Consider the following 48,237-nt stretch of genomic DNA (forward strand, 5'->3'; position numbering starts at 1 on the left):
CGCGCCGGGCTGTCGCAGGCCCGCCAGGCCAGCGACCGGGCCAGTGCGCTGCTGGCGCGCGGCGTCGGCACCCGTGCCGCCCGCGACGAGGCCCTGCAAGCCCTGTCCGAGGCGCAGGGCGCCACCGAACGCGCCGAAAGCACGCTGGACCAGGCCCGCCGCGCGGTCAGCGACACGATCCTGCGCGCACCCACGGATGCCGTGGTGACGGCCCGCGACATGGCGCCCGGACAGATCGTCGGCGCCGCCCAGGTGGTGCTGACCATCGCCACGCTGGAGGGGCTGGAGGCCGAGTTCGCGGCCCCCGACCATCCGCGCCTGGACAGCGCCCTGGGAAATGCGGTGCGGCTGGACACCATCGACATCGACCGGCCCCCGATGCGGGGAACCGTGTCCGAGATCTCGCCCCTGGTCGATCCGGCCACGGGATCCGTGACCCTGCGCGTCCGCATCGACGATGTCGAGGGCGACACCGCCCTGCTGGGGGCGGCCGTGCGCGGCCATGTGGACATCGCCGCCAATGCGGGCATCGCCGTGCCCTGGACGGCCCTGATGCGCGACGGCGACCGGCCCGCCGTCTGGCGCGTGGACAAGAACAACCGGGTCAGCCTGGTGCCCGTGACGATCGGCCATTTCGCCAATGACGTGGTCTATCTGTCGGGCGGGATCGGGCCGGGCGACGTGGTGGTGGGGGCGGGTTCCCAGCTTCTTTATCCCGGCAGGCAGGTGCAAAGGGCCGAGGTGCTGCCATGAGGATGCCGATCGCCCTGCTGGCGGCCCTGGCCTGCGCCGCGCCCGCCTGCGCGCTGGACCTGCCCGGCTGGCTCGATTTCAGCTCGCACGCCCAGGACGACATGCCCGTCCGCCCCGTCGTGTCCGAGATCGTCGAGGACCGGGGCGAGGATGCGCGCTGGATCCCCGGGGTCGTGGCCTCGCGCACGCAGGTGACGATGGCCTTCCAGACGCTGGGCCGGATGGTGTCGCGCCCCGTCGATCTGGGCGACCGGGTCCGGCAGGGCGACGTTCTGGCCAACCTGGCCGCCGAGGATCTGGAGGCGACCACCCGCGCCGCCGAGGCGGCCCTGGCCGCGGCCGAGGTGCAGCGCGACACCGCCCGGATGACGCTGGAACGGACCGAGGCGCTGGCCATGCGCAACGTCGCCACCGCCGCGCAACTGGAACAGGCCCAACGCGCCGCCGCCGCCGCCGAGGCCGGGGCCGAACAGGCGCGTTCCGCGCTGGTGCAGGCGCAGGATGCCCAAGGCTATGCGCGCATGATCGCGCCCTTTTCGGGCGTGGTCAGCGCCGTCTATGAAGCGCCGGGCAGCGTGCTGGGGGCGGGCACGCCGGTCCTGCAGCTTTCGGCCGAGGATCGGCGCGAGGCGGTGATCGACCTGCCCGAATCGGCCCTGGCGGGCCTGCCGGACGATGCGGTCTTCACCGTCTGGCAGCGCACCGACCCGGCCCGGCAGGTCCGCGCCGTGCTGGACCGCATCGACCCCATCGCCGATGCCGCGACCCGGACCCGGCGGCTGTATCTGACCCTGCCGCCCGGTTCCCCCTTCCGTCTGGGCGCGCTGGTCCGCGCCCGGCTTGGCACGGCCAGCGAACCCGCGCTGATGCTGTCGGCCGCCGCGATCTTCCAGCGCGACGGCGCCCCCCATGTCTGGCGCGTCCTGCGCGAGGGCGAGGGGGCGCATGTCGAGGCCGTACGCATCACCCCCGCCGCCGATTTCCAGGGCCGCGTCCTGATCGACGGGGGGCTGAACCCCGGGGACGAGGTGGTGATCCGGGGCGTCAATTCCCTGGCTGACGGTCAGCCCGTGGGCGAAAGGGTCCGGCCTTGAAGCGTTTCAACCTGTCCGACTGGGCGCTGAACCACCGCAGCTTCGTGTGGTTCCTGCTGATCGTCTCGCTGCTGATGGGGGCGATCAGCTATAACAACCTGGGGCGCGAGGAAGACCCCAACTTCACCATCAAGACCATGGTGATCAGCGCCTCCCTGCCCGGCGCCACGGTCGAGGAAACGCTGAAGCAGGTCACCACCCGGATCGAGACGAAGCTGGAGGAGCTGGACGAACTCAACTTCACCCGCTCGGTGACGATGCCGGGGCAGGCGGTCGTCTATCTGGAACTGCTGGAAACGACCCGCGGCCCCCAGGTGCCCGAGATCTGGAAGCGCGTGCGCGAGATGATGTCGGACATCCGCCCCGATTTCCCTCAGGAATTCGCGGGCTTCCAGTTCAACGACGATTTCGGCGACGTTTACGGCAACATCTATGCCTTCACCGCCGACGGCTACAGCCCGCGCGAATTGCGCGACCGGGTGGAACGCATCCGCAAGCGGGTGGCGGCGCTGGACGCCGCCGGCAAGACCGAATTGCTGGGCGAGCAGGCCGAACAGATCTATCTGGAATTCTCGGCCGCGCGCCTGGCGGCGCTTGGGCTGAACCAGCAGCAGGTGGTCGCGACCCTGGCCCAGCAGAACGCCATCTCGCCGTCCGGGGTCATCCAGGCGGGGCCGGAACAGGTGCTGGTCCGCGTGGGCGGGCAGTTCGACGACGCCCAATCCATCGCCGCCGTCAACCTGCGGGTGGGTGAACGCTTCTTCAACCTGGGCGATGTCGCGACCGTCACGCGCGGCTATCAGGATCCGCCGCAATCGCTGTTCCGCTATAACGGCAAGCCCGCCATCGGCCTGCAGATCGGGATGCGCGAGGGCGAGAACATCCTGGAATTCGGGCGCGACCTGGACGCGCTGATGGAACAGGTCCAGGCCGACCTGCCCGTGGGGATCGAGATGGCCAAGATCGCCGACCAGCCGCATGTCGTGGATTATGCCGTGGGCCATTTCGTCAAGGCCCTGGCCGAGGCGGTGCTGATCGTGCTGGTCGTCAGCTTCATCAGCCTGGGCTTTCGCGCGGGCTTCGTGGTGACGCTGACCATTCCGCTGGTGCTGGCGATCACCTTCGTGGTCCTGGACCTGTACGGCATCACCTTGCAGCGGATTTCCCTGGGCGCGCTGATCATCGCGCTTGGCCTGCTGGTCGATGACGCGATGATCGCCATCGAGACGATGATTTCCCGGCTGGAGATCGGCGAATCGCTGGACAATGCCGCCAGCTATGCCTGGACCTCGATCGCCTTTCCGATGCTGACCGGCACGCTGGTCACGGTGGCGGGCTTCATCCCCATCGGGCTGAACAGCTCGGCGGCGGGCGAGTTCACCTTTTCGCTGTTCGTGGTGATCGCCGTGTCGCTGGTGATTTCCTGGATCGTCGCGGTGCTGTTCGCGCCCCTTCTGGGCGTCACCTTCCTGCGCACCTATCACGCCCACGAACACAAGCCCGGCTGGCTGCGGCGGCGGTTCCACGGGCTGCTGTTGTGGTCGATGCGCCACAAGGGGATCGTCATCGCCATCACCCTGGCGCTGTTCGCCGTCTCGGTCTGGGGGATGCGCTTTGTCGAACAGCAGTTCTTCCCCACCTCGGACCGGACCGAGGTTCTGGTCGACCTGGTCGAGCGGCAGAACACGTCGATTGCCAAGACGCGCGCGGACATGGACCGGCTGGAGGCGATGCTGGCCGATCATGACGACGTGCTGTTCTGGACATCCTATGTGGGCAGCGGCGCGCCGCGCTTCGTGCTGGCGATGGATGTGCCGACGCCGGGGCCCTACATGGGCCAGATCGTCATCCAGACCCCGGACCTGGCCGCCCGCGACCGGCTGAAGGCGCAGATCGCGGACCGGGCCGCGCGCGAATTCGCGGGCGTCGATATCTATGTCAAGAACCTGGAAATCGGCCCCCCGGTCGGCAAGCCGGTGCAATACCGCGTCAGCGCCTCTGACGCCGATGCCGCCCGCGACGCCGCGCGCGACCTGGCCGCCGTCCTGGCGCGAGAGCCGAGGCTGCGCGACATCTCGATGGACTGGAACGAGCCCGTGCGGGTGGTCAGGCTGGAAATCGACCAGGACCAGGCGCGCCGCCTGGGTGTCACCACGCAAGAGGTGGCCGATACCCTGTCGGCGCTGTTTTCCGGCAAGACGGTCACGCAGCTTCGCGACGACATCTTCCTGATCGAGGTGGTGGGGCGCGGCCAGGCGGACGACCGCACCTCGCTGGACTCGATCCGCAACCTGCAACTGACATTGGCCAGCGGGCAGGGCACGCCGCTGTCCTCGATCGTCTCGCTGGACTATGCGACCGAACAGCCGCTGATCGCGCAGCGCGACGGACTGCCCACCGTGACCGTCAAGGCGGATATCGCCACCAGGGACCAGCCCGCCACCCTGGTCAACGCGCTGGCCCCGGCGGTGGCCGGGTTCCAGGAAAGCCTGCCGCCCGACGTGACCATCACCGTGGGCGGCACGGTCGAGAGTTCGGCCGAAAGCCAGGAACCCATCGCCGCCGTGGTGCCCGTGATGCTGCTGATCATGGCGCTGCTGGTCATGGCGCAGATGCAAAGCTTCCGCCTGTCGCTGATCGTCTTTGCCGCAGCCCCCCTGGGCCTGATCGGGGTGGTGGCGGTGCTGGTGCCCTTTGGCGTGCCGATGGGCTTTGTCGCGATCCTGGGGATCCTGGCGCTGATCGGCATCCTGATCCGCAACTCGGTCATCCTGGTCCACGAGATCCAGGAACTGCTGCACAAGGGCCGCAGCCCCTGGGACGCCGTGTTCGAGGCATCCGACAGCCGCGCCCGGCCGATCCTGCTGACGGCGGCGGCGGCGTCCCTGGCGCTGATCCCCATCGCGCGGCAGGTGTTCTGGGGGCCGATGGCCTTCGCCATGATGGGCGGCATCATCGCCGGCACGCTGATCACGCTGGTCTTCGTGCCCGCGCTCTATTGCGCGGTGATGCGGGTCAGGCCGCCTGCGCAGGGCTGACTCTTGGGGCGCTGGCCGGGCCTTCATGGCCCGGCAGTTCCAGAAGTATAGGGAGTCACGGGCGAAGGCGATGGCCTTCGCCAGTCGGATCACCCCAGGTCGGGGAAGAACTTGTCCGAACCCGTGAAGATTTCGCAGCCATCCGCCGTGACGCCGATGGAATGCTCGAACTGCGCGGACAGGGACTTGTCGCGGGTCACGGCGGTCCAGTCGTCGGCCAGAACCTTGGTTTCCGGGCGGCCCAGGTTGATCATGGGCTCGATGGTGAAGAACATGCCTTCCTCCAGCACCGGGCCCTTGCCGGGGCGGCCGAAATGCAGCACGTTCGGCGGGGCGTGGAAGACCCGGCCAAGCCCGTGGCCGCAGAAGTCGCGCACGACCGACATGCCGTGGCCTTCGGCGTAAGTCTGGATCGCCGCGCCGATATCGCCGAAGGTCGCGCCGGGGCGCACGGCCTCGATCCCCTTCATCAGCGCGTCATGCGTCACCTGGATCAGGCGGCGCGCCTTGATCGAGGCGCGGCCCGCCACATACATGCGGCTGCTATCGCCATACCATCCGTCCACGATCACCGTCACGTCGATGTTCAGGATATCGCCGTCGGCCAGGATCTTGTCGCCCGGGATGCCGTGGCAGACCACATGGTTCACGCTGATGCAGCTGGCATGTTCATAGCCGCGATAGCCGATGGTGGCCGAGGTGACGCCCAGCTCCTGCACGCGCCGGGTGATGAAATCGTCCAGCGCGCCGGTGGTGACGCCCGGGCGGACCAGGGGCCCGACCTCGTCCAGGATCTGCGACGCCACGGCCCCCGCCTTGTGCATGCCCGCGAAATCCTCGCGCGCGTGGATGCGGATGCCTTCCTTGGTGATGTGGCTCTGGTCCATCGGTGATCCTTTCGTTCGCCGCATAGATAGACCCGGACGCCCCCTTGTTCCAGCCCCGCGCGTGGGCATAGATGCGGGGCAGCATAGGTTTCAGGGGACAGCGCGATGCAATCCGACAATCCGACGGCGGCGATCCTGGTGATCGGGGACGAGATCCTGTCCGGCCGCACGCGAGAGGGCAACGCCCATCACCTGGCGCAGGTGCTGTCCGCGACAGGGTTCGACCTGCGCGAAATCCGCGTGGTGGCCGACGACCACGACCGCATCGTGGCCGCCATTCGCGCCTTGGACCGCAGCCTGGGCGGGGATTACGACCTGCTGTTCACATCGGGCGGCATCGGGCCGACGCATGACGACATCACCGCCGACGCCGTGGCCCACGCGCATGGCACGACGGTCGAAATCCACCCCGAGGCGCGCGCGATCCTACAGGCCCGCTATGACCGGCTGGGGATGGAACTGACCGAGAACCGCCTGCGCATGGCCCGCATCCCGGTGGGGGCCACGCTGATCGACAACGCCGTGTCGGGCGCGCCGGGCTTTTCCATCGGCAACACCCATGTGATGGCGGGCGTGCCCGAGGTCTTTCGCGGCATGGTGGACTGGCTGATCCCGCGCCTGTCCGGCGGCCGCCCCGTCCAGTCGCAAAGCGTCGAGGTGCGGCGCGGCGAAAGCGACGTGGCCGAGGGGCTGAAGGCGGTCGCGGGCGACTATCCCGACCTGTCGCTGGGATCCTATCCCTTCCAGGACGCGACCGGCTGGGGCACGAACCTGGTGGTGCGCGGCCTGGACGCGGACCGCGTGGCCGAGGCCATGGCGGTGCTGAAAGAGCGCCTGTCGCTGTGATGGACGCCGCCCTGGCCCGGGCCTTCGAGGAAACCTGGCCCGCCGCCGAATACGCGGATGCGGGCGGTTTCCGGGTAGGCCAGGGTCTTGGCGCGGGCGGGCGGGTCAGTTCGGCCTGCGCGGTGGGGGCCTGGGCGCCCAAGGATATCGCGGCGGCCGAGGCGATCCATCAGGATTGGAACCAGCAGCCGATGTTCCGGGTGCTGGACGACGATACGACCCTGATCGCCGCGCTGACCGCCGCCGGATACCGGCGCGACACGCCCACCGCGATCATGCAGGCGCCGGTGTCCGCGCTGACCGGCCAGCCGATCCCGCCCCTGACGACCTTTGCCGTCTGGCCGCCCCTGGCGATTCAGCGCGACATCTGGGCGGCGGGCGGCATCATCCCCGCGCGTCAGGCCGTGATGGACCGCGTGACGGGGCCCAAGACCGCCATCCTGGGCCGCATCGACGACCGCGGGGCGGGCGCCGCCTTTGCCGCCTGGTGCGGCGCGGTGACAATGGTCCACGCGGTCGAGGTCTTGCCGCAGTTCCGCCGCCGGGGGCTGGCGGGCTGGATGATGCGGCAGGTGGCGCTGTGGGCGCAGGAACAGGGCGCGACCCGGATCGGCCTGGCGGTCAGCCGCGCCAATGCGGGGGCGCGGGCGGCCTATGACCGGCTGGGCTTTGTCGAGGCCGCCGGATACGCCTATTACGCCAAGAACCTATAGCGCCGCGCGGATGCTGGCGGCGATGAGGGCGGGCACCTCGGGCGCAAGGCCGATGGGGTCCAGGCGCGGGCCGGAAAAGCCCGCCTGATCCAGCGCCGTTGGCAAATCGTCCAGCACATGTTCCGCCCGCAGCGCGAACAGGGGCAGGCTGACGGCGCGGGTCAGGCCCCTTGCTGCATCGGCGATGAAGGGTTCCTGTTCGACAAAGCCGGTGACCACGCGGGCGAACTGCGGGGCGATCTGGTCCGCAAGCGCGGTGGTGATCGTGAAGGACGCCTGCGACCGTTGCGAGCCATGGGCCGACAGCAGCAGCGTGGTGTCCCCCGGCGCCCAGCCTTGAGTTGCGGCTGCCGCATGGACCTGGGCCACGATCAGGCCGGGCAGGGCCGGATCGGTGCCGAAAGGCCGCAGCACCCGCGCCCCGCCCGCGCCCGCCTTCTCCAGCCGCCGGGGCAACTCGGTTCGGGTGAACCAGCCCTCGGCCATGAACATCGGATAGATCAGGCTGCTGTCGTCCGCCACGGCGGCCAGCGCGCCGGGCATGGCCAGCGTGGCGCCCGCGACGGGGCAGCCGGGGTCGCAGGCGGCGACGCGGGCGGCCAGATCCTCGATGGCATGCTGTTGCGGGCCGGGGTCGCCGGGCTGGCCGTGCGATACGATGACGGCGCGTGTCATGGGCGGAAATGCCGGGCCAGGGCTTCGGGCATGGGAAATTCTTCCAGCGCCCGCGCGCGGCCCTCGGGCGACATCTTGGCGGCGGTCTTCTGGATGATGCGGTCCATCTTCTCGTCCGGGATCGCCGCCATGAAGTCGCCCAGATACCAGCGGATGAAGGTGAAGCAGATCACGTCCTCCAGCGCCTGCACCTGATCGTCGCGCTTGAGGCCCTGCTTGGTCAGCATCCTGCGGGCCTGGTCGATGTCGTCGTCGCCATAGCCCGCATCCGCCATGATGCCCGCGATGCGGTCGGCATGGCGGCGGCCCTGTTCCTGGCGCCATTGCAGATAGCCCGCCCGGTCCATCGGATAGGCGTCGCGCGGCAAAAGCCAGCGTTCGATATGCTGCCCCCGGCAGGCGATCCGCAGCGGGTCCGAGGCCTGCGGGAACAGATGCTGCTGCTGTTCGGTCATGCGCTGGCCATAGAGCAGGTTGGCGGGCTTGCCCCCGTCCAGGTTGGGATCGCGGGCATTGGCTTCGTCGATGGCCTGGAAGGCGTGGTCCAGTCGGGTGGTCATGGGGCGTCCTTTTTGCCGCAGTTTCACCCGCTGGCGGTTGCGGCTGCAAGCGGTTAGACGGGGCCCATGACCGGATGGACCGAATATCTGCTTGCCTGGGCCTGTTTCCTGGGCGCCCACATGATCCCGGCGCTGCCCGGCCCGCGCGGCTGGCTGGTGGCAAGGCTGGGACGGCGGGGATACCTGGCGGCCTTCAGCCTGCTGTCCATCGGGCTTTTGTATTGGCTGATCCTGGCGGCGGGGCGCGCGCCCTATGTGCATCTGTGGGACCAGCCGCTGTGGAGCCGCTGGCTGGTCAACATCGCCATGCCGGTGGCGATCCTGGTTGCGGCCCTGGCACGCGGCATGTCGGGGCTGGTTCTGGCCTTCGCGCTGTGGGCCGGGGCGCATCTGGTCGCCAATGGCGATCTGGCGCACGCGGTCTTCTTTGGCGGGATGTTGGTCTTTGCCCTGACGGGCGTGGCGCGGTCGGGGTTGCCGGGGGTGTTCCGGGTGACTTGGCAGCGGATCGTGCTGGCGGTGCTGGTCTGGGCGGCGCTGCTGCATCTGCATCCGCTGGTGATCGGCGTGTCGCCGCTGCCTGCCTGACGGCAGGCGAAGGCCGGGGCGCTGCCCCGGACCCCGGGATATTTGAGGTCCAAAGCAGGTTACAGGCGGAAGCCTTCGGGGATGGCGTCCCGGCCATCCAGGATCAGGTCGGCCATCACCTGCGCGATCTTGGGCGCCATGCCGAAGCCGATCTTGAAGCCGCCATTGGCGACGTAGTGGCCGGGACGGCCCGGCCAAGGCCCCAGGATCGGTGCGCGGGTCCGGGCGCGCGGGCGGGCGCCGGCCCAGCGGTCGATCACGGGGGCGTCGCGAAGGTTCGGGCAGAGGGTCCGCGCCTTGGCGATCAAGGCGTCGATCTGGCCGTCGGGGTCCAGGTGGGCGTAGTCGTTTTCCGAAGTCGAGCCTATCGCCACCGTTCCGTCGGCATGGGGCACGATATGCAGGCCGTCGGCAAAGACCTGCGGCGCGTGGGCGGCGGCGTAGTGCAGCAGCGCCGACTGGCCCTTCACGCCCTTGCCGACAGGGCGGTTCAGGTCGCGCGACAGATCGGCCAGCCCCGGGGTGCCGGTGGTCCACAGGATCGGGCCGGTGAGGGGGCCGGGGTTCTGGCCTTCGATGATCTCTCCGCCCTTGTTGCGGATGGCTTGGGCCAGGGCGGCACCGGCGGCGCGGGGTGACAGGCGGGCGGTCAGGCCGTCGAACAGCCACAGGCCCGAAGGGCTGTCGGGCGCCAGGTCGCCAACGGGGGCGTCTGTCAGGCGCATCGCGCAGTCTGCGGGCCAGCGGTCGGCAGCGGCGGCGATGCGGTCGCGCAGGGGATCCGCGTCAGTCACGGGTTGCAGCCTGCCCGTGCGCGCGTAGCCGGAGGGCAGGCCGGAGGCGACCTCGACCCCTGCCCAGAAATCCTGCGCCATCAGCAGGCTGTCCAGTTGGAAGGCCTTCTTCGGGTTCCAGTTCTCGGGCGCGTGGGGGGCCAGGGCGCCGACATGACCGCCCGAGGATCCCGCGCCGATCCGCGCGGCCTCAATCAGGCGGACGCGGGCGCCGCGGCGGGTCATCTCCCACGCGCAGGCCAGCCCGAAGATGCCGCCGCCGATGATCGTGACGCTTGTCAAACCCGGTGCCTTTCCCCTAGCTGCCGTTCATGAGCGCACTACCCGATCCCGACCCCGCCCGCCACCCGCAGCTTGACTGGCGCGAGGGCGGCGTACCGGTGTCCACCCGTTTCGACGATCCTTATTTCAGCCTTGCGGGGGGATTGGCGGAAACGCGGCATGTGTTCCTGGACGGCAACGACCTGCCCGCGCGGCTGCGGCCGGGGTTCCATGTGGCGGAACTGGGGTTCGGGACGGGGCTGAACTGCCTGGCCCTGGCGCAGGTCGCCGCCGTGCCGGTCATCATGACCAGCTTCGAGGCCTGGCCGATGAGCCTGCCGCAGCTTGCACAGGCCCACGCGGGTTTCCCCGAGCTTGCGGATCTGTCGGCGCAGTTGCGGGCAGGCTGGGGGGCCAACGTGATCCGGGTGGGGCAGGTGGAACTGCGGCTGGTGATCGGCGAGGTCGCGCAGACGCTGCCGGACTGGCAGGACTGGGCGGACGCCTGGTTCCTGGACGGCTTTTCCCCTGCCAAGAACCCGGGGATGTGGACCCCCGAGATCATGGCCCATGTCGGGCGCTGCACCGCGCCGGGCGGCAGCTTCGCCACCTATACGGCGGCGGGCGCGGTGCGGCGGGCGCTGGCCGAGGCGGGCTTCCAGGTCACCCGCCGCCCCGGCTTTGGCCGCAAGCGGCACATGAGCGTCGGGGTGAAACCCTACCGCCCCACCGGCGGGATGCGGGACGGGGCATAGACCACTTCGGGATGCGGGGGATGGCCATGGGTGCGCGCCCAGAAGCCCGTCCCGCCAAGCCGCAGGAAGCGCGGCAAGGCCAGCGCCGCCCCGGCCAGGAAGCCGCCCGCATGGGCCCAGTAGGCGACCCCGCCCTCGCCGCCCGGCGTCGTGGTGCCGCCGAAGACCTGGATCGCCAGCCAGACGCCCAGCACCGCCCAGGCGGGCAGGGTGAAGACCTTGAAGAAGACGATGAAGATCGCGACGATATCGACCTTGGCCCGCGGAAACAGCAGCAGATAGCCGCCCATCACGCCCGCGATCGCGCCCGAGGCGCCGACCATGGGAATGGCCGAAAAGGGCTCGGCCGCGATCTGGGCGGCGGCGGCCACAAGGCCCGCGGCCAGGTAGAAGGCCAGAAAGCCCAGGCGGCCCAGCTGTTCTTCCAGGTTGTCGCCGAAGATCCACAGGAACAGCATGTTGCCCGCGAAATGCATGATCCCGCCATGCAGGAACATGTGCGTCACAAGGCCCCACAGCAGCTCGCCCTGGATCACCGCCAGGGGATAAAGCGCCAGCCGCGTCCACAGCCATTCGCCGCCCGCGACCGCCGGCAGGGTCAGCAGGAACATCGCCGCGTTGACCGCAATCAGCCCATAGGTGACCCAAGGCCTTTGCTGCGACGGGTTGTGGTCGCGGATCGGGAACACCTGGTCAGCTTCCGCCTGCGGGGACCAGGCCGATGCGCACCTTGCCCTGGGGGTCGATCAGCGCGATGCCCTCGCCCACGCGGCGGGCGGCGGTGACGCTGCCCAGGGCGTTGCCGAAGCGCGTCTCGGCCAGGTTGCGGTCCTCTTCCGCGCAGGCCATGCGGGTCATCACCACGCCGCTGACCGTCATGGCGCCCTTGCTTTCGGTCAACTGCCCGCTGTAGCGGTTGCAAGGCGCGCGGCCGGTGACGCGGCTGCCCTCGCCCACCTCGAAGGTGACGCCCGCCGGGGCGGGGGCGCCGTCGATGCGGGCCACGGTGAAGCTGCTGCCCGGCCGCAGCATCGACACCGACCGCTCACCCGCGTCCTGGCAGGCGGCGAGGGATGCGGCGGCTGCAAGCGCGGCAAGGGTGCGGGGGACGGGCATGGCGGTTCTCCTTTCGGGCAGCATCGCCCGGCGGGGCGGTCGGCGCAAGGGCGGGCCTGTTCGGCGGGCAGCCGCTGCGCTAGCATCCCCGCAAAACCGAAAGGGAAGGGGATTTCCGATGACCACCATGACCGACCGCAAGAACGCCGCCATTTCGCGCGGCGTGGGCATGACGACCCAGATCTATGCCGACCGTGCCGAGAATGCCGAGATCTGGGACAAGGACGGCAACCGCTATATCGACTTTGCCGCCGGGATCGCGGTTGTGAACACCGGCCACCGCCATCCCCGCGTGGTCGAGGCGGTGAAGGCGCAACTGGACCGCTTCACCCATACCTGCCACCAGGTCGTGCCCTATGAGAACTACGTCGCGCTGGCGGAACGGCTGAACGCGCTGGTCCCCGGCGATTTCGAGAAAAAGACCATCTTCGCCACCACCGGGGCCGAGGCGGTGGAAAACGCCATCAAGATCGCCCGCCATTACACCGGGCGTCCCGGCATCGTCAGCTTTGCGGGCGGGTTCCACGGGCGGACCTTCATGGGCATGGCGCTGACCGGCAAGGTCCAGCCCTACAAGGCGGGCTTCGGGCCGATGATGCCCGATGTCTGGCACCTGCCCTTCCCCAATCCGCTGCACGGCGTCAGCAAGGAAGACGCGCTGAAGGCGTTGCAGCAACTGTTCAAGGCCGACCTGGAACCCGCCCGCGTGGCCGCCATCATCGTCGAACCCGTCCAGGGCGAGGGCGGCTTCTACGAGGTGCCGGCAGGCTTCATGGCGGAACTGCGCGCACTGTGCGACCATCACGGGATGCTGCTGATCGCGGACGAGGTGCAGACGGGATTCGCCCGCACCGGCAAGCTGTTCGCGATGGAACATCACGGGGTTGCCGCCGACCTGGTGACGATGGCCAAGGGGCTTGGCGGCGGCCTGCCCATCAGCGCCGTCACGGGCCGGGCCGAGGTGATGGACAGCCCCAACCCCGGAGGCTTGGGCGGCACCTATGCGGGCAACCCCCTGGGCGTGGCCGCCGCCCATGCCGTGCTGGACGTGATCGCCGACGAGGGCCTTTGCGACCGCGCCACTCGGCTGGGCCAGCGGCTGAAGCAGCGCCTGGCCGCCGCGCGCGACCAGATCCCCCAGATCGCCGACATCCGCGGCCCCGGCTTCATGAACGCGGTCGAGTTCAACCTGCCCGGCACCGACAGCCCCAACCCCGACTTCACCAACAAGGTCCGCGAGGAGGCGCTGAAGCGCGGCCTGATCCTGCTGACCTGCGGCGTCTACGGCAACGTGATCCGCTTCCTGGCGCCGCTGACCATCCCCGATACGGTGTTCGAGGAGGCGCTGGACATCCTGGATGAGAGTTTGCTGGCAGCGCGGGGGTAGGGGCGCGGGGAACCTGGGCCTGCTGGTCCGCCTTGTTGATCGGCGGCGGGGTGGTTATCCCCCCGGCTGACGCTTATGCCTTGTCCTGTCGGCAGGATTGGGATTTGACGATCAATCCGGCTGACTCGACAAGGAACGGCTTCATGGCGGAACGCAAATGCATCGGGGTGATCCTGGGGTCGATCCGGGAAGGGCGGATCAACGACCGCGTGGCATCCTGGGTGATCCGCCAGCTTGAAACCCACGGCTTTGCCACGCGCACCATCGACCCCGCCGACGCCGATCTGCTGCCGGTGCAGATGGGCGATCCTGCGGCCATCCAGCGTCTGCGCGAAAGAATGGCGAACCTCGACGGCTTCGTCATCGTGACGCCCGAATACAACCACGCCGAACCCGGCCACCTGAAGACGCTGATCGACAATGTCACCGCCGAATGGTGGGCGCGGCCCGTGGGGCTGATCGGCTATGGCGGCATCTCGGGCGGGCTTCGCGCGGTCGAGGCGCTGCGCATCATCCTGGCGGAACTGCATACCGTCACGCTGCGCGACACGGTCAGCTTCACCTCTCCCTGGCGGAAGTTCGACGAGCTGGGCCATATCATCGACCCCAACGACGCGGCGGCGGCCGAGGCGGCGATGGCGGTCTTTGCGCACCGGCTGGATTGGTGGGTCGAGGCCCTGGCCCATGCGCGCCACGCCCGCCCCTATCACCCCGAGGACGCGTGAAAGGACACCCGATGACCGGGATCATCCAGATCGAGAACCTGTCCAAGCAATACGGCAGCGGCACCAAGGCCCTGTCCGATGTCAGCCTGACCATCCAGGAAGGCGAGATCATCGCCCTGCTGGGCCCGAACGGGGCGGGCAAGACGACGCTGATTTCCATCATCTGCGGGCTGGTGGTGCCGACCGGGGGCAGGGTGCTGGTGGGCGGCCACGACATCCGCACCGACTGGCGCGCCGCGCGCAAGCTGATCGGGCTGGTGCCGCAGGAAATCGCGCTGGAACCCTTTGAAAAGGTCATCAACTGCGTCCGCTTCACGCGCGGCCTTTACGGCGAGGGGCCCGACGACGCCTATATCGAACAGGTGCTGCGCAGCCTCGCCCTGTGGGACAAGCGCAACGCCATGACGCGCGAGCTGTCCGGCGGCATGAAGCGGCGCGTCCTGATCGCCAAGGCGCTGTCGCACCGGCCCAAGGTGCTGTTCCTGGACGAACCGACGGCCGGCGTGGACGTGGCGCTGCGGCGCGAGATGTGGGAGGTCGTGGACCAGTTGCGCCGCGACGGCGTGACCATCATCCTGACCACCCATTACCTTGAGGAAGCCGAGGAGATGGCCGACCGCATCGGCGTGATCAACCACGGGGAATTGCTGCTGGTCAAGCCCACGGCGGATCTGATGGGAGAGTTCGGCAAGAAGACCCTGACGATCGAGCTGACCGCGCCCCTGGCGATGATCCCCGACGCGCTGTCGGATCGCGGCCTGCGCCTGTCGCCCGACGGTCGGTCGCTGGCCTATGAATACGACACCCGGGCCGAACGCACCGGCATCGCGCATCTGCTGGGCGATCTGGCGGGGCAGGGGATCACCGTGCGCGACGTGTCCACCCGGCAGTCCAGCCTTGAGGAAGTGTTCATGTCGCTGGTCGCGGAACCGCGTCAGGAGGTGACGGCATGAGCGGCGTGAACTGGCCCGGCGTCTGGGCGATCTTTCACCACGAGATGACGCGGTTCTTCCGCACGATCATGCAGTCGCTGCTGTCGCCGGTCCTGTCCACCGTCCTTTACTTCGTGGTCTTCGGCGCGGCCATTGGCGGGCGCATCCAGTCGGTCGAGGGCGTGGAATACGGCGCCTTCATCGTGCCCGGCCTGATGATGCTGACGATCCTGCAGCAATCGGTCAGCAATGCCAGCTTCGGCATCTATTTCCCCAAGTTCAGCGGCACGATCTATGAATACCTGGTGTCCCCGGTCGGCTGGATCGAGGTCACGCTGGGCTTTGTCGGCGCCGCCGCGACCAAGGCCGTGCTGATCGCCCTGGTGATCCTGCTGACCTCGTTCTTCTTCGTGGGCGTCCATATCCTGCACCCGGTCTGGATGCTGGCCTTCCTGGTCCTGACGGCCCTGGGCTTCAGCCTGTTGGGCTTCATCATCGGGCTATGGGCGAAGTCGTTCGAGCAGTTGCAGGTGGTGCCGATGATGGTCATCACGCCCCTGGTTTTCCTGGGCGGCGCGTTCTATTCGGCCGAGATGTTGCCGCCCTTCTGGGAAGGCGTGGCCAAGCTGAACCCGGTCCTTTACCTCGTGTCGGGCTTTCGCTGGTCGTTCTTCGGGCTTGCCGACGTGCCGGTGGGCGTGTCGCTGGTCGCGGTCGGGCTGATGATCGCGGCCTGCTGCGCGGGCATTCGGTGGATCTTCGCGACGGGCTGGCGGCTGCGCGAGTGAGGACTGCCGCAGGTCGCAGATGCGCGCCTGCGGATCCATGCGGACATAGTCCCGGGCGGTGATCACCTGCATCTCCATGGAACGGTTCCAGCCGCCGAACCAGCGGTCGCGGATGCCGCCCCGGTAATAATTGCCCATGATCTGATCGACATAGGGCGGGATGATCCGGGTATTGGGGATGCGCGGCGCGTGAAAGCCGATGCGCGCCTTCGGTCCCAGGCAGGCATTGGGCAGCGTTGTCAGGATCGTGCAGGCCGACCGGCAGTAACCCCGGATCCGCACCGCCTTGCCCGACCGGGCCAGCCTTTCGCGCAACTGCACCATCTGCAGCACATTGCCGCCACGGTGGTTCACCACGTCGATGAAGCGGCCGCGTTCGACAATATCGGCATGGCCGGGCGAAGCGGCGGCCAGTCCAAGGGCAAGGGTCAGGATCAGGCGAAGATGTCTCATGCGGTTTATCTTGCCGATTGGCGAGCTTGCGGGAAATCACGTTCCGGCGAAGACTTGGCCGCGACTGCCCCTTTTCCGGCGCCGCCGAATCACCTATTTGCGGCGGATGCACATGAACCCGCCCGACCTGCGCCCCGACCTGGCCCGCGCCCGCATTCCCGATGAACGCCGTGACGGCCAGCCGACCATCGGCATGGTCAGCCTTGGCTGTCCCAAGGCGCTTGTGGACAGCGAACGCATCCTGACCCGCCTGCGGGCCGAAGGCTATGCGATCAGCCCCGACTACAAGGGCGCGGATGCGGTGATCGTGAACACCTGCGGGTTCCTGGACAGCGCCAAGGCCGAATCGCTGGACGCCATCGGCGAGGCGCTGCGCGAGAACGGCAAGGTGCTGGTCACGGGCTGCCTGGGGGCGGAACCCGAATACATCACCGGCGCGCATCCCAAGGTTCTGGCCGTCACCGGCCCCCATCAATACGAGGCCGTGCTGGACGCCGTCCACGCCGCCGTGCCGCCTCAGCCCGATCCCTTCATCGACCTGCTGCCCGCATCGGGCGTCAGCCTGACACCGCGGCACTACAGCTATCTGAAGATCTCGGAGGGCTGCAATCACAAGTGCAAGTTCTGCATCATCCCCGACATGCGCGGCCGTCTGGTCAGCCGCCCCGCCCATGCCGTGGTGCGCGAGGCGGAAAAGCTGGTGCAGGCGGGCGTCAAGGAACTGCTGGTCATTTCGCAGGACACCAGCGCCTATGGCCTGGATCGCCGCCATGAGACCGAACGCGGCCACCGTGCCCATATCACTGACTTGGCCCGCGACTTGGGCAGTCTTGGGGCATGGGTGCGGCTGCATTACGTTTATCCCTATCCGCATGTCCGCGACCTGATCCCGCTGATGGCGGAAGGCCTGGTGCTGCCCTATCTGGACATTCCCTTCCAGCACGCCCACCCGGATGTGCTGAAGCGCATGGCCCGCCCGGCGGCGGCGGCCAAGACCCTGGACGAGATCGCCGCCTGGCGCGCCATCTGCCCCGAGATCACCCTGCGGTCCACCTTCATCGTGGGCTATCCCGGAGAAACCGAGGCCGAGTTCCAGACCCTGCTCGACTGGCTGGACGAGGCGCAACTGGACCGCGTGGGCGCCTTCCAGTACGAAAACGTCAAGGGCGCGCGGGCCAACGACCTGCCCGACCATGTCGCGCCCGAGGTCAAGCAGGACCGCTTCGACCGTTTCATGGAAAAGGCCCAGGCCATTTCCGAAGCCAAGCTGGCCGCCAAGGTGGGCCAGCGCCTTGAGGTGATCGTGGACAGCGTGGACCAAGACGGCGCCACCTGCCGCACCAAGGCCGATGCGCCGGAAATCGACGGCAACCTGTTCATCGACGAGGGGTTCGAGGCCCTGACCCCCGGCGACATCGTGACCGTCACCGTGGACGAGGCGGGCGAATACGACCTTTGGGGGCGTTTGTAAGGCATTCGCAACCTTGACGGTGGCGGTGGGGCGGGCGGTCCGTTAATGGTGTCCGGGATTGCGAAACCCTTGACCGGAGGCCGGTTTGACAAGCGCGTCCCACGATCTTCTGGCCACCGCGGGCGCGGTCCGGTTCGGCACGGTCCTGGCCGATCCGCCCTGGCAGTTCCAGAACCGCACAGGCAAGATGGCGCCCGAACACAAGCGCCTGACCCGCTATCCCACCATGACGCTGGACGAGATCTGCGACCTGCCGGTCGGCACCATCGCCGACGCCCGCGCCCATCTTTACCTGTGGGTGCCCAACGCCCTTCTGCCCGAGGGGCTGAAGGTCATGGAATGCTGGGGCTTCACCTACAAGTCGAACCTGATCTGGTACAAGCTGCGCAAGGACGGCGGCCCCGACCGGCGCGGCGTGGGCTTCTATTTCCGCAACGTGACGGAAATCCTGCTGTTCGGCGTGCGCGGCAAGGACGTGCGCACCCTGGATCCGGGCCGCAGCCAGGAAAACATCATCGCCACCCAGAAACGCGAACACTCGCGCAAGCCCGACGAGCAGTATGACCTGATCGAGGCGTGCAGTTGGGGTCCGCGCCTGGAAATGTTCGCGCGCGGGCCGCGCAAGGGCTGGACCGTCTGGGGCAACCAGGCCGACGACTACCGGCCCGACTGGCCCACCTATTCCAACCATTCCCAAAGCAACGCGGTGAAGTTGGGTTGAGCAGTCTGGGCACGGTCATGGATCCCGCGGGCCAGCCGCGAAAGCCCGCTGCGCTCTGCATCGGCGCGCAGAAGGCGGGCACAAGCTGGCTGGCGCAGATGCTGGGCCAGCATCCGCAGATCTGGATCCCCCCCTTCAAGGAGGTCCAGTATTTCAACCACCTGTTCATCCCCGGCCATCGGAAATGGATCGGCTGGCATTACCGTCAGAAACCCCAGGAAATCCGCGACCGGCACGCCCGGCGCGCCATCCCGGTCCCGCCCGAACTGGAGGCCTATCTGCAGGGCGTCACGCGCGGCAAGATGTTCCACAACCAGTGGTACAAGCGCGTCTTCGCGCCCGCGCCGTCCGTCGCGCTGCCGATGGACTTCACCCCGGAATATTCGACCCTGCCGGACGAGGGCGTCGATTACGTGGCGAACTTCCTGCCCAAGGCCCGCGTCATCTACCTGATCCGCCACCCGGTCGATCGCGCCGTGTCGCAATTGCGCATGAACCTGGCCCGCGAAAAACGCTGCCCCGAGACGCTGGCGGACTGGATGGCGGAAATCGACAACCCGGTCCTTTATGACCGGGGCGATTACGCGGCCTATCTGCCCCGCTGGCAGGCGCGATACCCCGACATGTTGGTGCTGCCCTTCGGCCGCATCGCCCGCGATCCTCAGGGGGTGATGGATGCGGTCGAAGCCCATCTGGGCATCGGCCCATGGGTTTATTCCCACATAACCGAGAAGGTCTTTGCCAACCGCAATCCCCTGCGGCCCCCGCCCGGGGCCGTCGCCGCGCTGGCCGACCGCATGGCCCCGCAACTGGCCTTTCTGGAAGACCACCTCGGGCCCGATTTCCTGGCCGAGACGCGCTGACCTTTCGCCCGGCCGCGCTTTCGCCTAAATAGCACCCAAAGTTTGCAGGAGATTCCGATGGCGTCCTATCAGTTCGTGTATCACATGGACGGCGTGTCCAAGACCTATCCCGGTGGCAAGAAGGTGTTTCAGGACATCCACCTCAACTTCCTGCCGGGCGTCAAGATCGGCGTGGTGGGCGTGAACGGCGCGGGGAAATCCACGCTGCTGAAGGTCATGGCGGGCATCGACAAGGATTTCCAGGGCGAGGCCTGGGCCGCCAAGGGCGCCAAGGTCGGCTATCTGCCCCAGGAACCCTGGCTGGATCCGCAGCTGAACGTGCGCGGCAACGTCATGGAAGGCGTCAAGGCCAAGCAGGCCAAGCTGGACCGCTATAACGAACTGGCGATGAACTATTCCGACGAGACCGCCGACGAGATGGCGCGCCTCCAGGACGAGATCGACGCCGAGAACCTGTGGGATCTGGACAACCAGGTCGATATCGCGATGGAGGCGCTGCGCTGCCCGCCCGACGACGCCGACGTGGAAACGCTGTCCGGCGGGGAACGCCGCCGCGTGGCGCTGTGCAAGCTGCTGCTGGAAGCGCCGGACATGCTGCTGCTGGACGAGCCGACCAACCACCTGGACGCGGAAACCATCGCCTGGCTGCAAAAGCACCTGATCGAATACAAGGGCACGATCCTGACCGTGACCCACGACCGCTACTTCCTGGACGACATCACCAGCTGGATCCTGGAACTGGAACGCGGCCGCGGCCTGCCGCACGAGGGCAACTATTCCAGCTGGCTGGAAGCCAAGGCCAAGCGCGTGGCCCAGGAAGCGCGCGAGGACAAGGCCAAGCAGAAGGCCATGGAAAAGGAACTGGAATGGATCCGCGCGGGCGCCAAGGCCCGCCAGGCGAAATCCAAGGCCCGCATCTCGGCCTATAACAAGATGGCCGACGAATCCGTCAAGGAATTGGTCGGCAAGGCCCAGATCGTCATCCCGCACGGGCCCCGCCTCGGCGGCAAGGTGCTGGAGGTCGAGGGCCTGAAAAAGCACATGGGCGACAAGCTGCTGATCGAGGATCTGTCCTTCAGCCTGCCGCCCGGCGGCATCATCGGCGTGATCGGCCCCAACGGCGCGGGCAAATCGACCCTGTTCAAGATGATCACCGGCCAGGAGGCGCCCGACGAGGGCACCATCACCATCGGCGAGACGGTGAAGATGTCCTATGTCGACCAGTCCCGCGACAGCCTGGATCCGGAAAAGACCGTGTGGGAGGAAATCTCGGGCGGGGCCGAGGTGATCGAGCTGGGCGACGCGCAGGTCAACAGCCGAAACTATGTGGGATCGTTCAACTTCAAGGGCGCCGACCAGCAGAAGAAGGTGGGCCTGCTGTCAGGCGGCGAACGCAACCGCGTCCACATGGCCAAGCTGCTGAAATCGGGCGGCAACCTGCTGCTGCTGGACGAACCGACCAACGACCTGGACGTGGAAACCCTGCAGGCCCTGGAAGCCGCCATCGAGAATTTCGCGGGCTGCGCGATCATCATCTCGCACGACCGCTTCTTCCTGGACCGGCTTTGCACGCACATCCTGGCGTTTGAAGGCGACGCGCATGTCGAGTTCTTCGAAGGCAACTTCGAGGATTACGAAAAGGACAAGGTGCGCCGCCTGGGGCCGGACAGCATCGAGCCGAAGCGGGTGAAGTACAAGAAGTTTTCGCGGTAAAGGCACGGGGCGGGGTTCGGCCCCGCCGCGTCCAGGATGGTGGGGTGAAACCCCACCCTACCTCGCCCCCCCCCGGCAGCAAGCGTAGGGTGCGTGCTTGCACGCACCATTGTCACACGAAAATGGTGCGTGAATCACGCACCCTACCCGTGAGAAAAACCGTAGGGTGGGGTTCCACCCCGCCATGCCCCGGCGCAGATCGGCAGGGGCAAAACCGCCTTCAGAAACGCAACGCCTGCAGGCGTTGCGCTGATTTCAGGCATTCACCGGCGGCTTGCCGGGGCAATTGGCCACGATCACCGTGGGCGTCGGGCCTGCGGTATCCGTCGCGGTCGGGCCGTCAGAGGCCAGGACCGGGACGGCAAGCAGGCAGGCGGTCAGGGTGGCAAGGGAAAGTCGCGTCATGAAGGCTCCTGTCTCCTGTTGCGGTGGTTCAGCGTCACCCGAATCAGGCCTTCGCCCAAGACACAGGCGCGTTACCGCACCACTTGGCCCGGTCGGTCGGCACAGGTCGCCCTTGCAAGGACCGCGCTGATGCGCGGCAGGCCGAACTGCCTTCCGGTCAAGAAGCGCACCTTCGGATCCTATTCCCACTCCCACGGCCGCGTGAATTCGCCAAGCTTGGCCTTCACCGCCGCTTCATCCACATTCCCTTCGCGGGCAAGCCGTGCCACCAGGCCGCGCTTCTTGTCCTCGACTACGGCGGAGACATGGGCGCCGGTGCCGGTCAGCGCCTTGTCATAGACGCGCTTGATGGCCAGGCGGCGCAGGTCGGGCTTGAAGATCTTGCCGACGGCGGTCTTGGGCAGTTCGGGCAGGATCTCGATATGCTTGGGATAGGCCGCTCGTTCGTGGATGTGATCGCGCGCATGGGCAAGCAGTTCGTGCGTCGTGGCCTGGGCGCCCGCGATCAGTTCCACATAGACGCAGGGCAGTTCGCCCGCGAAGCTGTCGGGCTGGCCGATGGCGCCGGCGAAGGCCACGGCGGGGTGGGACAGCATCGCTTCCTCGATCTCGGCGGGGTCGATGTTGTGGCCGCCGCGGATGATCAGATCCTTGGCCCGCCCCGTGATCCACAGATAGCCGTCAGGATCCAGCCGCCCCAGGTCGCCCGTGCGCAGATAGATGTCGTCGGCGAACAGGCCGTTGTTCTTGTCGGTCTCGGTATAGGTCGAGCCGGGGAAGACGCCGGGATTGGCCACGCAGATCTCGCCCACCTCGTCGGTCGGGCATTCATGGACATGGCCCGCGTCGTCGTGGCGCAGGATGCGGACCTGGGTATAGGGCAGGGGGATGCCCACCGATCCGACCTTCTTCACGCCATCGACGGGATTGCAGCTGACCAGGCAGGTGGCCTCGGTCAGGCCATAGCCCTCGGCGATCTCGACCCCGGTGGCGGACTTGAAGCGGTTGTAAAGCTCGACCGGCAGGGGGGCCGAACCCGAGATGGCGGTTTTCAGCGACGACACGTCGGCGTTCACGGGCCGCTGCATGAGGGCGGAAATCGCGGTGGGCACCGTGATCAGGAAGGTCGCCTGCCAGCGTTCGATCAGCTTCCAGAAATTGTCGAAGACGCCCTCGCCCCGGTAACCGGCGGGGGTGGGCATCACGACATGCGCGCCGGACGCGATGCAGGACATCAGCACCGGATAGGCCGCGAAGACGTGAAACATCGGCAAGGGGCACATCAGCACGTCGGTTTCGTCAAACAGCAGCGATCCCCCCAGCCAGCCGTTGTAGATCATGCCGGAATACTTGTGCTGCGCGACCTTGGGCGTGCCGGTGGTGCCGCCGGTGTGGAAATAGGCCGCGACCCGGTCCTGCTGGATGTCGTCGAAATCCAGGCGCGTGTGCTTTTCGCCGCTGGTCGCGGCCTCGAAGTTCAGCACCCTGGCCTTGCCGCGGCGCTTTACGCGCGGGCGGATCAGCGGCACGATGAACCGCTTGATGCCGCGCAGGTGGCGGTTCAGATCGACCTCGATGACATGGGTGACGCCGGGGGCGAGCGCCACGGCCTCGGCCGCCTTTTGCGCCACGTCGGTTTTGGGGAATGCGCGCAGCGTGACCAGCACCTTGGCGCGAGTTTCGCGCAGAATGCCCGCGATCTGCTGGGCGTCCAGCAGGGGGTTGATGGGGTTCACGATCCCCGCCGTGGCGCCCGCCAGCAGCACGACCGGGGTTTCAATGCTGTTGGGCAGCAGATAGGCGACCGTGTCGGTGGGGCCGACGCCCAGCTTGCGCAGCAGGTTGGCGGTTTCCGTGACGCGTTCCAGCAGATCCTGCCAGGTCAGGGTCGTCGCATGGCTTTTCGGGTCGGACAGAAGCTGGAAGCTGATCGCGGGGCGGTCGGGAAAGCGTTCGGCGGTGCGGGCCAGAAAGCCGTAGATCGTGACCGGAAGATCGCGCGCCGCATAGGGCATCTCGGCTTCCAGGGCGTTGCGGTCATCGTAGCTGATGAAGCGGTTCATCCATCCTCCCCCCGGGACCATCCTCCTGATCCCTTTCGGGAAACACAATGGGCCATCGGCGGGAAGGGGGGCAAGGGGCTTGGCCGCGCGCCGGGAACGGGACGCGGCGTCAGGTCGCGCGGACGCCGCGTCGGGCCGGTCACGCCTGCGGGATGCGCAGGGTCTGGCCGGGATAGATCTTGTCGGGGTCCGACAGCATCGGGCGGTTCGCCTCGAAGATGGCGTTGTACTTGCCGGCGCTGCCCAGATAGGTCTTGGCGATGGCCGACAGGGTTTCGCCCTTCTTGACGGTGTGGAAGACGGGGGCCTTGGCCGCATCAGGGCCCGCACCAGGGCCCGCCTCGGGCAGGTCGGCCTCGACCTTGGCGATGCCTTCGATGTTGCCCACGGCCAGGATCAGCTTTTCCAGCGTCTCGCGGTCGGCGCCCTTGGTCTGGATCTTGACCGTGTCGCCGCGCAGCGTCAGGTGGACATCATCCTTGTCCAGGTTCAGCGCCTTGAGTTCCGCCTTGAGCGCCGCGACCTTGCGGGTGGTGTCGGGATCCTGGGCGGGCTTTGCCGCTTGGGCGGGCGCGGCGGCGGGCGCCTTGGGTTCGGCGGCCTCGGCCTTGCCGAAGACCGATTTGCCGGCGTCCTTCACGAAATCCCAGATGGCCATCATGCATCCTTTCGGCTGTGTTTCGGGATGATTTGATGAAAAACGCGGGTTTGAAGCAAGCGTTCCCTCTGGCTTTTCCGCATTCTCCGGCCCACATGACAATCGTGCATTGTTCATTCATTCACACTTTCACCCGTAGGATGCACCTTGCTTCAGAAGGTGAAACCATGACCCATCCCATGCCATTGCCGACCGCTGCCGCGCTGCTGTGTGCCTTTCTGGCGGGCTGCGCGCAGACCACGCCCGATCTCAGGGTCGGGGGGAACGATCCCCACGACATGCAGCTGATGCCTGCGGGCAAGGCCACCTGCCTGGCCACCAGCGCCAGCCAGAACAGCCAGGGGGCGGCGGCCACCAATGCCGTGCGCCGCAATGCGGGCCTGCCGCCCGTGCAGCCCGATCCGGTGCTGGCCCGGGTCGCCGCGCAGCACGCCTGCGACATGGCAGGCCGCGGGCGGATGACCCATACCGGCAGCAAGACCAGCGGCCCCGGCCCGCGTGTCAAGGCCGCGGGCTATGCGCCCACCGTCACGGCGGAAAACATCGCCGCCGGGCCGTTTTCCCAGGACCGGGTGCTGGCGGAGTGGAACGCGTCCGGCGGGCACCGGGCCAACATCCTGATCCCGCAGGTGCGCGACTATGGCATCGGTCAGGCGATCGGGCCGGATGGCAAGACGCGGTTCTGGGCGGCGGTCTATGCCGCGCCGAAGTGATCAGGCGGGGTCGGGCGGGGGCGGCATGTCGGTGAACTGCATCCGCGCCAGCCGGGCGTAAAGCCCGCCCTCGGCCACCAGGGCGTCATGGGTGCCCTGCGCCACGATCCGGCCCGCGTCGAAGACCACGATGCGGTCGGCCTTCTTCACGGTGGCCAGGCGGTGCGCCACGACAACGGTGGTGCGGCCTTCGGACAGGCGGTTGACGGCGGCCTGGACCAGCGATTCGGATTCGGCGTCCAGCGCGCTTGTCGCCTCGTCCAGCAGCAGGACGGGGGCGTCGCGCAGGATCGCGCGGGCAATGGCGATGCGCTGGCGCTGGCCGCCCGACAGCATCACGCCCCGTTCGCCAAGCGACGTGTCGTAGCCCTGCGGCAGGGTGCTGATGAAGTCATGGGCATGGGCGGCGCGGGCGGCGGCCTGGACCTCCTCGGGTGTGGCGTCGGGGCGGCCCAGGCGGATGTTTTCCAGCGCGGTCGCCGCAAAGATCACCGGATCCTGCGGGACCAGGGCCATGGCCTGCCGGAAATCGACGCGCGCCATGTCGCGCAGGTCGATGCCGTCCAGCGCGACGCGCCCCGCCGCCGGATCCCAGAACCGCTGGATCAGCTGGATCACGGTCGTCTTGCCCGCGCCCGAGGGGCCGACCAGGGCCACCGTCTCGCCCGGCTGGATCGCCAGGCTGACCCCTTCCAGGGCCGAGACATCGGGCCGCGTGGGATAGCGGAAGCTGACGCCCTCCAGCACGATCTGGCCGCGCACGGGACGGGGCAGGGGCAGGGGCCGGGCGGGATCGGTCAGCGCATCCTCGGCCGCCAGCAGCTCGCCCAGGCGTTCGGTCGCGCCCGCCGCGCGCTGCAATTCGCCCCAGATTTCCGACAAGGCCCCGGTCGAGCCCGCGACCAGGATCGCATAGATCACGAACTGCACCAGCTGGCCCGCCGTCATCACGCCGGTCTGCACGTCCCGCGCGCCGACCCAAAGGACGCCGATCACGCCCGCGAAGATCAGGAAGATCACGATGGCCGTCATCAGCGCCCGCGTGCGGATCCGCGTCAGGGCCACGTCGAAGGACCGCTCGGTCACGTCGTCGAAGCGCGCGATGCTGCGCGATTCATGGGTATAGGCCTGCACCGTCTGCGCGGCCAGCAGGGTTTCGGACGCCGTGCCCGAGGACGCCGCGATCCAGTCCTGGTTGGCGCGCGACAGGCCCCGCAGCTTGCGGCCCAGCACGATGATCGGCACCAGGATCACCGGGATGATCAGCAGCACCAGCCCCATCAGCTTCAGCGAGGTGAAGGCCAGCATCGCCAGCCCGCCCGCCAGGATGATCATGTTGCGCAGCGCGATGGACAGCGACGATCCGATCACCGACTGGATCAGCGTGGTGTCGGTGGTGATGCGCGACAGGATCTCGCCCGTCATCACACGCTCGAAAAAGGCGGGGGACAGGGTGATCACGCGGGCGAAGACCGCCTTGCGGATGTCGGCCACGACGCGTTCGCCCAGGCGGGTGACGAAGTAATACCGCGCCGCCGTGCCCAGGGCCAGCAGGGCCACGATCAGCAGCGCCGCGCCGAAATACTGGTCCAGCAGCCCCGCGCCGTCGTCGAAATTGTCCACCACGCGCCGCGCGGCCAGCGGCAGGATCAGGCTGATCGCGCTGGTTCCGGCCAGCGCGACCAGCGCCAGCACCACCTGCAGGCGATAGGGCCTCAGGAACGGTCCCAAGGCGCGCAGCGCGCCCACGCGCTTGCTGGTGGGCCGGTCGTGGATGATCGTCGTGCCGCGTGCCATGTCTGCCTTGTCCGGTCGATGTGCCCCCAGGGGTTTAGGGGCTGGCGGCCCTCAGGACAAGCGCGGGGCGCCGGGGATCAGCCTTCCGTCGGCCAGCTGGTCGGCGATCCGGTCCACGGCCAAGGCCAGCTTTTCGTCGATGATGTGCAGGTATTGCGTCCAGTCCGACAGGTGCTGCAATTCGGCCACGCCATCGGAAATGCCGCGCAGCCCGATCAGCGGCACCCCGAAATGCTGGGCCGCGCGCAGATGGGCGAAGGTTTCCATGTCCACCATGTCCTCGGCCACGGTGTCATAGGCTGCGCCGCTGACGATGTTGGCGCCGGTGGACAGCGTGGCGCCCGTGATGCCTTCGACCCGGTGGGGCAATTCGACGCGGACCGGCAGATCCAGCAAGGGCGTGCGCCCCTTCTCGAACCCCAGGGGGGAGGCGTCCATGTCGCGATAGGCGACCGCCGTGACCTGATAGACCTCGGCCTGTTCCAGCCGCGCGGACCCCGCTGACCCCAGCGAGACGATCAGGCGCGGCGGTTCCGCCATCCCGGCCAGGGCGGCGGTCAGCTGCACCGCGCCCTCGACCGGGCCGATGCCGGTGATCAGGGGGTCGATGCGGGCGCGCAGGGCGGGGCCGTATTCGGCCGGGGCCGCCATGACGAACAGGACGGGAATATCCGCGATGCGGGTGGGGGTCTTGGTCATGGATCCTCTTTGCGCTGGCCTTCGCAGGGGTGGCACGGGGCGGTGCCGCGGGTCAAGCATTGGGCCTTGCGGGGCGCGCGGCATCCGTGGCAAGGGCGCGCCATGGGCAAGGTCAGCGATCTTTATCGGCAGCGCGTGGCGGAAGGGCGGATCCGGCCCGACACCGCCCAGCAATCCGTGCTGCCGCACCTGGACCGGGTTCTGGACGACATGGCCGCCGCGCCGGTGCCGGAAAAACGGTCGGCCTGGCGCGCCTTTCTGGGGGTGGGCAGCCCGCCGCCCGCGCCTGCGGCCCGGGGGCTGTATCTGTGGGGCGGGGTCGGGCGCGGCAAGTCGATGCTGATGGACCTGATGGCCGAGGCCGCGACCGTTCCCGTGCGCCGCGTCCATTTCCACGAATTCATGCAGGAAATCCAGGCCGGTCTGAACCGCGCCCGCCAGCGGGGCGAGCAGGACACGGTGCGCCCCGTGGCGCTGGAGGTCGCGGCCACCGTCCGCCTGCTGTGCTTTGACGAGATGCAGATCACCGACATCGCGGACGCGATGATCGTGGGGCGGCTGTTCCAGGTGCTGCTGGAACAGGGGGTGGTGATCGTCACGACCTCGAACCGGGTGCCCGAGGATCTGTACAAGCACGGGCTGAACCGGCAGTTGTTCCTGCCCTTCATCGCCCTGATCCGCCAGCGGCTTGAGGTCGTGTGCCTGGACAGCGCCGTGGATCATCGGCAGGGACGGGCGACAGGCGGCCCCGTCTGGTTCTGCCCGGCGGATGCAAGCGCCAAGGCGGCGATGGACGCGATCTGGGACGATCTGACGGGCGGGGCCGCAGGCGAGGCCCGCCGGATCGAGGTCGGAGGGCGCAGCTTCACCCTGCCGCAGTTCGCGGATGGCGTGGGCCGGTCGGGCTTCTGGGATCTCTGCGGCAAGCCCTTGGGACCGGCGGATTACCTGGCCCTGTCGCGCGAGGTGTCCGTGCTGATGATCGACGGGATCCCCCGGCTGTCGGCGTCGAACTACAACGAGGCCAAGCGGTTCGTGACCCTGATCGACGCGCTTTACGAGGCCAAGGTGCGGCTGATCGCCAGCGGCGCGGACCAGCCCGAGCAATTGTACAACGAGGGCGAGGGCAGCTTCGAGTTCGAGCGCACCGCCAGCCGCTTGCGGGAAATGCAGGACGCGGGTTGGGGGCGGGACGCGGGGTGATCTGGTCGTTGCCGGGCGGGAAAAGGAAACGCATGCGTTTCCCCGCCCGCCACGCGGCGGTGCAACGAGAGACGGTTCAGCTTGGTGACCACATGAGGCCAGCGCCCGACCCGGTGGACGTGAAGCGCCCGCCGAGGGCGGGGCGGGCGCTGGCCGGGCCTTTGAGCCCCGACGGTTCCGGTGGTCAGGGCATCGCGTGGCGAAGGCGATGGCCTTCGCCAATCGGACGTCTCAGCCGTTTTCCCGCAGCACCCGGCCCGCCAGATACAGCGATCCGCAGATGAGGATCCGCGCCTTGGGATCGCGGTCCACGATCCCCTTGATGGCCGCAGCGGCATCCTGCGCGGTCGTGGCATCCAGGCCGACGCTGGCGGCCACCCCTGCCGTGGTTTCGGCGGGCAGGGTGTTGGGTTCCCCCGGAATGTCGATGGCCGTCAGGGAACGGGCATGGACCGCCAGGGGCCGCAGATAGCCCGAGATGTCCTTGGTGTTCAGCATCCCGCAGACCAGATGCGTGGGCTTGCGCGGCATGGCGGCCAGCGTCGCGGCCAAAGCCTCGCCCCCCGCCGGGTTGTGTCCGCCGTCCAGCCACAGTTCAGCCTGGGGGCCTGCCAGATCGACCAGGGGACCGCGCCTCAGGCGCTGCATCCGGGCGGGCCATTCGGCCTGCGTCACCGCCGCGCGAGCCTGCGCATCCGTCGCGCCCAGGTGGCGCAGGGCGGCCAGCGCGGTGCCCGCGTTCTGGATCTGGTGCGGGCCGATCAGGTTCGGCAGCGGCAGGTCCCACAAGCCATGGTCGTCCTGATAGACCATGCCGTCGCGGTCGGGCGCGATCATCCAGTGCTGGCCATGGGCGAAGACCGGCGCGGTCAGGCCCGAGGCCCTGGCCTCGATCACGCGCAGGGCCTCATCGTCCTGGGGACCGACGATCACCGGCACGCCGCGCTTGATGATCCCGGCCTTTTCACCGGCGATCAAGGGCAGGGTGTCGCCCAGGTATTGCGTGTGGTCGATGCTGACCGGGGTGATGACCGTCAGGCGGGGGCTGTCGATTATGTTGGTGGCGTCCAGCCTGCCGCCGAGGCCCACCTCCAGCAGCGTGTAATCGGCGGGGGAGCGGGAAAAGGCGAGGAAGGCCGCCGCCGTGGTGATCTCGAAGAAGGTGATCGGCTGGCCCGCGTTGGCGGCCTCGCATTCCTCCAGCGCCGCCGCCAGGTCGGCTTCGGCGATCAGCTCGCCCGCCAGCCGGATGCGTTCGTGGAACCGCGCCAGATGGGGCGAGGTATAGGCGTGGACGCGGGCGCCCCCCGCCTCAAGCCCCGCGCGGATCATCGCCTGGGTGCTGCCCTTGCCGTTGGTGCCCGCGATATGGATCACCGGCGGGATGCGGCGTTCAGGGTGGCCGAGAGCCGCTAGCAGCCGGTGCATCCGGTCCAGCGACAGGTCGATGACCTTGGGATGCAAGGACATCAGGCGGCCGAGGATGGCGTCGGAATGGCTCATGGCAGATCAAGCCGGGGGCCAGCCCCCGGACCCCCGGGATATTTGGATGAAGAAGAAACCTATTCGGCGGGCGCGGGTTCGGGGTGGACCGGCGGGGCGGCGGGCGCGGGCAGGTCGGCGCGGGTGGGCGCGGACAGGCCGCCCATCATGCGCAGGATCGAGACGAGTTCGTCGCGCAGCTGCTTGCGATGCGTCACGCGGTCCAGCATCCCGTGTTCCAGCAGGTATTCGGCGCGCTGGAAGCCTTCGGGCAGTTTCTCACGGATGGTCTGCTCGATCACGCGGGGACCGGCGAAGCAGATCAGCGCATTGGGTTCCGCGATCTGGATGTCGCCCAGCATGGCATAGCTGGCGGTCACGCCCCCGGTGGTCGGGTGGGTCAGCACGACGATATAGGGCAGGCCCGCCTCGCGCAGCATTTCCACGGCCACCGTGGTGCGGGGCATCTGCATCAGCGACAGGATGCCTTCCTGCATCCGCGCGCCGCCCGCGGCGGAAAACAGCACCAGCGGGCGTTTCGTCTTTACCGCCCGTTCGGCGGCGGCGATGATGGCATTGCCCACATACATGCCCATCGACCCGCCCATGAAGCTGAAGTCCTGGGCGGCGGCGATGATGGGGGTGCGGCCGACCTGGCCCTCGGCCACCAGCATCGCTTCTTTTTCGCCCGTGGCCTTTTGCGCGGCCTTCATGCGGTCGGGGTATTTCTTCTGGTCGCGGAATTGCAGCGGGTCGGCGACGGGTTCGGGCACCTTCACCTCGACAAAGGCGCCGCCGTCGAACAGCGCGGCGAAGCGGTCGCGCGGGCTGATCGCCAGGTGATGGTCGCAGCTGGTGCAGACGTTCAGGTTGTCCGACAGTTCGCGGTGAAACAGCATCGTGCCGCATTCGGGGCATTTGGTCCACAGGTTCTCGGGCACCTCGCGGCGCGAGAACAGCGAATTGATGCGCGGGCGGACATAGTTGGTGATCCAGTTCATGCGCGGCGGCCCTTGGCTGTTTTCAAGCCCCCGAAATAGGCCGCGACGGGGGGAATTGCAATTGCCGCGGCGGGCGGGAATGATGCGCCCCATGTGGGCCTCGTTCCTCGTCATGCTGCATACGACGGTCACGCTGGCCCTGATCGCGCGGGTGCTGATCCGGCCGCGGCTGGACCCCTCGGTGCGCCTTGCCTGGATCATGGTGATCGAGGCGCTGCCCCTGGTCGGCATCCTGGCCTATGTCCTGTTCGGCGAGGTGCGGCTGAACCAGGCCGAGGTGCAGCGCATGGCCGATGTGCGCGACCGGCTGACCAACCTGCGCGTCCCGAACCCCGCCGTGATCGCGGAACCGCCCCCTTACGCGCAGCCGGTGGTGGCGGCCAATGCGGCGGTGGGCGGAATGCCCGCGCTGTCGGGCAACCGCATCCACCTGCTGGAAGAAGGCGACGAGGCCATCGACCGCATGATCGACGCCATCGACCGGGCCGTGGATCACGTCCATGTCCTGTTCTACATCTGGCTGGCCGACCATTCGGGGCAAAAGGTGGCCGAGGCCGTGGCCCGCGCCGCAAGGCGCGGCGTCGAATGCCGGGTGATCGTCGATGCGCTTGGCTCTCGCGGGTTGGTGCGGTCGCCCTTGTGGACGCAGATGCAGGAGGCGGGGGCCGAATGCGTCACCGCCTTTCCCTGGGGCCTGCCCTTCATCAGCGTGCTGTTCCGCAGGCTGGATCTGCGCAATCACCGCAAGATCCTGGTGGTGGACAACCGCGTGACCTTTTCGGGCAGCCGCAACTGCGCCGACATGGCCTTCGCCATCAAGCCGCGCTTCGCCCCCTGGGTCGATATCCTGATGTCGGTCGAAGGCCCGGTGGTGCGGCAGTTCCAGTCGGTCTTTTTGGGCGACTGGATGAGCTATACGGGCAAGGATCTGGGCGACATGCTGTTGCCCGTGGCCCCCGTCGCCGATCCGGGCGAGGTCGCGCAGGTCATTCCCACCGGGCCGGACCGGCGGCAGGGTTCGATTTCCGACTGCCTGGCCGGGATGCTGCACACGGCGCGCGACCGGGTGGTGATCACCACCCCCTATTATGTCCCGGACGTGGCGCTGGACGCCGCCGTGCGCGCCGCCGCCCGGCGGGGGGTCGAGGTGACGATGATCCTGCCCGCCCGCAACGATTCCCTTGTGGTGGGCGCGACCAGCCAGGGGTTCTATTACGGGCTTTTGTCGGCGGGCGCGCGGATCCTGCTGTTCCAGGACGGCTTGCTGCATTCCAAGATCATGACCGTGGACGGCCGCATGGGCATGGTCGGCAGCGCCAACCTGGACCGCCGCAGCTTCGAGTTGAACTATGAGGTGAACATGGCTGTCTTCGACCGGGAATTCATCGAGGAACTGGACGCCCGCCAGGACAGCTATGCGGCACGCTCGCGCGAGATCACGCTGGAGGAGGTCCGCGCCTGGTCCATCTTTCGCAGGCTGCGCAACAACCTGCTGGCGCTGGCCTCGCCGCTGTTGTGAGGGGATGGCATGACCGAGGATGACATTGCGGCGCGGCTGGCGGCCCTAAGGGGCTGGTCCCTGTCGCCGGACGGCCGGGCGATCATCCGGCGCTTCGACGTCAAGGGCTTTGCCAAGGCCGTCGAGATGGCGAACCTGGCGGCCTGGCTGGGCGCCAAGCGGAACCATCATCCCGACGTGCGCTTTGGCTGGGGCTATTGCGAGGTGGCCTTCACCACCCATGACGCGGGCGGGCTGACGGATGCGGATTTCGCCGCCGCCGCCCGGCTTGACGAATTGCTCGCCTAGGGATTGTTCGCGCCAAGGTTGCAGTCTATCCACGCGGGGAACGCACAAGGGACCCTGAATGGTCAAGCAACTGCTGCATATCCTGGGCCGCCATCGGGATCGCATCGATTGGGCCCGCCTGGCTGACAAGCAGGACCGCACGCCGCGTCCTGTCGATCCCGAACTGCGCGAACGGGCGCGGATCCTGCATCGGCAACTGTCGCGGTTCCTGCAGGCATCCGACCCGTGGATGCTGCGCAAGGACGGGGTGTCGGACGCCGACCTGCCCCCCGGCACGGACTGGCACTGGCGCCCGCACCTGCTGCGGGGCCAGATCAGCCCGCAGGCCATCGCCTCGCCCGCGAACGGGCAACGGTTGGGCGAGGATGCGGCCTTGTGGCACGACTGCCGGCACGGCGCGCTGATCCTGCGCCAGTCGCTGCGGCCGCAGACGGGGCAGGGCGCAAGCTATGGCCTGCGGGTCGAGATGCTGGGATCGACCTGCAGCTTCCTGGCTTTGGCGCTGGAATTGCCGGGCGATGCGCTGGACGGCCTGGGCTCGGACCGGGTGCTGCTGCTGGACACGGTGATGGATGCGGAACGCCCGATCACGATCTATGCCCGCATCAACCTAGTGCAGGGGCCGAACACCGAAACCATGCTGCGCCAGCTTGGCCATCCGGTCGAAGGCCAGGGCGCCGTGCGCCGGGCCGAGTTCGACCTGGCCTATGCCGATCTGGCGCACCGGCCGATCGAGCGGGCCTGGCTGGATCTTATCTTTGAATCGCCGCGCATGAATGCGGTCAGCATCAACGACGCGGTGGTGTCGCACCATCCGCGCGCACAAACCTGAAGGGGGCGGCGATGAAGTTCGAAAGCCATGGCGTCGTGGCCGGGTGCTGGAACGGCGCATTGCAGGCGGCCAGCGCGCCCGCCAGCCTGTCGGTGGTCCATCGCGGTCAGGTCGTGGCCAGGGCCGCCCTGCGCGATGCGGGGCCGGGCGCCTGGTCGGTGCGGGCCGATCTGCCCGCCACGGTCATCGACAACGGCGTCAATGGCCTGTTGCTGGTGGCGGGTGAACCCGACAGCGCCGGGGCGCAGGTTCTGGGCGGCCTGACCTTGGTCGCGGGAACGGTCGCGGGCGACGACCTTCTGGCCGAGGTCGCGCAGCTGCGCGCGGAACTGGAGATGCTGAAGCGCGAATTCCGCCGCTTTGCCGCGGGCGGCTGAGCCCCCCTGTCATCCGCGCGTCACGCTTTCTTGCGAAAAGCCGGGGCCGTGGCTATATCGGCCCTTTCGCTTTGAACCGACAAAGGTTTCGCATGGCCGGGATGCCCACGCCCTTTTACCTGATCGACAAGCCTGCGCTTCGCCGCAACATGGAACAGGTGGCCCGCCTGCGCGAGGCCTCGGGCGCCAAGGCGCTGCTGGCGCTGAAATGCTTTGCCACCTGGTCGGTCTTCGACTTCATGCGCGACTACATGGACGGCACCACATCATCGTCGCTGTTCGAGTTGCGCCTGGGACACGAGGAGTTCGGCAAGGAAACCCACGCCTATTCCGTCGCCTGGGCCGATCACGAGATCGACGAGGCGGTGGGTTACGCCGACAAGATCATCTTCAACAGCCTGTCCCAGCTTGACCGCTTCGATAACAAGGCGGCGGGGATCGCGCGCGGGCTGCGCCTGAACCCGCGCTTTTCCACCAGCGGCTTCGATCTGGCCGATCCGGCGCGCCCCTTCAGCCGCCTGGGCGAATGGGACCTGTCGCGGCTGGAACAGGCGATGGACCGCATCAGCGGGGTGATGATCCACTACAACTGCGAAAACCGCGATTTCGACCTGTTCGACAGCCAGTTGACCCGGATCGAGACCGAGTTCGGCCCGATCCTGAAGCGCCTCGACTGGGTCAGCCTTGGCGGCGGCATCCATTTCACCGGCGAAGGCTATCCGATCGACCGGCTGGCCGACCGGCTGAAGGCTTTCCAGGACCGTTTCGGCGTCCAGGCCTATCTGGAGCCGGGCGAGGCCAGCATCACCGGCACCACCTCGCTGGAGGTGAGCGTCCTGGACATCGTGGACAACGGCAAGCAGGTGGCCATCGTCGACAGCAGCATCGAGGCGCATATGCTGGATCTGCTGATCTATCGCGAAACAGCCAAGCTGCCGCAGTCGGGCGACCACGAGTACCAGATCGCGGGCAAGACCTGCCTTGCGGGCGACATCTTCGGCGATGCGCGCTTTCCGCAGCCCTTGCAGGTCGGAGACCGGATCAGCATCGCGGATGCGGCGGGCTATACCATGGTCAAGAAGAACTGGTTCAACGGCGTCGCCATGCCCGCCATCGCCATTCGGGAAGACGACGGCAGCATTCGCACCGTCCGCGAATTTCCCTATGAAGACTACAAGTCCAGCCTCTCCTGAGGCGCCCTCTCTGCAACCCCGGAAAGGATCCAGAATTGGCCAAGAAGAACGTCCTCATCATCGGCGCGGGTGGCGTCGCGCAAGTCGTGGCGCACAAGGTGGCGCAACAGGCTGCGGAATTCGGCGAGTTGCACATCGCCAACCGCACCCAGGCACGCGCTGACGCGATCATCCAGACCCTGCGCGACAAGGGCCACCAGATGCCCTTCACCAGCCATGCGCTGGACGCGATGGATGCGGGCGCGGTCGAGGCCCTGATCCGCAAGCTGGACGCAGGGATCGTCATCAACGTGGGGACGGCCTTCATCAACATGACCGTTCTGGAAGGCTGCATCCGCGCGGGCGCGGCCTATATCGACACGGCCATCCACGAGGATCCGACGAAGATCTGCGAAACGCCGCCCTGGTACGGCAATTACGAATGGAAGCGGCGCGAGGATGTGGCGGCGGCCGGGATCACCGCGCTCCTGGGCGCGGGCTTCGATCCGGGCGTGGTCAACGCCTATGCCCGCCTGGCCGAGGATGAATATTTCGACAAGATCGACAGCATCGACATCGTGGACATCAACGCCGGTTCCCATGGCCGCTGGTTCGCCACGAACTTCGACCCCGAGATCAACTTCCGCGAATTCACCGGCGTGGTCTATTCCTGGCAGGGCGGCGAATGGCGCACCAACCAGATGTTCGAGGTCGGCCGCGAATGGGACCTGCCGGTCGTCGGCAAGCAGAAGGCCTATCTGTCGGGCCATGACGAGGTTCACAGCCTGTCCGCCCGATACAAGGACGCGGACGTGCGCTTCTGGATGGGCTTCGGCGACCACTATATCAATGTCTTCACGGTGCTGAAGAACCTGGGCCTTCTGTCCGAACAGCCGGTGAAGACCGCCGAGGGGCAGGAGGTCGTGCCCTTGAAGGTCGTCAAGGCCGTGCTGCCCGACCCGGCCAGCCTTGCCCCCGACTATACCGGCAAGACCTGCATCGGCGATCTGGTCAAGGGCAGCCTGGACGGCAAGCCGGGCGAGGTCTTCATCTACAACGTCGCCGACCACAAGGAAGCGTTCAACGAAGTCGGCAGCCAGGGCATCAGCTACACGGCGGGCGTGCCCCCGGTCGCCGCCGCCATCCTGGTCGCGCGCGGCATCTGGGACGTGAAGCGCATGGCCAATGTCGAGGAACTGCCCGCCCGCCCCTTCCTGGAGCTTCTGGGCCAGATGGGCCTGCCCACCCGCGTGATCGACAGCGCGGGCGACCACCCGATCTGATCCCGCCCGTCCAGGCATTCAGGCGGCGGCCCGGAACGACCGGGCCGCCGTCCGCGTTCGGGGCCATGGCGTTGACGCGGGGGGCAAGGGCGTGGCCGACAAGCAGTTCAGCTTTCCGCGGTTCGGATCGGCAGGCAGCGGCGCCAGCGGGCGCGCGGCCAACTGGGCCGTCATCGGCATCTTCCTGATCCTGGCCTTTGCGGCCATCGCCGCCGGGCGCGATTTCCTGATGCCGGTGACGCTGGCGGTGCTGCTGTTCTTTGTCTTCACGCCCCTGCGCCGCCTGGCGCGCCGGCGCGGCATCCCCGATGCGCTGACCGCCACCGTCGTGACCCTGGGCCTTGTGGTGGCGGCGGCGCTGATCGCCCTGGGCGCCAGCGGCCCGATCAACCAGGCGGCCCAGAACCTGCCCACGATCAAGGTCAGGCTGGAACAGAAGTTCAGCGAATTGCGCGAATCCTTCGAGGAATTGCAGCAGGCCGCCCAGCAGATCGAGGAGGTCCAGGCCAGCGGCGGGGACGGCAAGGAAACGCCCACCGTCAAGGTCGAGCAGGTCGGCGACAGTCCTCTGACCGCGGTGATGAAGTTCACCCCGGCCATCGCGGGCCAGGTGGTCTTCACGCTGTTCCTTTTGTTCTTCATGCTGGCCTCGGGCGACCTGCTGTATCTCAAGATCGTGCAAAGCTTCGATTCCATGGGCGAAAAGCGCAGCGCCTATCTGGCCCTGCGGCAGATCGAGGATTCGCTGGGCAATTACCTGGGCGCCATCACCATCATCAATGCGGGCCTCGGGCTGGCGATCGGGCTTGCGATGTTCGCCTGGGGCCTGCCCGGCGCGATCCTGTTCGGGATCGGCGCCTTTGTGCTGAACTACATCCCCTATCTGGGCGCGATCACGGGCGTCGCGGTGTCGGGCATCGTGGCCCTGGTGGTCATGCCGGGCATCTTCTGGCCGATGATGGTGGCGGGAACCTACATGATGCTGACCTCGCTCGAAGGGCAGGTGATCACGCCCTATTTCGTGTCGCGGCGGTTGCAGATGAACACGGTGGTGGTGTTCCTGGCCGTCGCGCTGTGGGCCTGGCTGTGGTCGGTGATCGGCATGATTATCGCCGTGCCGGTGCTGGTCGTGCTGCGGGTGCTGGCCGATTACATCCCCGGCTGGGAAAAGTTCGGCAACTTCCTGGCGGGCGAGGAACCCCCCGCCATCGAGGACGAGGACGAGGAGGAAGCCCGCGAGATCGTCGAGGCCGGCGCCGAGGCCGAAGACGAAGGCGCAGCGCGCCAGGCCACGGCGGCCGTAGTGGCCGAGGAAAAGGACTAGCCGCCTTTTCCGAAGACCAGAAAAACTTTTCATTCCGGCTTGGAAAGGCGCGGGGCGTGACGTAAGCACTTTGCCAGTGTGCGACGGCATACCGTCGCCCGAGTCGCAAAGGAGCAGCACGATGACCCGGACCCGCTACACCCAGAGGCATGGCCTTGACGTGGCCGAGGAATTGGCCGCCTTCGTGGAAACCCGCGTGCTGCCCGGGACGGGCGTGGACGCGGACCGCTTCTGGTCGGGCTATGCCGGATTGCTGACTGAATTCACGGCCGAGAACCGCGCCCTGCTGGACCGTCGGGCCGAACTGCAGGGCCGGATCGACGCCTGGCACAAGGCGCGCGGCAACCAGCCCTGGGACGTGGCAGCCTATCGCGCCTTCCTGACCGAGATCGGCTATCTGGTCCCCGAGCCTGCGCCCTTCGCCATCGACAATGGCCGCATCGACCCGGAAATCGCCCTTGTCGCGGGGCCGCAGCTTGTGGTGCCGGTCAGCAATGCCCGCTTCGCGCTGAACGCCGCCAATGCCCGCTGGGGCTCGCTTTACGACGCGCTTTACGGAACCGACGTGATGGGCCCGCCCCCCGCAGGCGGCGGCATCGACCCCGCCCGCCGGGACGCCGTTGTCGCCCGCGCCGCGCAGTTCCTGGACGAGACCTTTCCGCTGGCCAGTGGCAGCCATGCCGATGTGTCGGGCTATCGCGCCGATGCAGACGGTTTGACCGCCACGGTCGGGGGATCCGAGGTGACGCTGCGCGATCCCTCGGCCTATGTCGGCACGCATGTCTCGGGTCAGGACAGGGGCTTTGTCCTGCGCCACAACGGGCTGCATGTGGAACTGGTCGTCAACCCCGGCCACCCGATCGGCGCGGCCTCCCCCTCGGGGCTGCGCGATGTCGTGCTGGAAGCCGCCCTGACCGCCATCCAGGATTGCGAGGACAGCGTGGCGGCCGTGGATGCCGCCGACAAGGTCGGCGTCTATGCCAACTGGCTGGGGCTGATGACGGGCGATCTGACCGACACGTTCCAGAAGAACGGCAAGCCCATGACCCGCCGCCTGGCCCCCGACCGGCAGGTGACGCGCCCCGACGGCAGCACCCTGACCCTGCCGGGCCGCGCGCTGCTGCTGGTGCGCAACGTGGGCCATCTGATGACCACCGATGCCGTGCGCCTGAACGGGCAGGACACACCCGAAGGGCTGATGGACGCCATGGTCACGGTCGCCTGCGCCATCCACGACCTGAAAAAGACCGAAGGCCCCCGCAACAGCCGCGTGGGCGCCATCTATGTGGTGAAGCCCAAGATGCACGGCCCCGACGAGGCCGCCTTCGCCGACCGCACCTTCACCAAGGTGGAACAGATCCTGGGCCTGCCCGCCAACACCGTCAAGCTGGGCCTGATGGACGAGGAACGGCGCACCAGCGCGAACCTGGCCGCCTCCATCCACGCGCTGCGCCACCGGCTGTTCTTCATCAACACGGGCTTCCTGGACCGCACGGGGGACGAGATCCACACCTCGATGCAGGCGGGGGCTTTCGCCGGGCGGGACGCCACGCGCCGGTCCGGCTGGCTCAAGGCCTATGAGGACCGCAACGTGCTGATCGGGCTGGCTTGCGGGCTGCGGGGGCGGGCGCAGATCGGCAAGGGCATGTGGGCGAAACCCGACGCCATGGCGGAAATGCTGCAAGCCAAGATCGCCCATCCGCAATCGGGCGCCAATACCGCCTGGGTGCCCAGTCCGACGGCCGCGACCCTGCACGCGCTGCATTACCACAGGGTCGATGTCGCCGCGCGCCAGGACGAACTGGCGGGCCAGCCGGTCCCCGACCTGGACGCCCTGCTGACCCCGGCGCTGATGGGCGACGCGCCCCTGCCGCAGGACCAGATCCTGCGAGAGGTGGACAACAGCGCGCAGGGGATCCTGGGCTATGTGGTCCGCTGGGTGGACCAGGGGGTCGGCTGCTCCAAGGTGCCCGACATCGACGACGTGCCGATGATGGAGGACCGCGCCACCTGCCGCATCAGCGCGCAATTGCTGGCGAACTGGCTGGAACAGCGGCTGATCACCCCCGACCAGGTCGAGGACGCGCTGCGCCGCATGGCCGTGAAGGTGGATGCGCAGAACGCGGGCGATCCGGCCTATATCCCCATGGCCCCCGGCTTCGACGGCCCCGCCTTCGAGGCCGCGCGCGATCTGGTGCTGACGGGGACCACGCAGCCTTCGGGCTATACCGAACCCGCGCTGCACGCGCGGCGCAGGCAGGCCAAGGCGCTGCGGGGCGCGTAAGGAAAAACCGCCGGTGTGGACGCACCGGCGGTTTTCAAGTTCGGGCAGGGGTCACCCCTGCCTCTGGAACTCCATCTGCCGCGCGGCCCACAGCGCCACCGCCGTTGCCACCGCCCCCGACAGCAGGTAAATCCCCGCCGCGAACAGGCCCAGGGTCGTGGACAGGAACAGCGCCGTCAGCGGCGCCAGCCCTGCGCCGAACAGCCAGGCAAGGGCGGATGCAAAGGCCGAATCCGTGTAACGGTTGCGGCTGTTGAACATCGACGCCACCGCGCCCGACGACAGGCCGAAGCTGATCCCCAGGATCAGGAAGCCCCCGATCATGTAGGTGGCGACGCCGGTCTTGCCGCCCTGCAGCAGCAGGGGCGCCAGCAGGCTGAAGACGCCGATGCCAAGCGATCCCCACAGCAGCACCCGCCGCCGCCCGAACCAGTCCGACAGCCAGCCCGACAGCAGCACCGAGGCCAGGCCGAAGGCCGCGCTGATTGCCGTCAGGTTCAGGAAGAAGGTCAGGGTTTCATCGGTGTAAAGATACACCCAGGACAGCGGGAACACCGTGACCATGTGGAACATCGCAAAGCTGGCCAGCGGCACGAAGGAGGCCAGCCAGATCGCGCGCCAGTCCGACCGGAAGGCCGTGCGGATCCGGGTGGGTTGCAGCTCGCGCGTCTCGAAGGCCTCCTGGAACTCGGGCGAGGCGATGATGCGCAACCGCGCGAACAGCGCCACCACGTTGACCGAAAAGGCCACGAAGAAGGGATAGCGCCAGCCCCAGTCCAGGAAGTCCTGTTCGGACATGTTGGACACAAGATAGGAAAACAGCAGCGCCGCCACGATCAGCCCGATGGGCGCGCCAAGCTGCGGCACCATGGCATAGAAGCCGCGCTTGCGCCGGGGCGCGCTCAGCGCCAGCAGGGATGCCAGCCCGTCCCAACTGCCGCCAATGGCCAGGCCCTGGCCGATGCGCAGCGCCGCCATCACGATGATCGCCCATTCGCCCAGCACCGCATAGGACGGCACCAGCCCCATGGCCACCGTCGAGGTGCCCAGCAGGAACAGCGCCAGCGTCAGTTTCGCGACCCGCCCGTGCTTGCGGTCGATGCGCATGAAGATCGCCGTGCCGATGGGCCGCGCAACAAAGGCCAGCAGAACCAGCCCAAAGGACAGAAGCGTGCCGGTCAGCGGGTCCGCGAAGGGAAACAGCCGCGCCGGGAAGACGATCACCGAGGCGATGGCAAAGACGAAGAAGTCGAAGAACTCCGACGTGCGCCCGATCACCACGCCCACCGCGATGTCCGAGGGCGAGACGTGGATGTCGTCGGCATCCTTGCCGGCGCCGTGACGAGAAGGGGTTTCGGCAGATGTCGCCATTGCGTGAACCAATCCGGGTTGGGCAGGACAGCATGAAACGGGCACGCGACATCCCCAGGGATTCGCGCGGTTCGGGCATCCTTGCACCAGAACGGCGGAAATAAATACGCGACAAATTGTCTTATGTTTGACTTAAGTCATGGCGACTATCTGGACGGCAATCTCAGGGCGTCGTCGTCTGAACAGCCGCGCGATTCGCGCGGTCAACGGGGTCATTACCGACATGGCACATCATCTCAAACGTCTTTCCTGGCTTGCGCCCTTGCCGCTGCTGGCGGGTTGCAAGCCCGTGGTGCTGTCGCCCTCGGGCGATGTCGCGGCGCGCCAGGCCGATCTGCTGGTGCAATCGACCCTGCTGATGCTGATCATCATCGTTCCGGTGATGGCGCTGACGGTGTTCTTCGCCTGGCGTTATCGGGCCACGAACAAGCAGGCCAGCTATGATCCCGATTGGGACCATTCCACCAAGCTGGAGCTGGTGATCTGGGCCATCCCCCTGCTGATCATCGTGTCGCTGGGCGCGCTGACCTGGGTCGGCACGCATCTGCTGGATCCCTATCGCCCGCTGGACCGCATCGACGCCGAAACCCCGGTCGCGAACCAGCAGCCCTTGCAGGTGCAGGTCGTGGCGCTGGACTGGAAATGGCTGTTCATCTATCCCGAGCAGGGCGTGGCAAGCGTCAACCAGCTGGCTGTGCCGGTGGACAGGCCGGTGGAATTCACGCTGACCTCGACCTCGGTGATGAACGCCTTCTACATCCCGGCGATGGCGGGGATGATCTATGCCATGCCGGGGATGCAGACCACGCTGCACGGCGTCTTCAACCATCCGGGCGAATACCAGGGGCTTGCCTCGCATTATTCGGGGGCCGGTTTCTCGGGGATGCGGTTCAAGGCCCATGCGCTGGACGCGGCGGGCTTTGACGGCTGGGTCGCGCAGGCCCGGGCCAGCGGCGAAACCCTGGACCGCGCCCGCTATCTGGACCTGGAAAAGCCCAGCGAGAACGTGCCGCCCATGGCCTTCGCCCCCGTGGATCCGCAATTGTTCAGCCGCGTCGTGAACATGTGCGTCGAGGAAGGCCGCATGTGCATGGCCGAGATGATGGCCCTGGACGCCCAGGGCGGGATGGGCCTGCCGGGCATTGCAAACGTGGCGCTTGCCGATGCCGACGCGCCGGGCACCGCGCGCCCCGTGCTGGGCCTGCCGCCCTTCCAGGTCAGCGGCATCTGCAGCGTCGAGGAGCTGAACCAGATGCTGGCCAGCACCGCCCCCACGGACAGCGCGCCGCGCGACCTGGCGCCCCTGCGCGGGCGGGGGCTGGACGCGCCCCGGGGCATCCTGGACCTGAACCTGCTGCCCAACCGACTGACGCAATCCGTGCCGCCCGGCGGCGCGGACCAGAACCTCTAGGCGGATCCGACGATGGCAATTCCTTCCGAAATCCCGACCACCTTCCTGCTGGGCCGCCTGGACTGGCACGCGATCCCCCAGGATCCGATCGTCTGGGCGACCGGCGTCGTTGTCGCCATCGGCGGCGTGGCGATGCTGTGGATGCTGCACAAGTACCGGCTGTGGTCATACCTGTGGACCGAATGGTTCACATCCGTCGATCACAAGAAGATCGGCATCATGTATATCGTGCTGGCCCTGGTCATGTTCGTGCGCGGCTTTGCCGATGCTATCATGATGCGGCTTCAGCAGGCCATCGCCTTCAATGGGTCCGAGGGCTATCTGAACGCCCATCACTACGACCAGATCTTCTCGGCCCACGGGGTCATCATGATCTTCTTCGTGGCGATGCCCTTCGTCACGGGGCTGATGAACTTCGTCGTGCCCTTGCAGATCGGCGCGCGCGACGTGTCCTTCCCGTTCCTGAACAACTTTTCATTCTGGATGACGGTCGGTGGCGCGGTGCTGACCATGATGTCGCTGTTCGTGGGCGAGTTCGCGCAGACCGGCTGGCTGGCCTTTCCGCCGCTGTCGGGACTGGGCTACAGCCCCTATGTCGGCGTGGATTACTATATCTGGGGCCTGCAGGTCGCGGGGGTGGGGACCACGCTGTCGGGCATCAACCTGCTGGTGACGATCATCAAGATGCGCGCGCCCGGCATGACCATGATGCGGATGCCGATCTTCACCTGGACGGCGCTGTGCACCAACATCCTGATCGTGGCGTCCTTCCCGGTGCTGACGGCGACGCTGGTGCTGCTGACGCTGGACCGTTATGTCGGCACCAACTTCTTCACCAACGACCTTGGCGGCAACGCCATGATGTATGTGAACCTGATCTGGATCTGGGGCCACCCCGAGGTCTATATCCTGATCCTTCCCCTGTTCGGCGTCTATTCCGAGGTCGTGGCGACCTTCACCGGCAAGCGGCTGTTCGGATACACCTCGATGGTCTATGCGACGGTCTGCATCACCATCCTGTCCTATCTGGTCTGGCTGCACCACTTCTTCACGATGGGCTCGGGGGCGTCCGTCAACTCGTTCTTCGGGATCACCACCATGATCATCTCGGTTCCCACGGGGGCCAAGATCTTCAACTGGCTGTTCACCATGTACCGCAGCCGCATCCGGTTCGAGCTGCCGATGATGTGGACCGTGGCCTTCATGCTGACCTTCGTGATCGGCGGCATGACGGGCGTGCTGCTGGCCGTGCCGCCCGCCGACTTCGTGCTGCACAATTCGCTGTTCCTGGTGGCGCATTTCCACAACGTGATCATCGGCGGCGTGCTGTTCGGGCTGTTCGCGGCGGTCTATTACTGGTGGCCCAAGGCCTTCGGCTTCCGGCTGGATCCGTGGTGGGGCAAGGTCAGCTTCTGGTTCTGGGTGGTGGGCTTCTGGACCGCCTTCGCGCCGCTTTACGTGCTGGGGCTGATGGGCGTGACGCGGCGGATGCGGGTCTTCGACGATCCCGGCCTGCAGATCTGGTTCATCATCGCGGCCCTGGGCGCCGTGCTGATCGCCATCGGCATCGCCGCGATGTTCATCCAGTTCGGCGTGTCGATCATGCGGCGCGACCAGTTGCGGGACGAGACCGGCGATCCCTGGAACGGGCGCACGCTGGAATGGGCGACCTCCTCGCCGCCGCCGGCCTACAACTTCGCCTTCACGCCGGTAAGCCATGGCCTTGACACCTGGTGGGACATGAAGCGGTTCGGCCAGACCAGGCCCCGCGCGGAATACCTGCCGATTCACATGCCCAAAAACACCGGGGCAGGGGTCGTCATCGCCGCTTTCGCCACGATCTGCGGCTTTGCGCTGGTCTGGTATATCTGGTGGCTGGCGGCCCTGTCCTTCGCGGGCGTGGTGATCGCCTCGATCGCCCACACCTTCAACTACGGGCGCGACTACCACATCCCGGCCGCCGAGGTCCGCGCGACGGAAGCCGCCCGCGACCGCCAGCTGGCAAGCGCGAGGGCCTGATCCATGAGCACCGTTTCGCAAACACCCCCCGGCACCTTCTGGGAAACCGAGCCCCACCACCACCACGAGGGCGCGTCCACCAGCATCGGCTTCTGGGTCTATCTGATGAGCGACTGCCTGATGTTCGCGATCCTGTTCGCGACATTCGGGGTGCTGGGCGGCAGCTATGCCGCGGGGCCGGGGCCGAAGGATCTGTTCGACCTGGAACTGGTCGCGCTGAACACGGCTTTCCTGCTGTTGTCGTCGATCACCTACGGTTTTGCCATGCTGGCGATGGTGAAGAACAACAGGAACGGCACGCTGGCCTGGCTGGCCGTGACGCTGGTCTTCGGCCTGGCCTTTTTGGGGGTCGAGCTTTACGAGTTCAACCACCTGATCCACCTGGGCGCGGGCCCGCAGCGGTCGGCCTTCCTGTCGTCCTTCTTCGCGCTGGTGGGAACCCACGGGCTGCACGTGGCCTTTGGCTGCCTGTGGCTGGTCACGCTGATGATCCAGGTCCGCCAGCGGGGGCTGATCCCCGCCAACCGCCGCCGCCTGTCCTGTTTGTCGATGTTCTGGCACTTCCTGGACGTGATCTGGATCGGCGTCTTCACCTTTGTCTATCTGCTGGGGATGATCTGATGCCCTCTATCCAGGCCGAAGGCGACAAGCATCACGCGACCCGCCGCGCGGAATCGCATGGCAACCATCACGACGACGGCCACGACCACGGCAGCCTGCGGTCCTACATGACGGGCTTCGTGCTGTCGGTGATCCTGACCGCGATCCCCTTTGCCGTGGTCATGGGCGGGGGCTTTGAAAGCCGCCTGCTGACGGCGGCCGTGGTGGTCGGGCTGGCGGTGGTGCAGATCCTGGTCCACATGGTCTTCTTCCTGCACATGAACACCCGCAGCGACGAGGGCTGGACCATGATGGCCCTGATCTTCACGGTGGTCATCCTGGTCATCGTCCTGGCCGGGTCGCTGTGGGTCATGTATCACATGAACACCAACATGATGCCGCAGATGAACCACGAGGCCCTGGGTCTCGGCTCGTGACCGCCCGCCGCCATCTTGCCGCCCTTGCGGCGGCGGGGGCCGTGTTCCTGGTGCTGATCGCGCTTGGCGTCTGGCAGGTCCAGCGGCTGGCCTGGAAGACCGACCTGATCGCCCGGGTCGATGCGCGCGTCGCGGCCCAGCCGGTGCCTGCACCGGGGCCTGCCGACTGGGCGGGACTGACAGGGGAGGGTGCCGAATACCGCCGTGTCACGGTGACGGGGCGGTATGCGCCGGACAGCGACGTGCTGGTGCAGGCGGTGACGGAACGCGGGGCGGGGTTCTGGGTGATGACGCCCTTTGTCACCGATCAGGATTGGGTGCTGCTGGTCAACCGGGGCTTCGTCGCCGCCGACCGCCGCGACGACCGCCCCCTGCCTGCCGGTCCGCAGACCGTGACCGGCCTGCTGCGCCTGTCCCAGCCGGGCGGCGCCTTCCTGCGCGCCAACGATCCCCCCGCAGGCCGCTGGTATTCCCGCGACACCCAGGCCATCGCCGCCAGCCTGGGCCTGCCCCAGGTCGCCCCCTATTTCATCGACGCCGACCGGACGGGCGAGCACCAGCCCATCGGCGGCCTGACCGTGGTGGCCTTCCGCAACCACCACCTGTCCTATGCGCTGACCTGGTTCGCCATGGCGGGCGGGCTGGTCGTGCTGACGGCCTATGCCCTGCGCCGCTAGGGGCTTTCAGACCAAAGTGGCAGGCAAACTTTCCCTTTAGCGCTGGATCGCCATCCCGCGCAGTTGCACACTAGGCATGTTCAACGCGGGGGAGGATGCGATGGACGATCACAGCGAAGCGGCCACAGAACAGGCCCATGCCGTCCGCCGCCTGGGGGCCGAGATCGGCGCGACGCTGATCGGCCACCACGTCCTGGTCGAACGGTTGCTGATCGCCCTGCTGGCGGGCGGGCACGTCCTGATCGAAGGCCCTCCGGGCATCGCCAAGACCCGCGCCGTCAAGGCGCTGGCGGCGCATCTGCCGGGCAGCCACGCGCGCATCCAGTGCACGCCCGACCTCTTGCCCTCGGACCTGACGGGCACGCAGGTGTTCCGCCCGGAAACCGGCGGCTTCGACTTCATCCCCGGCCCGATCTTCCACAGCCTCGTGCTGGTGGACGAGATCAACCGCGCGCCCCCCAAGGTGCAATCCGCCCTGCTGGAGGCGATGGCCGAAGGCCAGGTCACGACCGGCGGCACGACGCGGCCCTTGCCCGACCCCTTCATGGTCGTGGCGACCCAGAACCCCATCGAACACGAGGGCACCTTTCCCCTGCCCGAGGCGCAGCTGGACCGCTTCCTTCTGCACCTGCGCCTGGATCTGCCGGGGGCCGAGGCCGAGCGCGCCATCCTCGATCTGGTCGAGGCCGAGGCGGTCTCGCCCCCGCCGCCGCGCGGCACCGCCGTCACCGCCGCCGACCTTGCGAAAGCCCGGGCCGAGGTGGCGCGGATCCACCTGGCCCCCGCGCTCAAGGATTTCATCGTCCGGCTGGTCATGGCGACCCGGCCCGGGGGCGCGGTGGCGGAATGGGTAGAACATCCGGTGTCCCCGCGCGGCACGCTGGCCTTGGCCGCCGGCGTCCGCGCGCGGGCCTGGCTGCACGGCCGCGACCATGGGTTGCCCGAGGACGCCGAAGCCCTGGCCGCCGACGCCCTGTCGCACCGCCTGATCCCCGCCTGGTCGGCCAGCGGCGAAGGCCGCACCGCCCGCAGCCTGGTGGCCGAGATCCTGGCCCAGGTGCGCCCGTGGTAGCCTGGCCCGCCCGCCTGCCCGACGCGCCCGGCATCCGCCTGACTGCCGCCGAATTGCTGGCCCTGCGCGACGGGGCGGCGGGCAAGCTGCGCCACCGGCCCCTGACCCGCCGGGCGGGCGCCGTTCCCGCGCGCACGCCCGGCGCGGGCATGGACCTGCGCGAAATCCGAGCCTATGTCGCGGGCGACGACGTGCGCCGCCTTGATCCGGCGGCGACCGCGCGCACCGGCCACCCCCATATCCGCAGCCTGCACGAGGATCGCGACGACACCATCCTGCTGTTGGCCGATTTCCGCGCGCCGATGCTGTGGGGGACGGGCGCGGCCCTGCGGTCGGTCTGCGCCGCGCGGCACCTGGCCCAGGCGGGCTGGCGCGTGGCGGGGCGCGGCGGATCGGTCGCGGCGCTGGTGGCCACGG

The 48,237-nt window shown here is 67.7% G+C and carries 46 protein-coding genes; 32 read left to right on the forward strand and 14 right to left on the reverse strand.

Annotated features, from left to right (window positions below):
- The 3 genes from JX613_RS14850 to JX613_RS14860 form a co-directional block, all read left to right on the forward strand.
- Positions 1 to 753 (forward strand): efflux RND transporter periplasmic adaptor subunit (locus JX613_RS14850; RefSeq protein WP_207102250.1); only part of this gene is annotated, 753 nt, incomplete at its 5' end.
- Positions 750 to 1,847 carry an efflux RND transporter periplasmic adaptor subunit gene (locus tag JX613_RS14855; protein WP_207102251.1) on the forward strand — a complete coding sequence of 366 codons (1,098 nt, stop codon included), beginning with the start codon at positions 750 to 752 and terminating at the stop codon, positions 1,845 to 1,847. The genes JX613_RS14850 and JX613_RS14855, both read left to right, overlap by 4 nt.
- Positions 1,844 to 4,885, forward strand: coding sequence for an efflux RND transporter permease subunit (locus JX613_RS14860; RefSeq protein WP_207102252.1), 3,042 nt, complete (start codon positions 1,844 to 1,846; stop codon positions 4,883 to 4,885). Before JX613_RS14855 ends, JX613_RS14860 begins: the two co-directional genes overlap by 4 nt.
- An 89-nt stretch (positions 4,886 to 4,974) precedes the next feature.
- Here the strand turns inward: JX613_RS14860 and map are convergent, their stop codons facing one another.
- Positions 4,975 to 5,772 carry a type I methionyl aminopeptidase gene (gene map / locus JX613_RS14865; RefSeq protein ID WP_207102253.1) on the reverse strand — a complete coding sequence of 266 codons (798 nt, stop codon included), beginning with the start codon at positions 5,770 to 5,772 and terminating at the stop codon, positions 4,975 to 4,977.
- 105 nt (positions 5,773 to 5,877) lie between these two features.
- Between map and JX613_RS14870 the strand changes: the two genes are divergently transcribed.
- Positions 5,878 to 6,618, forward strand: a complete 741-nt coding sequence (locus JX613_RS14870) for a competence/damage-inducible protein A (protein WP_207102254.1) — start codon at positions 5,878 to 5,880, stop codon at positions 6,616 to 6,618.
- Positions 6,618 to 7,331 carry a GNAT family N-acetyltransferase gene (locus JX613_RS14875; protein ID WP_207102255.1) on the forward strand — a complete coding sequence of 238 codons (714 nt, stop codon included), beginning with the start codon at positions 6,618 to 6,620 and terminating at the stop codon, positions 7,329 to 7,331. The genes JX613_RS14870 and JX613_RS14875 overlap by 1 nt, the downstream gene beginning before the upstream one ends.
- On the opposite strand, the gene JX613_RS14880 is transcribed toward JX613_RS14875, so the two are convergent.
- Positions 7,326 to 8,006, reverse strand: coding sequence for a CbiX/SirB N-terminal domain-containing protein (locus JX613_RS14880; protein WP_207102256.1), 681 nt, complete (start codon positions 8,004 to 8,006; stop codon positions 7,326 to 7,328). The two genes, JX613_RS14875 and JX613_RS14880, sit on opposite strands and share 6 nt — an antisense overlap.
- On the reverse strand, positions 8,003 to 8,566 hold the full coding sequence (locus JX613_RS14885; RefSeq protein WP_207102257.1) for a DUF4202 domain-containing protein: 564 nt from the start codon (positions 8,564 to 8,566) through the stop codon (positions 8,003 to 8,005). Before JX613_RS14885 ends, JX613_RS14880 begins: the two co-directional genes overlap by 4 nt.
- Positions 8,567 to 8,632: 66 nt before the next feature.
- Here JX613_RS14885 and JX613_RS14890 point away from each other — a divergent pair, with 66 nt between their 5' ends.
- The gene (locus JX613_RS14890; RefSeq protein WP_207102258.1) at positions 8,633 to 9,154 is read left to right on the forward strand and encodes an NnrU family protein; all 522 of its coding nucleotides are present in this window, start codon (positions 8,633 to 8,635) and stop codon (positions 9,152 to 9,154) included.
- A gap of 59 nt (positions 9,155 to 9,213) precedes the next feature.
- Here the strand turns inward: JX613_RS14890 and JX613_RS14895 are convergent, their stop codons facing one another.
- A complete protein-coding gene (locus tag JX613_RS14895) occupies positions 9,214 to 10,230 on the reverse strand; it encodes an NAD(P)/FAD-dependent oxidoreductase (protein WP_207102259.1) in 1,017 nt (338 codons plus the stop codon).
- 29 nt (positions 10,231 to 10,259) lie between these two features.
- Between JX613_RS14895 and mnmC2 the strand changes: the two genes are divergently transcribed.
- On the forward strand, positions 10,260 to 10,964 hold the full coding sequence (gene mnmC2 / locus JX613_RS14900; RefSeq protein ID WP_207102260.1) for a tRNA (5-methylaminomethyl-2-thiouridine)(34)-methyltransferase MnmC2: 705 nt from the start codon (positions 10,260 to 10,262) through the stop codon (positions 10,962 to 10,964).
- Here the strand turns inward: mnmC2 and JX613_RS14905 are convergent.
- A complete protein-coding gene (locus tag JX613_RS14905; RefSeq protein ID WP_207102261.1) occupies positions 10,928 to 11,653 on the reverse strand; it encodes a rhomboid family intramembrane serine protease in 726 nt (241 codons plus the stop codon). The two genes, mnmC2 and JX613_RS14905, sit on opposite strands and share 37 nt — an antisense overlap.
- 4 nt (positions 11,654 to 11,657) lie before the next feature.
- Positions 11,658 to 12,080 (reverse strand): META domain-containing protein, encoded by a 423-nt coding sequence (locus tag JX613_RS14910; RefSeq protein WP_207102262.1) that lies wholly within the window; start codon positions 12,078 to 12,080, stop codon positions 11,658 to 11,660.
- 118 nt (positions 12,081 to 12,198) lie between these two features.
- Between JX613_RS14910 and JX613_RS14915 the strand changes: the two genes are divergently transcribed.
- From JX613_RS14915 to ettA, 8 genes are all read left to right on the forward strand, one after another.
- Positions 12,199 to 13,467: a 4-aminobutyrate--2-oxoglutarate transaminase gene (locus JX613_RS14915; RefSeq protein WP_207102263.1), complete on the forward strand. Its 1,269-nt coding sequence runs from the start codon at positions 12,199 to 12,201 to the stop codon at positions 13,465 to 13,467.
- A gap of 143 nt (positions 13,468 to 13,610) precedes the next feature.
- Positions 13,611 to 14,192 (forward strand): NADPH-dependent FMN reductase, encoded by a 582-nt coding sequence (locus tag JX613_RS14920; RefSeq protein WP_207102264.1) that lies wholly within the window; start codon positions 13,611 to 13,613, stop codon positions 14,190 to 14,192.
- Positions 14,193 to 14,203: 11 nt separating this feature from the next.
- Positions 14,204 to 15,145: an ABC transporter ATP-binding protein gene (locus tag JX613_RS14925; protein WP_207102265.1), complete on the forward strand. Its 942-nt coding sequence runs from the start codon at positions 14,204 to 14,206 to the stop codon at positions 15,143 to 15,145.
- A gap of 5 nt (positions 15,146 to 15,150) precedes the next feature.
- Entirely contained in the window at positions 15,151 to 15,912 is a 762-nt protein-coding gene (locus JX613_RS14930) for an ABC transporter permease (protein ID WP_419538838.1), read from the forward strand.
- A gap of 559 nt (positions 15,913 to 16,471) precedes the next feature.
- A complete protein-coding gene (rimO, locus tag JX613_RS14935) occupies positions 16,472 to 17,836 on the forward strand; it encodes a 30S ribosomal protein S12 methylthiotransferase RimO (RefSeq protein WP_207102267.1) in 1,365 nt (454 codons plus the stop codon).
- Between the two features lie 85 nt (positions 17,837 to 17,921).
- Positions 17,922 to 18,557, forward strand: a complete 636-nt coding sequence (locus tag JX613_RS14940; protein ID WP_207102268.1) for an MT-A70 family methyltransferase — start codon at positions 17,922 to 17,924, stop codon at positions 18,555 to 18,557.
- A complete protein-coding gene (locus JX613_RS14945; protein ID WP_237168597.1) occupies positions 18,554 to 19,420 on the forward strand; it encodes a sulfotransferase family protein in 867 nt (288 codons plus the stop codon). The genes JX613_RS14940 and JX613_RS14945 overlap by 4 nt, the downstream gene beginning before the upstream one ends.
- A gap of 57 nt (positions 19,421 to 19,477) precedes the next feature.
- Positions 19,478 to 21,133: an energy-dependent translational throttle protein EttA gene (ettA, locus tag JX613_RS14950; RefSeq protein WP_207102269.1), complete on the forward strand. Its 1,656-nt coding sequence runs from the start codon at positions 19,478 to 19,480 to the stop codon at positions 21,131 to 21,133.
- Positions 21,134 to 21,388: 255 nt separating this feature from the next.
- On the opposite strand, the gene JX613_RS14955 is transcribed toward ettA, so the two are convergent.
- The 3 genes from JX613_RS14955 to lysM all read right to left on the reverse strand — a co-directional run bounded on the left by JX613_RS14955 (position 21,389) and on the right by lysM (position 24,259).
- Entirely contained in the window at positions 21,389 to 21,538 is a 150-nt protein-coding gene (locus JX613_RS14955) for a hypothetical protein (protein WP_207102270.1), read from the reverse strand.
- A gap of 179 nt (positions 21,539 to 21,717) precedes the next feature.
- Positions 21,718 to 23,601 (reverse strand): acyl-CoA synthetase, encoded by a 1,884-nt coding sequence (locus JX613_RS14960; protein ID WP_207102271.1) that lies wholly within the window; start codon positions 23,599 to 23,601, stop codon positions 21,718 to 21,720.
- Positions 23,602 to 23,740: 139 nt separating this feature from the next.
- Complete coding sequence (gene lysM / locus JX613_RS14965; protein WP_207102272.1) at positions 23,741 to 24,259, reverse strand: peptidoglycan-binding protein LysM; 519 nt, start codon at positions 24,257 to 24,259, stop codon at positions 23,741 to 23,743.
- Between the two features lie 167 nt (positions 24,260 to 24,426).
- Between lysM and JX613_RS14970 the strand changes: the two genes are divergently transcribed.
- Positions 24,427 to 24,972 (forward strand): CAP domain-containing protein, encoded by a 546-nt coding sequence (locus tag JX613_RS14970; protein ID WP_237168598.1) that lies wholly within the window; start codon positions 24,427 to 24,429, stop codon positions 24,970 to 24,972.
- Here JX613_RS14970 and JX613_RS14975 read toward each other — a convergent pair whose 3' ends face one another.
- Complete coding sequence (locus tag JX613_RS14975; RefSeq protein WP_207102273.1) at positions 24,973 to 26,769, reverse strand: ABC transporter transmembrane domain-containing protein; 1,797 nt, start codon at positions 26,767 to 26,769, stop codon at positions 24,973 to 24,975.
- Positions 26,770 to 26,820: 51 nt separating this feature from the next.
- Positions 26,821 to 27,468 carry a 5'-methylthioadenosine/S-adenosylhomocysteine nucleosidase gene (locus JX613_RS14980; protein ID WP_207102274.1) on the reverse strand — a complete coding sequence of 216 codons (648 nt, stop codon included), beginning with the start codon at positions 27,466 to 27,468 and terminating at the stop codon, positions 26,821 to 26,823.
- Between the two features lie 102 nt (positions 27,469 to 27,570).
- On the opposite strand from JX613_RS14980, the gene zapE reads away from it, so the two are divergent.
- Positions 27,571 to 28,671: a cell division protein ZapE gene (gene zapE, locus JX613_RS14985; protein ID WP_207102275.1), complete on the forward strand. Its 1,101-nt coding sequence runs from the start codon at positions 27,571 to 27,573 to the stop codon at positions 28,669 to 28,671.
- Positions 28,672 to 28,902: 231 nt separating this feature from the next.
- Here the strand turns inward: zapE and JX613_RS14990 are convergent, their stop codons facing one another.
- Together JX613_RS14990 and accD are read right to left on the reverse strand one after the other, a co-directional pair.
- Positions 28,903 to 30,174 (reverse strand): bifunctional folylpolyglutamate synthase/dihydrofolate synthase, encoded by a 1,272-nt coding sequence (locus JX613_RS14990; protein WP_207102276.1) that lies wholly within the window; start codon positions 30,172 to 30,174, stop codon positions 28,903 to 28,905.
- A gap of 59 nt (positions 30,175 to 30,233) precedes the next feature.
- Positions 30,234 to 31,154 (reverse strand): acetyl-CoA carboxylase, carboxyltransferase subunit beta, encoded by a 921-nt coding sequence (accD, locus tag JX613_RS14995; protein ID WP_207102277.1) that lies wholly within the window; start codon positions 31,152 to 31,154, stop codon positions 30,234 to 30,236.
- A gap of 79 nt (positions 31,155 to 31,233) precedes the next feature.
- Between accD and cls the strand changes: the two genes are divergently transcribed.
- The 8 genes from cls to JX613_RS15035 all read left to right on the forward strand — a co-directional run bounded on the left by cls (position 31,234) and on the right by JX613_RS15035 (position 40,233).
- Positions 31,234 to 32,673: a cardiolipin synthase gene (cls, locus tag JX613_RS15000; RefSeq protein ID WP_237168599.1), complete on the forward strand. Its 1,440-nt coding sequence runs from the start codon at positions 31,234 to 31,236 to the stop codon at positions 32,671 to 32,673.
- A gap of 9 nt (positions 32,674 to 32,682) precedes the next feature.
- A complete protein-coding gene (locus tag JX613_RS15005) occupies positions 32,683 to 32,961 on the forward strand; it encodes a 4a-hydroxytetrahydrobiopterin dehydratase (RefSeq protein WP_207102278.1) in 279 nt (92 codons plus the stop codon).
- A 58-nt stretch (positions 32,962 to 33,019) separates the two neighbouring features.
- Positions 33,020 to 33,793: a DUF6478 family protein gene (locus tag JX613_RS15010; protein ID WP_207102279.1), complete on the forward strand. Its 774-nt coding sequence runs from the start codon at positions 33,020 to 33,022 to the stop codon at positions 33,791 to 33,793.
- An 11-nt stretch (positions 33,794 to 33,804) separates the two neighbouring features.
- Complete coding sequence (locus JX613_RS15015; protein WP_207102280.1) at positions 33,805 to 34,170, forward strand: hypothetical protein; 366 nt, start codon at positions 33,805 to 33,807, stop codon at positions 34,168 to 34,170.
- Positions 34,171 to 34,271: 101 nt separating this feature from the next.
- The gene (gene nspC, locus JX613_RS15020) at positions 34,272 to 35,363 is read left to right on the forward strand and encodes a carboxynorspermidine decarboxylase (RefSeq protein ID WP_419538839.1); all 1,092 of its coding nucleotides are present in this window, start codon (positions 34,272 to 34,274) and stop codon (positions 35,361 to 35,363) included.
- Positions 35,364 to 35,398: 35 nt separating this feature from the next.
- Entirely contained in the window at positions 35,399 to 36,625 is a 1,227-nt protein-coding gene (locus JX613_RS15025; protein ID WP_207102282.1) for a saccharopine dehydrogenase family protein, read from the forward strand.
- Positions 36,626 to 36,716: 91 nt separating this feature from the next.
- Positions 36,717 to 37,949: an AI-2E family transporter gene (locus JX613_RS15030; protein ID WP_207102283.1), complete on the forward strand. Its 1,233-nt coding sequence runs from the start codon at positions 36,717 to 36,719 to the stop codon at positions 37,947 to 37,949.
- 121 nt (positions 37,950 to 38,070) lie between these two features.
- Positions 38,071 to 40,233: a malate synthase G gene (locus JX613_RS15035; protein ID WP_207102284.1), complete on the forward strand. Its 2,163-nt coding sequence runs from the start codon at positions 38,071 to 38,073 to the stop codon at positions 40,231 to 40,233.
- Between the two features lie 51 nt (positions 40,234 to 40,284).
- On the opposite strand, the gene JX613_RS15040 is transcribed toward JX613_RS15035, so the two are convergent.
- Positions 40,285 to 41,604 carry an MFS transporter gene (locus JX613_RS15040; protein ID WP_207102285.1) on the reverse strand — a complete coding sequence of 440 codons (1,320 nt, stop codon included), beginning with the start codon at positions 41,602 to 41,604 and terminating at the stop codon, positions 40,285 to 40,287.
- Positions 41,605 to 41,827: 223 nt separating this feature from the next.
- Here JX613_RS15040 and cyoA point away from each other — a divergent pair, with 223 nt between their 5' ends.
- The 7 genes from cyoA to JX613_RS15075 all read left to right on the forward strand — a co-directional run.
- Entirely contained in the window at positions 41,828 to 43,015 is a 1,188-nt protein-coding gene (cyoA, locus tag JX613_RS15045; RefSeq protein WP_207102286.1) for a ubiquinol oxidase subunit II, read from the forward strand.
- A gap of 12 nt (positions 43,016 to 43,027) precedes the next feature.
- The gene (cyoB, locus tag JX613_RS15050; RefSeq protein ID WP_207102287.1) at positions 43,028 to 45,034 is read left to right on the forward strand and encodes a cytochrome o ubiquinol oxidase subunit I; all 2,007 of its coding nucleotides are present in this window, start codon (positions 43,028 to 43,030) and stop codon (positions 45,032 to 45,034) included.
- A gap of 3 nt (positions 45,035 to 45,037) precedes the next feature.
- Entirely contained in the window at positions 45,038 to 45,655 is a 618-nt protein-coding gene (gene cyoC / locus JX613_RS15055) for a cytochrome o ubiquinol oxidase subunit III (RefSeq protein WP_207102288.1), read from the forward strand.
- The gene (cyoD, locus tag JX613_RS15060; RefSeq protein WP_207102289.1) at positions 45,655 to 46,071 is read left to right on the forward strand and encodes a cytochrome o ubiquinol oxidase subunit IV; all 417 of its coding nucleotides are present in this window, start codon (positions 45,655 to 45,657) and stop codon (positions 46,069 to 46,071) included. Before cyoC ends, cyoD begins: the two co-directional genes overlap by 1 nt.
- Positions 46,068 to 46,748, forward strand: coding sequence for an SURF1 family cytochrome oxidase biogenesis protein (locus JX613_RS15065; protein ID WP_207102290.1), 681 nt, complete (start codon positions 46,068 to 46,070; stop codon positions 46,746 to 46,748). The genes cyoD and JX613_RS15065 overlap by 4 nt, the downstream gene beginning before the upstream one ends.
- A gap of 100 nt (positions 46,749 to 46,848) precedes the next feature.
- Positions 46,849 to 47,820 carry an AAA family ATPase gene (locus JX613_RS15070; protein ID WP_207102291.1) on the forward strand — a complete coding sequence of 324 codons (972 nt, stop codon included), beginning with the start codon at positions 46,849 to 46,851 and terminating at the stop codon, positions 47,818 to 47,820.
- Positions 47,814 to 48,237: DUF58 domain-containing protein (locus JX613_RS15075; protein ID WP_336512313.1), on the forward strand; the 424-nt coding region annotated here is incomplete at its 3' end. The genes JX613_RS15070 and JX613_RS15075, both read left to right, overlap by 7 nt.

This window comes from Paracoccus shandongensis (assembly GCF_017315735.1).
GTDB lineage: Bacteria > Pseudomonadota > Alphaproteobacteria > Rhodobacterales > Rhodobacteraceae > Paracoccus > Paracoccus shandongensis.

What these genes read in the sequence shown, in the direction of transcription:
- JX613_RS14855 (WP_207102251.1), top strand. Translation starts at nt 750, where the DNA reads ATGAGGATGCCGATCGCCCTGCTGGCGGCCCTGGCCTGCGCCGCGCCC.
- map (WP_207102253.1), bottom strand. Translation starts at nt 5,772, where the DNA reads ATGGACCAGAGCCACATCACCAAGGAAGGCATCCGCATCCACGCGCGC.
- JX613_RS14870 (WP_207102254.1), top strand. Translation starts at nt 5,878, where the DNA reads ATGCAATCCGACAATCCGACGGCGGCGATCCTGGTGATCGGGGACGAG.
- JX613_RS14875 (WP_207102255.1), top strand. Translation starts at nt 6,618, where the DNA reads ATGGACGCCGCCCTGGCCCGGGCCTTCGAGGAAACCTGGCCCGCCGCC.
- JX613_RS14880 (WP_207102256.1), bottom strand. Translation starts at nt 8,006, where the DNA reads ATGACACGCGCCGTCATCGTATCGCACGGCCAGCCCGGCGACCCCGGC.
- JX613_RS14885 (WP_207102257.1), bottom strand. Translation starts at nt 8,566, where the DNA reads ATGACCACCCGACTGGACCACGCCTTCCAGGCCATCGACGAAGCCAAT.
- JX613_RS14890 (WP_207102258.1), top strand. Translation starts at nt 8,633, where the DNA reads ATGACCGGATGGACCGAATATCTGCTTGCCTGGGCCTGTTTCCTGGGC.
- mnmC2 (WP_207102260.1), top strand. Translation starts at nt 10,260, where the DNA reads ATGAGCGCACTACCCGATCCCGACCCCGCCCGCCACCCGCAGCTTGAC.
- JX613_RS14910 (WP_207102262.1), bottom strand. Translation starts at nt 12,080, where the DNA reads ATGCCCGTCCCCCGCACCCTTGCCGCGCTTGCAGCCGCCGCATCCCTC.
- JX613_RS14915 (WP_207102263.1), top strand. Translation starts at nt 12,199, where the DNA reads ATGACCACCATGACCGACCGCAAGAACGCCGCCATTTCGCGCGGCGTG.
- JX613_RS14920 (WP_207102264.1), top strand. Translation starts at nt 13,611, where the DNA reads ATGGCGGAACGCAAATGCATCGGGGTGATCCTGGGGTCGATCCGGGAA.
- JX613_RS14925 (WP_207102265.1), top strand. Translation starts at nt 14,204, where the DNA reads ATGACCGGGATCATCCAGATCGAGAACCTGTCCAAGCAATACGGCAGC.
- rimO (WP_207102267.1), top strand. Translation starts at nt 16,472, where the DNA reads ATGCACATGAACCCGCCCGACCTGCGCCCCGACCTGGCCCGCGCCCGC.
- ettA (WP_207102269.1), top strand. Translation starts at nt 19,478, where the DNA reads ATGGCGTCCTATCAGTTCGTGTATCACATGGACGGCGTGTCCAAGACC.
- JX613_RS14955 (WP_207102270.1), bottom strand. Translation starts at nt 21,538, where the DNA reads ATGACGCGACTTTCCCTTGCCACCCTGACCGCCTGCCTGCTTGCCGTC.
- JX613_RS14960 (WP_207102271.1), bottom strand. Translation starts at nt 23,601, where the DNA reads ATGAACCGCTTCATCAGCTACGATGACCGCAACGCCCTGGAAGCCGAG.
- lysM (WP_207102272.1), bottom strand. Translation starts at nt 24,259, where the DNA reads ATGGCCATCTGGGATTTCGTGAAGGACGCCGGCAAATCGGTCTTCGGC.
- JX613_RS14970 (WP_237168598.1), top strand. Translation starts at nt 24,427, where the DNA reads ATGACCCATCCCATGCCATTGCCGACCGCTGCCGCGCTGCTGTGTGCC.
- JX613_RS14975 (WP_207102273.1), bottom strand. Translation starts at nt 26,769, where the DNA reads ATGGCACGCGGCACGACGATCATCCACGACCGGCCCACCAGCAAGCGC.
- JX613_RS14980 (WP_207102274.1), bottom strand. Translation starts at nt 27,468, where the DNA reads ATGACCAAGACCCCCACCCGCATCGCGGATATTCCCGTCCTGTTCGTC.
- zapE (WP_207102275.1), top strand. Translation starts at nt 27,571, where the DNA reads ATGGGCAAGGTCAGCGATCTTTATCGGCAGCGCGTGGCGGAAGGGCGG.
- JX613_RS14990 (WP_207102276.1), bottom strand. Translation starts at nt 30,174, where the DNA reads ATGAGCCATTCCGACGCCATCCTCGGCCGCCTGATGTCCTTGCATCCC.
- accD (WP_207102277.1), bottom strand. Translation starts at nt 31,154, where the DNA reads ATGAACTGGATCACCAACTATGTCCGCCCGCGCATCAATTCGCTGTTC.
- cls (WP_237168599.1), top strand. Translation starts at nt 31,234, where the DNA reads ATGATGCGCCCCATGTGGGCCTCGTTCCTCGTCATGCTGCATACGACG.
- JX613_RS15005 (WP_207102278.1), top strand. Translation starts at nt 32,683, where the DNA reads ATGACCGAGGATGACATTGCGGCGCGGCTGGCGGCCCTAAGGGGCTGG.
- JX613_RS15010 (WP_207102279.1), top strand. Translation starts at nt 33,020, where the DNA reads ATGGTCAAGCAACTGCTGCATATCCTGGGCCGCCATCGGGATCGCATC.
- JX613_RS15015 (WP_207102280.1), top strand. Translation starts at nt 33,805, where the DNA reads ATGAAGTTCGAAAGCCATGGCGTCGTGGCCGGGTGCTGGAACGGCGCA.
- nspC (WP_419538839.1), top strand. Translation starts at nt 34,272, where the DNA reads ATGCCCACGCCCTTTTACCTGATCGACAAGCCTGCGCTTCGCCGCAAC.
- JX613_RS15035 (WP_207102284.1), top strand. Translation starts at nt 38,071, where the DNA reads ATGACCCGGACCCGCTACACCCAGAGGCATGGCCTTGACGTGGCCGAG.
- JX613_RS15040 (WP_207102285.1), bottom strand. Translation starts at nt 41,604, where the DNA reads ATGGCGACATCTGCCGAAACCCCTTCTCGTCACGGCGCCGGCAAGGAT.
- cyoA (WP_207102286.1), top strand. Translation starts at nt 41,828, where the DNA reads ATGGCACATCATCTCAAACGTCTTTCCTGGCTTGCGCCCTTGCCGCTG.
- cyoB (WP_207102287.1), top strand. Translation starts at nt 43,028, where the DNA reads ATGGCAATTCCTTCCGAAATCCCGACCACCTTCCTGCTGGGCCGCCTG.
- cyoC (WP_207102288.1), top strand. Translation starts at nt 45,038, where the DNA reads ATGAGCACCGTTTCGCAAACACCCCCCGGCACCTTCTGGGAAACCGAG.
- cyoD (WP_207102289.1), top strand. Translation starts at nt 45,655, where the DNA reads ATGCCCTCTATCCAGGCCGAAGGCGACAAGCATCACGCGACCCGCCGC.
- JX613_RS15070 (WP_207102291.1), top strand. Translation starts at nt 46,849, where the DNA reads ATGGACGATCACAGCGAAGCGGCCACAGAACAGGCCCATGCCGTCCGC.